Origin of the sequence: Neorhizobium alkalisoli (assembly GCF_002968635.1) — a bacterium.
In the GTDB taxonomy this organism is placed as follows: domain Bacteria; phylum Pseudomonadota; class Alphaproteobacteria; order Rhizobiales; family Rhizobiaceae; genus Neorhizobium; species Neorhizobium alkalisoli.
In genome coordinates, this window is record NZ_PVBN01000011.1 from 113,386 (window position 1) to 170,603 (window position 57,218).

The window sequence follows — 57,218 nt, forward strand, 5'->3', positions numbered from 1 at the left end:
CCGAACCGGTGCTGATTGGTCTCGGTCGCACGCTGCTTCTAACGCTGCTGGGTGCCTTCTTCGGCTTTGTGCTCGGCACCGCGTTGGCGCTAGCGCGCGTCTCCCGTTCGCCGCTTTTGGTCGGCGTGTCATGGACCTATATCTGGATCTTCCGCTCGATCCCGCTGATCGTGTTGCTCCTGATCCTCAACAATCTCGGTTATCTCTACGAGACGATCACGGTCGGCGTTCCCTATACCGGCATCAACTTCTTCAGCTGGAATACGACGCAGCTCATCACGCCATTTGCCGCCGCGGTGCTCGGCCTAACTCTCAATCAGGCGGCCTTCGCCTCCGAGATCATCCGTGGCGGTATTCTGTCCGTCGATCAGGGACAGCTCGAAGCGGCGTCGGCGCTCGGCCTGCCGCGAGGTCGCCAGGCATCGCGGATCGTCTTGCCGCAGGCGATGCGCTCCATCCTGCCGACCGCTTTCAACGATTTCATCGGGCTGGCGAAGGGTACGTCCCAGGTCTATATCCTCGCGCTGCCGGAACTCTTCTATACGATCCAGATCATCTACCGCCGCAATCTGGAGGTCATTCCACTCCTGATGGTGGCGACCGTGTGGTATCTCGTTATCCTCACGGCATTATCGATCATCCAGCACCATATCGAGCGCCATTATGCGCGCGGTGCTTTGCGCAACCCGCCCCCCTCGATCTTCGCCAGCCTCTATCGACGCTTCATGCCTCAGGTAGCTTCAACACCAAAGGCAACCGAAGCAGCCCCCAGGTCAGCTCAACGCCGCGCCGAACTCGCACCGTTTAGAACGCGTGGCGGGGAGGTCACCATCCATGGCGTCTCGAAGAGCTTCGGTCAATTGAAGGTCCTGGATCAGGTGACCCTTTCCATTCCGGCTGGCAGCGTCACTACCATTCTTGGCCAGTCAGGATCGGGCAAGTCGACGCTTCTGCGTTCGATCAACCATCTGGAGCGAGTCGATGACGGATTCATCGCCATCGACGGCGAGCTGATCGGCTATCGGCAGGACGGCGAGACGCTCTACGAACTCAAGGAGCAGGATATTCTGAAACGCCGGGTCGAAGTCGGCATGGTGTTCCAGAACTTTAACCTCTTCCCGCATTTGACCGTCATCGAGAACCTTGTCGAGGCGCCCGTCACCGTTCGCCGCGTCTCTCGTGAGAAGGCGGAAGCCGAAGCGCGCGAACTCCTCGCCCGCGTTGGACTTTCGGAAAAGGCGGATGCCTACCCCCGACAGCTTTCCGGTGGTCAGCAGCAACGGGTTGCCATCGCCAGGGCGCTGGCGCTTAAACCGAAGGTCCTGCTGTTCGACGAGCCCACCTCCGCGCTGGACCCGGAACTCGTCAACGAAGTGCTCGACGTCATCAAGGAACTAGCTCGTTCCGGCACGACGCTCATCATCGTCACTCATGAAATCGGCTTTGCCCGCGAAGTTTCCGACCTCGTGGTCTTCATGGAGCAGGGCCGCGTTCTCGAAACGGGCGCGCCTGACAAAGTCTTCAACAGACCAGAACATCCGCGCACTGCCGAATTCCTCGCCAAAGTTCTCTGAAATCATCAAATCAAAGGGACGGACTGCATGTCGTACAAATCAAAGCTTCTGAGCATCGCAGTGAGCGGCCTTTTGGCGCTCTCGACCGCTCTTGCATCAATTGCCCATGCCGAGGGGGTCGACCTTTCTCCCGAGCAGAAGGATCGCGTAAGGGCCGAAAAGGTGCAGGCGGCGATCGATCTCCTGCCGGAAGACTATAAGTTCACTGATCCCGGCAAGCTGACCGTAGCGTCGGTGCCGGGAAGCCTGCCCTTCGCCGCATATGGTAATGACACGAAGACCCCCGTTGGCGCCGAACCCGATATTGCCCAGCTCGTCGCCGATAGCCTTGGTCTCAAACTGCAGCTTGTTCCCGTTGCCTGGGCCGACTGGCCGCTCGGCGTTGCGTCCGGCAAATTCGACGTAGTCATCCACAATGTCACGGTGACGGAGGAGCGCAAAGAAAAGCTCGATTTCTCGACCTATCGCAAAGATCTGCTCGGGTTCTACGTGGCCAATGACAGCAAAATCCAAAGCATCAGCAAACCGGAGGACGTTGCAGGTCTCAAGGTCATCGTCGGTGCCAGTACCAACCAGGAGCAGATCCTTCTGCGCTGGAATGAGGCGAATATCGCCAAGGGGCTGAAGCCGGCCGAAATCCAGTATTACGACGATGTCGTGGTCCAGGATCTGGCGCTCCAGTCTGGTCGTGCCGATGCCTATCTCGGACCAAATGCCATTTCAGCCTTCAAAGCTGGGCAAGGCAACAAAACGCGGCTCGTCGGCACCTTCTCCGGTGGCTGGCCCATCACTACGGAGATCGCAGTGGCGACCAAAAAGGGCTCCGGCCTTGCCGATGCCATCACGACTGCGATCAATGCGCAGATCAAGAACGGCAATTACGGCAAGGCGCTCGCGCGCTGGAACCTCTCTGCCGAAGCAATCCCCGAATCCCAGACCAATCCTCCCGGCCTTCCAAAGAAATAATCCACTTGGCGCGGGCTCCCTCCTGTGCCCGCGTCCCTTTTTATTCAGACGGAATCTCTCGATGACCCTCCTCAGCAAGACCCCCTCCTTCGTTGCCGCAGGCATCGTGGCCTCTGCCATTGGCCTCTCGCCTGCTGAAGCGGCGAACGACGTCTTCGACCTCTCGCCCGATCAGACGGGCCGCGTGCGTGCCGAAAGGGACGCGGTTGCAATTGCTGCCATCCCGAAGGGCTTCAAGTTTGTGACCCCCGGCAAGCTGACTGTGGCGGTATCACCGGGAGGTCCGCCGCTCGCGACCTATGCCACCGATGCCAAGACGGTTGTCGGGGCGGATCCCGATTACGCGTTTGCCATTGCCGACAGCCTCGGTCTGGAGCTGGAACTGGTACCGGTCGCGTGGGCTGACTGGCCCTTAGGGCTCGTTTCCGGCAAATACGACGCCGTGATCTCAAATGTCGGCGTCACCGAACAGCGGAAAGAAAAGTTCGACTTTTCCACCTATCGTCAAGGCCTGCACGGCTTCTTCGTCAAGGCCGACAGCAACATCAGGGAGATCAAGGAGCCAAAAGACGCTGCTGGTCTTCGTATCACGGTTGGAGCCAGCACTAATCAGGAGCGTATCCTCCTCAAGTGGAGCGACGAAAACGTCCAGGCGGGACTGAAGCCGATCGAACTCCAGTATCACGACGATGAGGCGGCCCGGCTTGTCGCCTTGCGGTCCGGTCGGGTGGACGTAATCGTCCAGCCGCATGCGCAGCTCGTCTACATCGCCACCCGAGACAAGAACATCAAACGCGTCGGTACGCTGTCGGCCGGTTGGCCAGAGCGATCTGACGTCGCCATCGCTACCCGCAAGGGATCGGGACTGGCTGATGCGCTCACTCTCGCGACCAATGGTTTGATGAAGAACGGGGCCTACGCCAAGGTTCTGGCGCGATGGCAACTTTCGGAAGAGGCGCTGCCTGAATCGCGCACCAATCCCCCAGGCTTACCAAAGAGCTGAGCACCCGCTTCTGGAGCCGCGGCCCGTCCTCTTGTCTCAGCCGCGACCTTGTCGGTAGCTCCGACGAGATCCTCGAAAGGCTGTTCACCGACAGCGTTCTATCGCAAGTCGGGGAGCTTCGGCTGGAATTGCCTTATGAATTCGCTCTGGAGGAATACGTCCAGATCATCTCCGATTTTGCCGAAAAGATCGCACCTGCGCTGGGCTGGAAGCTTTTGCCGCAGGAGTTGGACACTCCACATCAAGACACGTCGAAAGTATTTGCATGACCCAGGACCGCAAGCCGAACAGCTCGTTCGGCATCAACACCCAACTCGTACGCGCCGGATACGACCCCTTCGACTACCACGGCTTCATCAATCCGCCGCCCGTCCGGGCCTCGACCGTTCTCTTTCCTACCGCCGAGATCATGGAGACACACGCCCAGAAGTATACCTATGGTACGCGCGGGACCCCGACCACCAACGCGCTTTGCGACGCGATCGACGAACTGGAAGGTGCGGCCGGAACCATCCTGGTTCCATCCGGTCTTGCGGCGGTGACGATCGCCTTTCTTGCCTATCTCTCGCCCGGCGATCACGCGCTGGTGGTGGATTCCGTCTATGGGCCGACCCGGCATTTCTGCGAGACGATGCTATCCCGCTTCGGCGTCGAGGTGGAGTTCTACGACCCGATGATCGGGGCCGGCATCGAAACACTCTTTCGCCCGAACACGAAGCTCGTCCATACCGAGGCGCCGGGGTCCAACACATTCGAGATGCAGGACATCCCGGCGATCGTTGCCGTGGCGCATCGATACGACGCCGTCGTGAGCATGGACAACACGTGGGCGACGCCGCTCTACTTCCGGCCACTCGACTTCGGCGTCGATGTCTCCATCCAGGGGGTCACGAAATATCCGGCCGGCCACTCCGACATTCTGATGGGTACCGTCTCTGCCAATGCAAGGCACTGGCCGAGACTGAAGGAGACCAATGGTTCGCTTGGTATCTGCGGTGCCCCAGATGACGCCTATCAGGTATTGCGCGGGTTGCGCACAATGGGTGTTCGGCTTGAGAGACATCAGCAAAGTGCGCTTGCCATTGCCAAATGGCTGGAGAGCAGGGAGGACGTCGCGCAAGTCCTGCATCCGGCGCTTCCAAGTTTCCCGGGACACTATCTCTGGAAGCGTGATTTCAAGGGCGCGAGCGGCATTTTTTCCTTCGTGCTGCGCGTCGAGCGGAAGGAGGACTACAAACGCAAGGCGCAGGCTTTCCTCAACGCTCTCACCCTCTTCGGGCTCGGCTATTCCTGGGGCGGCTTCCCGAGTCTCGCTCTCCACGTCAGCCTGTTCGACCGGAAAGTCACTCCGCCGCCGACGGGTGGTCCGGTTCTTCGCTTGCAGATAGGGTTGGAAGACGTGGGCGACCTGATCGGGGATCTCGAGCGAGGGCTAAGAGCTGCAGGAGAGGCCTGAGGTCGCTCGCTATAAGGACACCTGCCTAGATATCGCCGTGACGTCGAAGTGATCCGATTTGAGGCGCCTCCAAGGTGCCAACGAGATTGCCGATTTGCCGATCGGCCGCATGATTTCGGGCTCGGGATCAAGGCGGCCCACCCGCATCGGCACAGGTCCCGACATATTTACCAACCGCGTCACCTCTTCTCCAGAATCGTGATAAAGACCGGTGGTGCAGCCGCCCACCGAACGGTAATGGAAAAAGGCGGTGCTGAGAGACGGCTTCGCATTTCCGGTGCGGCCAGCGATTTGCACCCCGGAGATAAGCATGGCCGCCACGGACGTTTCATTTTCTCGTACGTTGCTCGTTGAAGGCATTGCAGCATTGGATGCCCAATGCGTAGCGGGGCGCGAATGCGCGGCGCCTCGATCAGAGGGTGTGCGATGAGGATCGGTTGCACGGGCCTTGCCATATCCATGATGGTGGTGGCCGCCTTCCTGAATAGCCTCGACGCAATTATCGTGCGATCCTTGGCAGGTGAAGTGCATCCGTTGATGATCGGCTTCTTCCGGTCGTTCTTCGGGCTCCTCATCGTCTCTCCGTGGATCGTCGCACGGATTGGCCTTAAAGCATCTCCCTACCGCGTTCTACACGCTGTGCGTGCTGCTCTGAAGCTTGCCTCGCTCGTCACCTTGTTCATCGCCTTTGCGCATGCGCCATTGGCGGACGCCACGGCCATCAATTTCACCATGCCCGTGTTTCTCGTGCTCGGTGCGTGGCTGCTGCTGGGAGAGCGTGTTGGCATGGCCAGTGTTGTCGGCATATTTGCAGGGCTCGTCGGCGTCGTGATCATCATTCGCCCGGGAGCTTCCGGTTTCGACCAATGGCTGCTGTTTGCGTTGGCGGGCGCGATCTTGACGGCGGCTAGCCAGTTGATGCTGCGGCGTATGGCTCTGAGAGACAGCACGGATCGGCTGGTCGCATGGAATCTCATCATGACAGTACCGCTCGGCTTCATTGTCATGTTGCCGGTCTGGTCGATGCCGACATGGAACCAGCTGGGACTGCTTGCCATCCAAGGCGTGCTTGGCGCGCTCAACATGACGCTGATCACGCGCGCTTTCGGTCTGGCGAATGCAAGCGTACTAGCGCCGTTCGATTTTCTGCGGCTTCCGATCGTGGCGCTGATGGCGTTCACCCTTTTCGGTGAAACTCCCGCAGCTCAGACGTGGATCGGTGCCGCCCTGATCATCGGTGCAGCCATCGTCGCGAGCAGCGGCTGGCCGTGGCGGCGAAAGCCGCCTGTCGATGGCTTGTGACGATTTTCAAAAAAAGGCGGTTCACAAAAATTCTAGATGCACTAATATTTCACTTGGAGCGGGTGCTGGTTCATGGAAAGCATTGCCGTTGAGGAGAGACACGGCGTTTCCGGACTAAGCAAAAGACTGCATGCATTCACTCGGGAGGAGCGGCATGAAGAGTTTCATCGGCAAACGGGCGATCGCCAGCGGCGTATCGCTCGTGGTCCTCATCGTTATCGTATTCTTCTTGTCCCGGCTGACGGGCGATCCGACCGACCTCTACCTGCCGCTTGATGCGACCACGGAAATGCGGCAGCAGTTTCGTGAGATCAACGGCTTCAACGATCCGTTGATTGTGCAGTTCGGTCGCTACGTGTCGGATCTTGTACAGGGAAACTTCGGCCAGTCTCTGCGGCAAGCGCGCCCTGCCATGGATGTCGTACTGGAAGCCTTCGTCTGGACGTTCTGGCTGGCGGTCATCACCATGGCACTGGTGACGGTGGCCGCGATCATCATCGGTTCGCTGGCTGCGTTTCGCGTCGGCGGCGTATTCGACCGCATTGCCACCTTCTTCTCGCTGATCGGTGCCGCGGCGCCGGACTTCTGGCTGGCCATCGTGGCGATCGTGATCTTTGCGGTCAAATTGCACGTTCTGCCGACATCGGGAACGGGAAGTGTGTGGCACTGGGTCCTTCCGGTCGGTGTTCTGTTCATCCGGCCCTTCGGCTTGATCCTGCAGGTGGTGCGCGGCTCGATGATCAGCGTGCTCTCCTCCGCCTATGTGAAGACGGCCCGTGCCAAGGGTGTGCGGTCGACCTCGATCATCTTTGTTCACGGATTGCGCAACGCCATGCTGCCGGTGATCACTGTTATCGGCGACCAATCGGCTGCCATCCTGAACGGTGCTGTTGTCGTCGAGACCGTGTTCGGTTTCCCGGGCATAGGCAAGCTGATGATCGATTCGATACTGCTTCGCGATTTTGCCGTCGTGCTGGCCGTAATCATGGTCTCGGCACTGGCGATCTTCATCATGAACCTGTTGATCGACCTCGCCTATGCGTTGCTCGATCCGCGTATCCGGTATTGAGCGATGACGATGACTGACACACAGATCCTTGCCGAGAAAAAGCCGACCGGCCCGTTTTCGCGCTGGCTGGCCATGTTGTGGGCGGACAAGTTTGCGTTCCTGGCCGCGCTTTTTCTTCTGGTCATTCTTCTCTGCGCGCTGTTTGGCCCTATTTTGCTGGAGGGGATCGCAACCAAGCAGAACCTGCGGGGCCGCAATGCGCCGCCTTTCGATATCGCGCGCGGATGGCTTTACGTTTTGGGGGCAGATGCACTCGGCAGGCCGCTTCTCGCTCGCGTCGTCGTGGCGGCACAGAACACTATTCTGGTGGCTGCTGCAGCGGTACTTGCCTCATCGATTGTCGGTACGGTGCTTGGGCTGGTGGCAGGCTACAGTCGATCTGCCGCAGCCCAATGGATCATGCGTCTCGGCGACGTCATCATGTCGTTTCCGTCACTGCTTCTGGCCGTGATCGTGCTCTACATGTTGGAGCCTTCCGTCGCCAACATCGTCCTGGTTCTGGCGATTACGCGTATTCCAATCTATCTGCGCACCACGCGCGCGGAAGTCCTGGAAGTGCGTGAGCGCATGTTCGTGCAGGCGGCCAAGGTCATGGGTGCCTCTCATTGGCGCATCGTCTTTCGCCATATCTTGCCGGTCATCATTCCGACGCTGGTCACCATCGCTACCCTCGACTTCGCCTTCGTGATGCTGGCGGAATCCTCGCTGTCCTTCCTCGGCATAGGCATTCAGGCGCCTGAAATCACCTGGGGCCTGATGGTCGCGCAAGGGCGGCCTTATCTCACCAATGCCTGGTGGCTGTCCTTCTGGCCGGGGCTTGCGATCATCCTGACGACGCTGTCGCTCAATCTTCTGTCGAACTGGCTGCGAATCGCGCTTGATCCGACGCAACGCTGGCGCCTTGAGATGGGAGGCAGGAAAAATGGTTGAACATCTGTTGGAAGTCCGCGACCTTTCGGTCGAGTTCCACACCGCCGTCGGCACGGTCAGGGCGGTTCAAAATGTCAGTTGGCACCTTGATCGCGGCGAGACGCTGGCGATCCTCGGAGAAAGCGGTTCGGGCAAATCGGTGTCCGCTTCGGCGATCATGAACCTGATCGACATGCCGCCGGGCAAGATAACCAGCGGCACCATTCTCCTCGACGGCCGTGACATGCTGAAGATGACGCCGGAGGAGCGGCGGCTGATCAACGGCGCGAAGATTGCGATGATCTTTCAGGATCCGCTGGCACATCTCAATCCCGTCTACACGGTCGGTTGGCAGATCACGGAAATGATGACCACCCATGGCCAGACCGGGGGAGGTGCCAATGTGCGGGCACTCGAACTGCTCAGGCGTGTCGGCATAACCGATCCCGAAAAGGCGATGCGTAAATACCCGTTCCAATTTTCCGGAGGTCAGCGACAGCGCCTGATGATCGCGATGGCGATTGCGTGCAAGCCCGATATTCTGATCGCCGACGAACCGACGACGGCTTTGGATGTCACGGTGCAGGCGCAAGTGCTCGAACTGCTGCAGGAATTGCAGCAGGAAACCGGAATGGGCATGCTATTGATCACCCATGACCTCGGCGTTGTCGCCGAGATCGCCGACAGGGTCGTGGTGATGAATTCCGGATGCATCGTCGAGACCGGCAATGCGGCGGAGGTTTATCGTGATCCCCAGAACGCTTATACGAAAAAGCTGATCGCGGCAGCACCTGGGAAGGGCGCCATGCCGGAAGAGCGTAGCCGACAGGGTGACCCGTTGCTGCACGGGGTCGGTCTGAAGAAGAGTTATGGCTCGTTCCAGGCCCTGAAAGGGGTGGATTTTTTCATCATGCCGGGCGAGACGGTTGCGGTCGTCGGCGAGAGTGGCTCGGGAAAATCCACGCTCGCTCGCGCGATCGTTCGGCTGGACGATCCGCAGGAGGGACAGGTTCTTTATCGCGGCAAAGATCTTCTAGCGATGACGCCGAAGGAGATGTTTGGGCTGCGGCGCGATCTCCAGATGGTGTTCCAGGACCCGACCCAATCGCTCAATCCTCGGATGACGGTTTATCAGCTGATCTCTGAGGCCTGGGTCATCCATTCCGACATCCTCCCCAAGGCGAAATGGAAGGACAGGGTGTCCGAACTTCTGGTCAAGGTGGGTCTGAAGCCCGACATGGCGGAACGTTATCCGCATCAGTTCTCCGGCGGCCAGCGTCAGCGTATCGCCATTGCCCGCGCACTGGCGATGGAGCCGAAGCTGATCATCTGCGACGAGGCGGTGTCGGCTCTCGACGTATCGATCCAGGCACAGGTCATTGCGCTGCTCGAGGGTTTGCGCCGCGAATTCGGCCTCTCCTATCTCTTCATCGCGCACGACCTTCCGGTGGTCCGTGATTTTGCAGATCGCGTTATCGTCATGAAGGCGGGCGAGATCGTCGAGGAGGGACCAGTGCGCCAGATATTCGATGCGCCTGTTCACCCCTATACGCAGGCGCTTCTTGCAGCCAGCCTTGACCCGGATCCAGACGTGCAGGCAACCCGTCGCGCCGCACGTCGCAGACAGGAAGGACTCGTTCCCGCATGAAACCCGATGTACTCGTCGCCTTCCCCCTCCGGCCCAGTCAGATGGCAATGCTGGAGGAGAGTTACGCGCTGCACCGGCTGGATCTTGTAAAAGGCGCGGAGCGCGAGGCGCTTCTCGCCGAGGCCGGCCCGCGCTGCACGGCCATGGTCTCTAATGGTCATGTGATCGTTGACAGGGACTTGCTTGCCCAGTTGCCGGCGCTGAAACTGGTTGCCTGCTCGTCGGCCGGTTACGATCAGATGGATATCGACGCGATGACCGAGCGCGGCATCAAGCTCACCAATACGTCGGAAGTGCTTTGCGACGATGTTGCCGACACGGCGCTGCTTTTGATGTTGGCCGCGCGACGACGTTTGCCGGAAGGCGATCGTTATGTGCGTACCGGTGACTGGGGCCGCAAGGGCATGATGCCGCTGACTACCTCAACGGGAGGAAAGAAAGCAGGTATTGTCGGCCTTGGCAGGATTGGCCTGGCGATAGCCCGGCGCTGCGAGGCCGTTGGGCTGACGATCGGCTACTACGGGCGGACGAAGAAATCGGGCAACGCTTTCGCCTATTTCGACGATCCGGTGAAACTCGCCGCATGGGCCGATATTCTGATCGTGGCGACGCCCGGCGGGTCGTCGACGGAAGGCCTGATATCGGCCGAGGTGCTGGATGCGCTTGGCCCGACCGGCAGTTTCATCAACATAGCCCGCGGCACGGTGGTCGACGAGCCGGCCCTCATCAGGGCGTTGCAGGAAAGGCGAATTGCTTCGGCAGGCCTGGACGTCTATCTCAACGAGCCGTATCCCGATCCAGCCTTTTCCGACCTCGATAACGTCGTTCTTTATCCCCATCACGCCAGCGGGACGGAGGAGACGCGGGATAGGATGGCGCAACTGACGGTTGACAATCTTGCGGCCTTCTTCGCCGGCAGGCCGCTGCTGACCCCTGTCAATTGACTGGGCCTGAAACCGACGGCGCTGCGCTATCAGACGAAATAGTGCGGGAACTCTTTCCGGAGGTCTTCGACCTTTGCGACAGTGCGGCTCAGATGCTCTCGGATGGCATCGACGGCACCCTGTTCGTCCCGAGCGGCAATCGCCTCGATGATGGCGCGGTGGCCTTCGAGAATGCTGATGATCTTGCCCTTTTCGGGCAGATGCAGGCGGCGAATGCGCTCGAGGTGACCAGACCGCTCGCGAACCAGCTGGTGCAGGCTGCTGCGTTTCACCCCGGCAAACAATGTCTGGTGGAAGAGTTCGTCGAGCTCCTGGAAGATCGCAACCTGCTCTGGGTCGTCGGCGACCGCCGTCTGCATTTTGATGATCGAACGGGCGCGTGTGATGACGCTCGGATCCAGATCCGGATCGGCCGCCAAGCGGCGGCAGACTTCCGTTTCCAGCGCGACACGAAGAAAATGCGCCTCGTAAATCTGCAGGACGTCGATCCGGGTCACTACGGTGCGGGACTGGGGATAGATACGAACCAAACCCTCCTGTTTGAGAAGCTGCAATGCCTCACGGATCGGGGTCTGACTGACCTCATACGTCTCGGTAAGCTCGGTACGCGACAACGTGGTGTCGGGCGGCAACTGAATGGTAATGATGCGTTTGCGCAGATCGTCATAGACCCGCTGGACTGTGCCGCCGACGACGACCGGAAAACCGGGTGCAGACAGGCCAAGGGTTGCAGCGAGCTGGGAGTTCATATGGGCCAAATCCTTTTTGCGCAGTCATAGTCGCAGAGCCGCTGATACACAACAATGCAAAATTACCATTGATATATATGATAGACTAAAATATTAGTTAAGCGAGGCCGCAGGCGGGGCGAGCGCCTGCGTAAGGAGGGAACCCATGACCGCGAAAAAAACCTACGAGCAACTGCGCTCGGCGCGATGGATGGTGCCGGATGATCAGCGCTCTTTCGGCCACCGGTCGCGAACCATGCAGATGGGCTATGCGCCGGAGGATTGGCAGGGTAAACCGATCATTGCGATTATCAACACCTGGTCTGATGCGCAGCCATGCCACATGCATTTCCGTGAACGTGTAGAGTGGGTGAAGCGGGGTGTCCTCCAGTCGGGCGGTTTTCCCATGGAACTGCCGGCACTCTCCCTTTCTGAAAACTTCGTGAAGCCGACCACCATGCTCTATCGCAACATGCTGGCGATGGAGACCGAAGAGCTGCTGCGCAGTCACCCGGTCGATGGCGCCGTCCTGATGGGCGGGTGCGACAAGACCACGCCAGGTCTTGTCATGGGTGCGGTCAGCATGGGCATTCCCTTCATCTATCTGCCAGCCGGCCCGATGCTTCGCGGCAACTATGCCGGCAAGGCGCTGGGCTCGGGAACCGACGGGTTCAAATATTGGGATGAGCGTCGCGCCGGCACCATTACCCAGGAGGAATGGCAGGGGATCGAAGGCGGGATCGCCCGCAGCTACGGCCATTGCATGACGATGGGCACGGCCTCGACGATGACGGCCATCGCCGAGGCGATGGGGCTGACTTTGCCCGGCGCGTCTTCCATTCCCGCCGCCGACGCCAATCACCAGCGCATGTCGGCGGCCTGTGGCCGCCGCATCGTCGATATGGTGTGGGAGGATCTGACCCCGGATCACATTATCACTCCGGCGGCCGTCGACAACGCGGTCACGGTCGCCATGGCAACCGGTTGCTCCACCAATGCGATCATTCACCTGATCGCCATGGCCCGCCGTGCAGGAGTTCCGCTGGAGTTGGATGATCTCGACCGCATCGGTCGCACGACGCCGGTCATCGCCAATATCCGCCCTTCTGGTTCAACCTACCTGATGGAAGACTTCTTCTATGCGGGGGGCTTGCGCGCCCTGATGAAGCAGCTCGGGGACAAGTTGGATCCAACTGCGATTACGGTGACAGGAAAGCCGCTGGTGGACGGTCTCGACCAGGTGAAGATCTACAATGACGACGTCATCCGGCCGCTGTCGAACCCCGTCTACCATGAAGGTTCGTTGGCGGTGCTGAAAGGTAACCTTTGTCCTGACGGAGCAGTCATCAAACCGGCGGCCTGTGATCCGAAATTTCATAGGCATCGCGGTCCGGCATTGGTCGCCGACAGCTATCCGGACCTCAAGAAGATCATCGACGACCCCGACTACCCACTGACGCCGGATACCGTTCTGGTGCTGCGCAATGCAGGCCCGCAAGGCGGCCCCGGCATGCCGGAATGGGGCATGATCCCGATGCCCAAGGCTCTCCTGAAGCTCGGCCTGCGCGACATGGTCCGTATCTCGGATGCCCGGATGTCGGGCACCAGCTTCGGTGCCTGCGTCTTGCATGTCGCGCCCGAGGCCTATGTCGGCGGTCCACTGGCGCTCTTGAAGACGGGTGATCTGGTGGAGCTCGACATTCCCGCGCGCAGCCTCAACATGCTGGTTTCGGAGGAGGAGATAGCTGCCCGCCGCGCGGCCTGGACCGTTCCGATCCGTCGCTACGAACGCGGTTACGGCTTCATGTTCTCCAGCCATATCGAACAGGCCGACAAAGGCTGCGACTTTGATTTTCTGAAGACGGAATTCGGCGGCAAGACGTCTGAACCGGTAATCAACTGAGGCATCACCATGTTTGACCCCGATAAACGCTTGATCCCCGCACAGCCTCCCAAGGCCGGTTTCGCTGCCGGTCCGTCCAAGCTGGATGCGATCCGAACGATCACCCTTTCGCTCGCTTACCTGCCGTTGGCGCGGCCGATCAGCGATGCGAAGGTTTTGACGGGCCGGCAGAAGCCGTTGACGCAGGTGGCTTTCCTGTTCTGCGAGATATCGACTGAAGCGGGCCATAGCGGCCTCGGCTTCAGCTATTCCAAGCGCGCCGGCGGCCCCGGTCTTTACGCACATGCCTGTGAGATTGCCGACAACCTCATTGGCGAAGACCCGAACGATACGGCCCGGCTTTGGGACAAGTTATGCTGGGCGGGCGCGTCGGTCGGTCGCTCCGGAATTGCGACTCAGGCGATAGCAGCCGTCGACATCTGCCTCTGGGACCTGAAAGCGAAGCGCGCCGGCCTGCCGCTTTCCAAGCTTCTCGGTGCGCATCGCGATAGCGTGGCCTGCTACAATACCTCCGGTGGCTTCCTGTCATCGAGCGTCGAGGAGATTCGCGATGCCATCGATCATTCGATCGCCTCGGGTATCGGCGGCATCAAGATCAAGGTCGGGCAACCGGACCCGATGATCGATATCCGCCGGCTCGACGCCGTTACCAGTCACATCGATGGCCGGGTGCCGCTGATGGTCGACGCCAACCAGCAGTGGGACCGGACCACGGCGCTACGGTTCGGCCGACTGGTCGAGCCGCTCAATCTCGAATGGATAGAGGAGCCGCTTGATGCCTATGATGCGGAAGGCCATGCGGCACTGGCACGGGAGTTGGCTACCCCCATCGCGACAGGCGAGATGCTGGCAAGCGCCGAGGAACACATGGCGCTGATCCGGGCGGATGCAGTGGATTTCATTCAGCCGGATGCACCGCGGGTCGGGGGTATCACACCTTTCCTGCGCATCTGCACTCAGGCTGAGGCCAAACGCATGCGCCTCGCCCCTCATTTCGCTATGGAGATCCATCTGCATCTGGCCGCTGCCTATGCCCATGAACCCTGGGTCGAGCATTTCGACTGGCTGGCACCGCTGTTTAACGAAGAACTCGAAATTAGGGACGGCCGGATGATCGTGCCGAGCCGCCCGGGCCTTGGCTGCAGCCTGACGGGCAAAGCTCGCGACTGGACGGTGGAAACCCGCAGTTTCGGCGCGTGAGCGAAACAAGGAGAAGGACATATGAACCCTGCAACCCGTGAAAAGCTGATGGGTGTCTCGGTAGCGACACTGTGCTCGGCGCTCTTCAAGCGTGGTCTGAGAAACCAGACGATCCAGGATGTGAGGCCGGTGCAGCCGAAGGGCCGTAATATGGTTGGGCCGGCTTTCACCCTGCGCTACATGCCCGCCCGGGAAGACCGCAATGTGATGAATGTCTTTCGCAACCCGAAACATCCGCAGCGGCTTGCCATTGAAACCTGCCCGGAAGGCCACGTGCTGGTGATGGACAGCCGCAAGGATCCGCGCGCGGCTTCGGCGGGCGATATTTTGATCACCCGTCTGATGATGCGCGGCAGCGCCGGTGTCGTCACCGACGGTGGGTTCCGTGATGCAATGACAATTGGCGGCCTGGATATCCCGGCCTACCACAATCGTCCCTCCAGCCCGACGAACCTCACCTTGCACGAGGCGATCGACATCAATGTGCCGATCGGTTGTGGTGACGTGCCGGTCTTCCCGGGAGACATCGTTGTCGGCGACGACGATAGCGTCATCGTCATCCCGGCGGAAATCGCCGATGAGATTGCAGAAGAGGCGACCGAAATGACGGCTTACGAGGACTTCGTCACCGAGCGCGTCAAGCAGGGGCATACGATCGTCGGGCTGTATCCCGCGACGGACGAAAGCAATCTGACGCTCTTTGCGGAATGGCGTAAGGCCAACGGCCGCTGATGCGCGCCTTGTATTCAACAGTCGAGCATAACGGACCGGAGCAGCGACTTCGGCTAGGAGGACATCGATGACCTGGACCCCTTCGGGCAAGCACCTTATCGCCGGCGAATGGACCGCGGGCACGACGACGTTTCGTTCCGAACCGGCGCATGGGCCTGCCCATGATTTTGCCGTCGGAACGACCGATCTGGTAGACCGTGCCTGCCGTGCCGCCGAAGCTGCCTTCTCGGCGTTTTCAGCAAAGACCCGTGAGGAGCGTGCTCTTTTCCTCGAAACGATTGCCGAGGAGATAGACAAGCGCGGCGAGGCCGTGACCCTCATCGGCACGCAGGAGACGGGGCTTCCCGAAGCTCGCCTGAACGGCGAGCGCGGTCGTACGACCGCCCAACTCAAACTTTTCGCTGATCATATCCGCAAGGGTGAGCATCTGGACAGGCGCACCGATCCGGCGCAGCCCGACCGGAAGCCGGCACCCCGACCGGAGATCCGCCTGGTGCAAAGGCCGATCGGCCCGGTTGCCGTCTTTGGCGCTTCGAACTTTCCGCTCGCGTTCTCGACGGCCGGAGGTGACACGGCCGCAGCGCTTGCTGCGGGATGCCCGGTTGTGGTGAAGGGACATTCCGCTCACCCAGGCACGGGCGAGATCATCGCCGAGGCCATGGTCGCCGCCATCGAACGGACCGGTATGCCGGCTGGCGTCTTCAGCCTGATCCAAGGCGGTCGCCGTGATGTCGGCACGGCTCTGGTCACCCATCCGGCCATCAAGGCAGTCGGCTTCACCGGATCGCTTGCTGGCGGACGGGCGCTCTTCGACCTCTGCGCGCAACGACCGGAACCGATCCCATTCTTCGGCGAGCTCGGCAGCGTCAACCCGATGTTCGTGCTGCCAGCCGCGACGGCCGCCAGAGCAGAGGCGATAGGCTCCGGCTGGGCCGCTTCGCTGACCCTCGGTGCGGGTCAGTTCTGCACAAATCCGGGCATTGCCGTGGTTGTCGACGGCCCGGAGGCGGACAAGTTTACCGCCGCGGCCAAGGCGGCTCTGGAAAAGGTCGCGCCTCAGACCATGCTGACCAACGGTATCGCCACCGCCTATCATGACGGTGTCGAGCGCATGAGGGCAAGCAATGCGGTTGCGCCGGTACTGAACGCGCCCGGCACAGGGCCGTGAGGCAGCGCCCAATCTGTTTGAGACAAACGGCTCGGCGTGGCTTGCCGACCATGCGCTCAGCGAGGAGGTGTTCGGTCCTCTCGGCCTCGTCGTCCGCGTGGGCTCGCGTGAGGAAATGGTCGAGCTGGCAGAAAGCTTCCAGGGGCAACTGACGGCTACGATCCATATGGAAGATGAGGATCTTGGGCTTGCGCGCGAACTGCTGCCGATCGTCGAGCGGAAGGCCGGCAGAGTGTTGGTCAACGGCTTCCCGACCGGCGTAGAGGTCGTCGACTCTATGGTTCACGGTGGACCTTATCCTGCCTCTACTAATTTCGGAGCAACCAGCGTGGGAACCATGTCGATCCGCAGGTTCCTGCGGCCGGTGGCCTACCAGAATTTTCCAGAAGAGCTTTTGCCAGCAGATCTGCGCAACTGAACCGAGGAATACAGACATGATCGCCCCACCCGGCCTGCGCGAGATCATCGAAGCAGGCCGGTGAGCGCACCATCGACCGACCTGACGGGGAAGAAGTCGAGACGATACATGCTCTGATTGCTTCAGCCGGGTGACCGCTGCTTTGGCGGCTTGCTCTCCGCCCGGTAGCGGGTCGTTTCGCTTGATTGGTTGCGTCAACTGGTATATTAGTACGCATGTGTATCAATTATCCACAGCGAGGAGGATCGCTGACGGAGAGCCAAAAGAAGGTCCAATAGTTTACTGAGACACGCGCTGAAGGCGCCCGGGAGGAGACTGAAATGAACCTGCGTATGGCAGCTGCCTATATTTCTACGACCATCATCGCGTTGAGCTGCGGCTCGGCCCACGCCCAGGATGCGAAGCGAAACGTCACCATCGTGCTTGCGGAAACGGTCGATGTCGTCGAGCCCTGCATGGCGGCCCGCCAGGACGTCGGCCGGGTGATCTCGGAGAATGTCAACGAGATGCTGGTCGAGTTTGATTACGTCAATGGCGGGCTGAAACCACGCCTCGCGACCGAATGGTCGAAGGTCGATGAGGATACCTGGGAATTCAAGCTGCGCCCGAATGTCAAATGGCATGATGGCAAGCCATTTACGTCAAAGGACGTTCAGTTCACGATCGAGCGGAACAAGAACAAAAAGCTCAGCTGTGAGACCGGCGGCAAATATTTCGGCGGCACGGAATTTAGCTTCGAGACGCCGGATGCCAATACGATCCGCATCACGACAAAACCTGCCCAGCCGATCCTTCCCCTTCTGATGACGGTCATGACGGTGGAATCCGCCGAGGCGACACCGGCGAACGAATTCACCCGCAAACCGATCGGCACAGGCCCCTATACATTCGACAAATGGGATATCGGCCAGTCGATCACGCTGAAGCGCAATCCAAATTACTGGGGCGAGCAGCCTCAGGTGGAGCAAGCCACCTATCTCTTCCGCTCCGATAGTGCGGTTGCAGCGGCCATGGTGGATGCCGGCGAAGCCGATATCGTTCCTGCGGTATCCGTACAGGATGCAACCAACAAGGAAACCGATTTCGCCTATCCGAACTCCGAGACAACGTCGTTACGCATCGATACGCGAGAGGCGCCGCTCAAGGATCGCCGCATTCGCGAAGCGATGAACCTCGCCATCGATCGCCAGGCGATGCTCGGAACACTTTTCCCGGAACAGGCAAAGATTGCCACGCAACTCGTCGTGCCGACCACGATTGGCTACAATGCCGACATTCCGGCCTGGCCCTACGATCCCGAAAAAGCAAAGGAACTGGTCAAAGCAGCCAAGGCCGATGGCGTGCCGATCGATCGCCAGATCCGCATCATTGGTCGTAACGGGCAGTATCCGAATGCCACGGAAGCCATGGAAGCAATGATGGCGATGCTTCAGGAAGTCGGCCTGAACGTCAAGCTCGACATGTACGACGTTTCGGTCTGGAACGGTTATTTCGTCGCGCCCTTTATTGCGGATTCCGGGCCTACGTTGACGCAGTCGCAGCACGATAACGCAACCGGCGATCCAGTATTTACCGCCTTCGTCAAATACGCCTCTGGGGGATCTCATTCCATGGTTCGCGATCCGGCCGTCGGCGCACTGATCGCGAAGGCGACCTCTGCGACCGGCGATGAGCGGACAAAACTCTGGAAGGAGCTTTTTGCAAAGGTGAACACCGAGATTATCGCCGACATCCCCATGTTCCACATGGTGGGTTTCACGCGTGTCTCGCCGCGGCTGGACTTCAAGCCTACGATTGCGACCAATTCGGAACTGCAGCTGTCGCAAATCCGCTTCAAGTAATCCGCATTCCACAAGCTTCGGCGTGGGCCTCACCAACCGTGAGGCCCACGCCCTCCATGACGTGACGGGTGGAAGAACCGATGCCCCTGATAGACAGAGCTGCCCTTTCCGAATTTGCCGAGCGCATACTGATCGGCGCCGGCATGGAGATCGACAAGGCCGAAGCGACAGCCGCCATCCTCGTGGAGGGTGACATGATCGGTCACGAGACCCATGGTGTCAGCCTGTTGCATTGGTATGTCGAAGCTCTTGAAGATGGTTCGCTGGCGAAGGCGGGCAGTTATGAGGTCGTCAATGACCGCGGCGCTGCCTTCGTCTGGGACGGCAAGTCCCTGCCCGGTGCCTGGCTTTTGACCAAAGCGATCGACCAGGCCTGTGAGCGTGCGCGCGACCATGGCGTCGTCACCGCGGCGATCCGCAACTGTCACCACACCTGCGCGCTTTCGGCCTTCATGCGTCAAGTTACCGAGCAGGGTCTGATCGTGCAGCTTTCGGTATCGCACCCCGCCGCCAGCCGCGTTGCGCCCTATGGCGGTACACGCCCGCTCCTGACGCCCAACCCGATGGCGGCCGGTTTTCCAACCTCAGATGATCCGATCCTGATCGACGTCTCTGCCTCGATCACCACCACCACCATGACCCAGACGCTTGCCAAGGCGGGTCAGAAATTTCCCGAGGCCTGGGCTTTCACCGCTGAAGGCGAGCCGACCGACGATCCGCGCGAGGTGACGGAACGGGGCGGGACGATGATGCCGCTTGGCGGTCAGCTTAAGGGACATAAGGGCTTTGGGCTCGGGCTGATGGTCGAGTTGCTGGGGCAGGGGCTTTCCGGCAAGGGGCGGGCGAATACACCGCCCGGCGTCTTCTCGCAAAGCGCCTTCCTGCAGGTCATCGACCCTGCCTTTTTCGCTGGGCTGGATGCCTTTACGACGCAGTCTGATTTTCTTGCCGCCGCGTGCCGTAGCAATCCTCCGGCGAGCTGGAACAAGGGCCCCGTGCGCATGCCGGGCGATAGCGCCGCGCGCAAGCGTCGCTTGGCATTGGAGGAGGGAGTTCCGGTGAGTGATGTGCCTTGGGCGAAACTCTGTAAACACGCCGAGATTTTCGGCGTGGCTATCCCTAACGCCGCCGCTTGAGTTGGCGAGACATCTCTTTGAAGAATCTCCGCCAGTTGCATCGTAGCCGGCTTGCTGGGCCGGAGGATGAGCGACTTTGCCCGCAAAACGGATGTGGCCGTTTGGAGCGCAAGCCGTATTTCAGGTGTGCTCAGCGGTCCACGTCGGTTGCGGCAGCGATTGGAACTGCCTGAGGCGTCATAACTTGGAAGGGACGGTCCTGCCGTGCCGCTTTTGAGCGTGCGGCGAGCGCTGCTGCTAGTGTTCCCAAGGCGGCGGTTGCGCCTGCCATGCAATAGAGTACGCCATTGATCTCATGCCGCCCCATGATCCAGGAGCCTGTGAAAGGACCAATTATCGAGCCGATACCGCTTGCCAAGATGACCCGGCTACTGATTGCGACCAGCCGTTCGCCTGCCATATTGTCCATCGTGTGCGCAACGGAGACCGGATAAAGGGTCGACATGAAGCCGCCTAGGACTACCGCAATGGGAAGCACCGTTCCGAGCGTATGAGGCAGCACCGCAAGCGCGATTGCAGCTGCTGTAAATCCCAGCGCAATAGCGCTCAGAACCAGGCGTCGATCATGTCTGTCTGAAAACCTGCCGATGGGAACCTGAAAGCCGAGTCCGCCAAGAACCGCTGCCAGCATCACGAATGATATGGTCGATTGCGAGATGTCGTTCAGCAACATCCAGGCTGGCACGACCGCGTAGAAAGTGGAGCTCACCATGCCCGCGACGACGCAGCCCGCAACACCAAGAGGTGCCGCCCGCACGAGCTCAAGGAAGGGGAGATGGTGTTCCGGCACAATCGCTGGAGGATCGGCATAGGTCGAACTTACGATGACGATCGCAACGGCGAAAAGAACCACGATGACATTAAAGGGCGCGGATCCTTCGATCGGCATGTAACCGATCAGCAGCTGGCCAAGCGCGAGGGCCAAGAACGTGCCGATCATGTAGCTGGCGAATGTCCGACCGCGAAGTTCGGGGGATGCCTTCGAATTCAGCCAGCTTTCCGTGGTCACGAATACCCCCACGCATCCGAAACCAACGGCTACCCTCGATGCTCCCCAAGTCCATAAGGTGGTATTCACTACCATGATTGCTGCCGCCGCGATGGTGACGCCGGCGAAGGCCGCGTAGCTGCGGATGTGGCCAATGCGCTGAATCAACGGGCCGCAGGCGACTGCGCCGATTGTGAATCCGACAAAATAGGAACTCATCACCAGGCCCTCGAAGGCGGGGTCGAAAGCCTCGAGACCAAATCGTAGGGACACCAGAGTTGTGAAGAAGCCATTCGCAAGCTGAATAAAGCTCGTTGCCAGTATGATAGCGCCAATCTGACCCACGATAATCTCCCCTCAGTTGTTCCCGTCCCCTGTCTCGATATGCGGAGCTACCCCGGAAGCGCGCCAACCCGTTCATGAAGATTCGTGGGGCGGTGGGCGTATGCGGTTCAATTCAAAGGACGGAACGGCGAAGGCCACCACAGAAGCAATGTCGGCTACCGACTAAAGCGTCCTTTCCCGCGGTATTCCTTTCACGCTGCGATAACGGTTGAGAACAGCGTCTGCTTGTTGGAACCGTTGAACCCCCGAGATGGCCTTCGCTCGCATCGGGGTCTGGGTGCTCTTTCCTATCATCATGGCGCAAGCTTTCCGCCGAACATGTCTTTCAGACGAGTGACTTCGGAAGCCTGGATCGGCGGAGCCGTCATCGCGATCCAGCAGTCTATATAGTCGTCAGCCGCATAGACATGTCCGAAGCCGGCAGGGGATTCCGTCGCCGTCATCATATCGAACAGCAACTGCAGCATCGTGATGATGGGAATCCACCTGAACGCGGGCGAGACGTCCGGCCCCCGTTGCCCCTGCATCCATTCGGGAGCGCCGAATGCAGAACCCGTTTCGAAGAAGGTGACTGGGTCGCTGGCGTATTGGAGGTAGATGATCCGAAGCGGCCCCCAGGGCGCTGCGGCTTCATCGAGGTGGTTGTCCTGATTGGTGAAACGGACGACGGAACCATCCCGGAAGCGGGGGAGCCATGCTGGAGAATCGGCATTCCGTTGCTCGGTGATGGAGCGCCACCTGGTGCTTCTGAATGGAGGTCCCACCCAAAGCGCTCCCTGGAACGGATCCCCGACCATATCGTAGATGTCAGCCGATGCCTCTGAATTGAGCGCGCCGAGACTGAGGCCGTAAAGATAGAGCGCCGGCCGAGTATCCTTCGGCAGCGTTCGCCAATAGCTGTAGATTGTCGTGAACAGCGCCCTCGTGGTTTCACGGCCATTGTCCGGCTCCACGAGGAGCGAGAGCCAGCTTGCCAGATATGAATATTGGACCGCGACGCTCGCCACGTCTCCGCGATGGAGATATTCCAGCGGATCCATAGCCGCGGCATCGACCCACCCTGTCCCCGTCGGCGCGATGACCACCAGGACCCGGCGTTGAAAGCCTCCTTGCCGCTGGAGTTCCTTCAGCGCGAGCGTCGCCCGGTCCTGTGGGCTGTCCGCATTGTTCAGTCCCACATAAACTCTCAACGGGTCCAGCGCTTCTGTGCTCCAGAAACGCCTGATATCTTCTGCTCCGGGACCGGAAGTCACATAATGCCTTCCCTGACGCCCGAGGCCCTCCCAGGAAATCAGGGAGGACGCTCCCCCTGTCACAGAACCCGGCACCGATGGTGCGTCCGGTTCCTCAAGCAAGGCGTCGAGCTGCTTGAACGAAGCATCGGTCATGTCGAGCGCGAGCTTCAGCAGCACCCCCTGTCCGAGCGACCAGAAGAGCGCGGCCGCCGCGAGGACACCCAGGATAAGCGATACCCGTCTGGGAACATATCGGGCGAGAAACGAAGACGATCGGATGGCGATCCAACCAAAGGCGCGTCCGATCGCAAAGGCGGCAAAAAACGCCAATACCGCAATCGCGGCGAGACGGTAAGGATAGGCCGTTTCCAGAGGAACCATATGCCACAACGTCCGGATCGAGTTCTGCCATTCCACAGCATGCCAGAGCGATGCGACCGCGATGAGCAGACCGGCTATGCAGACCGCCACTTCGATAGGAACATGAAGCTTCCTTGCCGTGGGCAGTTCCAGGTAGCGCCAGAGCGAGGACAGGCCGGCCCCGATGAGATATCCGACGGCTGCGCAAAGTCCTGAAAGCAGGCCCTGCACCTGGTAGGAACGCGGCATCAGGCTCGGCGTCAGTGAAGCTGCGAAGAAGACGGTTGCCAGGATGGTGCCTGTCACGGAGAGCGAACGGAGAAATCTCCTGGCGGCAGAACCGGTCATCTCAAGCTCCTGGCCTTTTTTCCAGGGCTTCCCCGCCCCCCATCAACTGCGACAGCCATCTCATCGCAGGGGCGCGGCTCGTAAAGGCCGCTACCGCTATCGCGATCGGAACGCCGATGAACGTGCCATATATCCCCCAGATGAAAGTCCAGAGGAAGATGGCGACAAGGATCACAAACGGTGAAAGTTGCAGGGCGTCTCCGGAAACGCGAGGCTCGATGTAGTTGCCGCTGAGAAACTGGACGATGCTCAAACACGCGAAGACCATCAGGGCGAAACCAGGGTCTCCCAAATGCGCGAGGACGAAGAGCGACGGCAAGGTGGTCGCAATCAGAGGTCCGATGAACGGAATGAAGTTGAGCGCGAAACCGATCACGCCCCACTCCACCGCGAACGGTATTTGTGTCGCGAGGGCGAAGACCCCGATTGCGACTCCCGTAAACATGCTGATGACCGTGCGGACCCACATGTAGCGGCGCAGCTTTCTGGCGGTCTCCCCGAAGCCTCCAATGATGATCTCGGATACGGCTGGATCGGACAGGCCCCGCACGTTGTGCTTCACGCGTTCCACCTCCACGAGGCCCGTGACGAGATACGCGATTGCCACGATCCAGAAGCTCATCGTCTGGCTCATCCGGGACACGATCTGCTGCGTCATCCGGAGAAGCCAGTTGACGTTGATATTGTCCGCCCAGATGCCGGCCATGACGATACCGTGCCCTTCCAGCCAGTCCGCCGCGGATTGATACAGAAGCTGATAGCGCGCTGCGTTGCTGCTGATGGCCTGCCATACGGCTCCAAAGGCCCACAGTGCCAGCAGACCCAGCACCAGCATCACCCCCAGAACCAGAGCTAGGGTGAGCACGAGGGCGATGATCTTCGGCACACGCTCTTGGAGGAACGACTGGACCGGCCAGGCGAAGGCAAGAATGAACATGGCCAGCGTCAAAGGAGCGAGAAATGGCGCAGCTGCCTTGGCGGTCCAAAGCGCCGCCAAGGTTGCCAGCAATACGAGGCTCGGCCTGGATGATGCCACCTGGATCAAATCCTGCCTCCAAGTCCCCATTCGAAATGCCTCCGTCGCCCGCCTTTCCTCAGTCGTCGAGACATGTCACGCAATGTCGACCGCTTCGGCCGCGTTCCGGTTATACACCGGTATGCGTTACGGCCTCCGTTCCCTGTTGGCGGAGTCAGGTTTCGGCGGAGCGACGCCAGCGAAAGCTTCTGGACACTCCCGGTCATGATTGCCTCCCGATGAAAAGGGGCTAATTGAACGGACTTTTACACGCCATGCATTCGCTTCCGCGGTTGCGGAGTGATCAACGCTAAGCCCGGTTGAGCGTAGCGGCAATCTGAAATTTAGTTCGATACAGCCATAGGTAAAGGAGGTGGTAGTTCTGACGAGCGTTGCTTCGTTCTGAAACACGCGGGAGACATGGTATTCGGATGAGCTTGACTGTGGTCGATGTTGGCTCGACGATCACGCGCACGCACGGGTAGTATGCGAAGGATTTCTCCCATGATCTCGTTTTTCCTCAGCCTGCGTTACATCATGATACTAGCTTCGCTAGGTGTGCTGATCGGCGCCTTCCTTATGTTATGGGAGGGTCTCTTGGGTCTCATTGATGCAATCACCTATCTCCGGTCCGGGCAGGACATTTCGGTGATCGCTGCCGTCCTCGGATCCACAGACAAGTTCCTGTTCGGGATAGTTCTCCTGATCTTCGCCTACGCGATTACTTTCGGCTTCGTCCTGGACCTGTCGCCCGAAGATAGAAAACGTGTTCCGTCGTGGATCATACTGGATACGGTCGGGGAACTTAAGATCCTCTTCTTTCAGCTCATCATCCTCTATCTCGTTGTCCATTTTGCCACGCTCGTGGCCGAAACGGGGGGCATGCTGGAATGGAACGGACTGGTCCTCCCTGCCTCGATCCTATTCCTTGCGGCTGCGATGAAGCTGGTCGCCACGGCGTCGGATCATGGCCAGTCGCGGTAAGCATGAGCTAACCTGGGACACATTCGGGGGCGGGTAATGCCGAATTCATTATTGTGATTGATGCACAACTTCCGACTTGAAAATTTAGGCAATAAGCGGATACTCAACCGGCACGCGAGCGTCATCTGCTTGCGGAAAGACGCATCCGCGCCGCCTATGCATTCTTCGATATCAAGTTCATCCTGAATCAAGGAGAGCTGAAATGCGAACAAGGCGTTCATTTCTGATCGGACTGCTGACTGCCGCCGTGGCGACAATCACGAATATCACCCAGATAGCTGACGCTCAGGCTCAGCAGGACTCCGGAACTCTTCGGTTTCCGGTCCGGCGTCGACCGCCGCCGCCGCGGCCACGATTGGAGCGTGTCCCCTCTCCCAGGCGAGGTTACCGCTGGGTAAGGGGACGGTGGGTCTGGAGCGCAAGGCGTGGACGCTGGGTGTGGATACGGGGCCGGTGGCTCAGGCGCCGGTGATTTCATCCAACGTTAAGATCGTGCAGCGGAGACACCCTTCATGAGACGATCAGCAGCTCGAAGACACGCGTCGGCACAGGGTGTCGTCTTGATTGTCTTCCTCCTCGCACCGTATGTGGCAGCCGCTCAAGTGAAGCCGGTGGTTGCCACCGCCGGTGTTGCGATTGAAGACGTATCGCCGCGCTACGAATTCGTGGGACGGGTGGAGGCAGTCAATTCTGTCGCCATACGGTCCCGCATCGACGGCTTCCTGGCAAGCCGAGTGTTTGCCGAGGGGGAGGTGGTCCGGAAGGATCAGGAGCTTTTCACCATCGAGTCCACCGCCTACGAGATCGCGCTGAAGGAGGCGCAGGCCGTTCTGCTGAGCGCACAGGCGTCACGGACCGAAGCGGAGAGGCGCCTGCAACGCAACCAGTCCCTCAACCGGCAGACGGTGTCGCAGGCTATCCTCGAAGAGAGCGAAACCGCACGTGAGACAGCCCAGGCAAATTTCCTCTCCGCAGAGGCCGGCGTCAGCAGAGCCGAACTCAATCTCGGCTATACTCGGATCGCTTCGCCGATCGATGGGCGGATCGGCATTTCTGCCTTCACCGTCGGCAGCCTTGTCGGCCCTTCTTCCGGCGCTCTGGCAACGGTGGTTCAAATGGATCCGGTGCGGGCCGTATTTTCCGTCACCGACCGCTCGATCCTCGATCTTCGCTCCGCTACAGGGGGGACGAGCAAGGAGCAGCTTGCTACTGGCTTCGCGATAAGCCTGCGCCTCTCAAACGGTGCGGAATATCCAGAACATGGGCAGATCGAGTTCTTCGAAAACGAAATCGACGTTCAAACCGGGACTCTCCCTATCAGGGCCCTGTTCGCCAACCCAGAAGGGCTGTTGGTGCCTGGCCAGTTCGTGACGATTATCGTGCGTCAAGCTGATCCACGCCCCCGCCCGGTCGTACCAGTGGCCGCTGTTCAGCAGGACAGGGACGGCCGCTACGTCCTTCTTGTCGGCGGCGATAGCAAGGTCGAACTGCGCCGGGTCGAAGTCTCCGGCCAGAGCGGATCCAACTGGATCGTGGTGGGGGGGCTGGATGGAGAGGAAAAGGTGATCGTCGAGGGGCTGCAGAATATCTCTCCCGGGGTCGAGGTTGAAGCAAGACAAGAACCCAGCCCCGTGCCTTCGCAGGCAGGAAATGGTTCCGCGCCAGTCTCGGGATCGCGGCCATGAACCTTTCGAGGCCGTTCATAGGTCGTCCCCGATTGGCAATGGTCATCGCGGTCGTCATGACTCTCGCCGGTGCGATCGCGCTGACCCAGATTCCCGTGGCGCAGTTTCCCCAGATTACGCCGCCCGAAGTACAGGTGACTGCGAGCTATCCCGGCGCCAATGCCGAGGTGATGACGGACAGCGTCGGAGCGGTCATTGAGGATCAGGTAAACGGGGTCGAGGACATGCTCTACATGTCCTCCTCCAGCACGAACAACGGCACCTATTCGCTAACAGTCACGTTTGCGGTCGGAACAGACCCTGCCATCGCCCAGGTGAATGTCCAGAACCGAGTGGCGCTTGCGACCGCCCGTCTTCCGCCCGCTGTTACGCAAGCCGGTGTCTCAGTCCGGAGCCGCTCGTCCAGCATGCTGATGGGGATAGCGCTCTATTCACCCAAGGGAACGCACGACGAACTATTCATCAGCAACTACGCGACAATCAATATTCGCGACGCGGTGGCCCGCGTGGCCGGCGTCGGTGAGGCGGGCGTCTTCGGCCCCTCCTACAGCATGCGGGTCTGGATGAATCCGGACCGCATGCAGGCGCTCGGAATCACCGCCGCTGACCTTACCGCCGCCATCCAGGCGCAGAATGCGCAAGCGTCCGCTGGTCAGCTAGGCTCTTCTCCCACCGTTGCCGGTCAACAGCTCCAACTCACGGTCATGGCCCAAGGCCGTCTGCGCAACGAAGTGGAGTTCGGCAATGTCGTCGTAAGAACCAACACAGACGGCGGTATCGTCCGGCTGAGGGACGTGGCGCGGGTCGAGCTCGGGGCTCAGTCCTATGACACGACATCGATGCTCAATGGTCGGCCGAGTGCGACTGTTGTCGTCTACCAATCATCCGACGCCAATGCTCTTGCCGTCTCCCAGAATGTAAGAGGAGAACTCGAACGTTTATCGAGGCAGTTTCCAAATGACCTTGCCTACACCGTGGTGTTCGACACGACGATGTTCGTCAACGAGACCATCAGCGAGATTGCGTTGACCCTCGTTATCACCTTCGCTCTCGTCGTCGCGGTCACATACCTTTTCCTGCAGGACTGGCGCTCGACGCTCATCCCGATGTTGACGATCCCCGTTTCGCTGATCGGGGGTTTTGCGGTTCTCTACGTGCTCGGCTATTCGGCCAATACAATCACGCTGTTTGCTGTGGTCCTGGCGATCAGCCTCGTCGTTGACGACGCGATCATCGTGGTGGAAAACGTGCAGCGGGTGATGGCCGAGGACGGCGTCGACGTCAACGAAGCGACGGCCCGCACGATGGACCAGGTTACCGGCCCAATCATCGCAACCACGCTGGTGCTGGCAGCGCTCTTCGTTCCGGTCGCCTTCCTGGGCGGTATAACCGGGCAGCTCTACAGTCAGTTCGCCGTCACCATCCTGGTGACGATCACCTTCTCCACGGTGAACGCACTGACCCTGAGCCCGGCACTGTGTGCTCTGTTGTTGCGCGCGCCTGTGGCGCGCCGGTCCGGCGTCTTCGGCGTCTTCAACCGAGGTCTCGACACCTCACGTGCTTTCTATCTCCGCGCGCTGGCAATGTTCTCGCATCGCCTCGTCCTGTCGACTGTCGTGTTCCTGGTCTTTCTCGGCGGCATCTATGGGGCATTCCGGATGCTTCCGACCGGATTCGTCCCGGCCGAAGACCAGGGGTATCTCTTCATGAATGTCCAGCTGCCGGACGCTGCCTCGCTTGAGCGGACCGAGCAGACGCTCGCTCGTGTCACGGAAGTATTGCGGAATACGCCGGGCGTCGAGAATTCCATCGGGATCGCCGGTAGCAGCATGGTCGGCGGCGGCGGATCGAATACGGGCATGGTCATCGCGGCGTTGAAAAACTGGAGCGAACGGGGGGCGGACGAAAGCGTCGAACGCCTGATGGGTCGCCTGCGTTCCCAGTTCGCGGCCATTCCCGGTGCGTCTGTCGTTCCGTTCAATCCGCCGGCCATACCCGGACTAGGCGTTACCGGGGGCTTCGATATGCGCCTCCAGGCCCGCGCAGGGCAGACCCCGCAGGAGCTCGCGGCGGTGATGCGGGGGCTGATCGTCAACGCGAACCAATCAGCTAGTCTTTCGAGCGTCTTCAGCACTTTTTCGGCTGGGGTCCCGCAGGTGTTCCTCGATATCGACAGGGCACGGGCAGAACTTTTCGGGGTACCTCCCGCAGCCATTTTCAGTGCCTTGCAGGCACATCTCGGATCGGCGTATGTGGACGACTTCAACATGTTTTCGCGGGTCTATCAGGTACGCATCCAAGACGAGCCGCAGTTCCGCAGCAGGATCGAGGACATTCAGAGGTTGAGGGTTCGCAGCCAGAGCGGTGCTGCTGTCCCCCTCCAATCCTTGCTGTCTATAGAGACGTCCTATGGTCCGGGGTCCATCAGCCGCTACAATCTGTTTCCAGCCGCGTCCGTAAACGGACAGCCTGCGGCGAGCGTGAGCACGGGGGAAGCTCTCGCCCAAATGGAGGCGCTAGCCGAGCGGACCCTGCCGGACGGTTTCGGCTTCGAGTGGACCGGGCTCGCACTTCAGGAGAAGCAGTCCGGGAACCAGACGGTGATCGTCCTGCTGGTGGGAATCGTCTTTACATATCTTTTTCTGGTGGGGCAGTACGAGAGTTGGAGCGTTCCCGTTGCCGTGATGTTGTCGGTCTCGGTCGCCGTTCTCGGTGCGCTTGCAGCCCTGTTGTTAACGGGTATCGAGCTCAACATCTACGCTCAGATCGGACTCGTTCTTCTCATTGGGCTTGCCGCGAAAAATGCCATTCTGATCGTGGAATTCGCGAAGGAACGGCGCGACGAGGGCATGAGCATCGACGAAGCGGCTAGGGCAGGAACGGCGCAACGTTTCCGCCCGGTTCTGATGACCGCGATTGCGTCCATCCTCGGGGTCGTCCCACTCGTCGTCGCGACGGGGGCCGGTGCGGCAAGCCGGCAGTCGATCGGCATGACTGTGTTCGGAGGCCTGCTGGTGGGAACTCTTCTTGGTCTGGTTGTGATCCCTGTCCTCTACGTACTGGTCCAGAATGTCCGGGAAAATCTCAAGGCTCGCATTGCAGGTAGAACAACCCACCCGAGAGAGGCTGCGCACTAGCGCAGATGCGGAATTGGCGAGAAATCGCAGCGCTCGGCGGCATGCTCCTCCAGGCGGCGCACGAACGTCAGATCGTGTCTCCCGATCATCATTTACCTGGATGCGGTCCCTGGAGACCCGAGAGGATCTCGCGAAGCCACCGCTGGACCGGGTGGGCTTCGTTCCTGCGATGCCAGGACATGACAAACGATACCGGAGCCAAGGCGATCGGCGGTGGCAGCGCGACCAGTTCGTCGCGGCAGGCAGAAGCCTTGACTACGCCTTCCATCAAAGTGGCGATCAGATCGGAACGCGCCACGAGCGCAGGAGCTGCATACATTTGCGGTAGCGACAGCGCTATGCGTCTGCGCTGCCCTGTCGCGGCGAGTGCCGCATCGACCTGACCGAACCTCTCGCCTTCCGGAGACACGAGAAGGTGCGACAGGCCGAGAAAGCTCCGCAGATCTAGGGGATGCGAAGCCGCGGGATGACCATGGCGCATGATGCAGACAAAGCGTTCTTCGAACAGCGGTTTGCTCAGGATGCGGCCCCCAACAGACTGCCGTGGCGGCACCCCTATGGTCAGGTCGGCCTCTCCGGCATCGAGAATGGACACCGCATCGTCGCGATGGGTGAACGCCTTGATACGCAGGGTGACATTGGGCGCCTGGTCTCGCAAGATTTCGGTCAGGCGTGGAAGCAGCATAAAAGCCGGATGATCGGACAGGGCCAGCGTGAACTCCTGCGAGGAAATCGCAGGGTCGAAGCGTTGGGTGAAATCGAGCGTGCGACTAATCTCCGACAGTGCTCGGCCGAGCGGTTCGGCCAGGTCGCTCGCGCGCTGTGTTGGTTGCAGCCCGGACGGACCACGCACGAACAGCTCGTCGCCAAACAGGGCGCGCAGTCGTGCGAGGGCGGCGCTCATGGCCGGTTGCGTGCGTCCTATTCGCTTGCCAGCCCGCGTGACACTTCGTTCCGCAATCAGCGCGTCGAAGGCAACAAGCAAGTTGAGGTCTATCCCGTATAAATCCATAGCATGGATGTTGTCATATATCATGTATCGATTTCAAGGATGAAGTCTGGATGTCTATCGTTGGCGCGGTTCAACCAGGAGACATTCGATGTCACACGAAAATACCGCCGCATCCGGTGGTCTCACAGACCGCGATCGCGCCGCAGTCGAGACCCTTTATCGCGCCTTTTCCGAGCATGATCCCAACCTGCTTGATGAGGCGCTGACAGAAGACTGGCATGACATTCCGCTTGCGCCCGGACAAGCAGCCGGCCGCGAGGGCATGAAGCCGCTGATCCGCGCCTTCAGCGCCGCTTTTCCCGATGCTCGCGTTACCATCCATGAAGTGATCGGTGAGCCAGGTCGCGCCGGTGTAAGAGGCGAGATCACCGGCACCCATAAAGGCGAATGGTTCGGCATCGCCCCGACCGGCACTCACTTCACGCTTCCCATCCACGATTTCCACCATGTGCGGGAGGGCCTTATCACCCACACCTGGCACATGGAGGACTGGTTCGGCTGGCTGCATCAGGTCGGCGCCATGGGCGTTGGGGAGCAGACGTAATGAAGGCGTTTCGCATCCACGACTATGAAGTCGATCCCGTCATTGAAAATGTCGCAATGCCTCAGCCTGGGCTTGGCGAGGTGCTGGTGCGCGTTGTTGCGGCCAGCCTGAACCCGCTTGATGTGAAACTTCAGCGCGGCAACATGGAAGCGTTCTTCCCGCTCGCATTCCCGTACACGCTCGGGACCGATCTAAGCGGCACCGTCGAGGTGCTGGGTGGCGAGGTGACAGACTGGAGCGTCGGCGATCGCATCGCGGCGCGAACGACTCCCACAAGCGGCGGCGCGTTGGCGGAGTTCGCGCTCGTGCCGGCAGACCAACTTGTGCGCGTGCCTGATGTCATTACCTTCGAGCAGGCTGCCGGCATCCCGACGGCCGCAGGCACCGCCTGGCAGGCTCTGTTCGAGGTCGCCCATCTTCGTGAAGGGCAGACGGTGCTCGTCCATGCAGGCGCTGGCGGCGTCGGCAGCTTCGCCATTCAGTTCGCCAGGCAAGCTGGCGCACGCGTGATCGCCACCGCTTCGGGCGATGGTATCGCCATCGCAGAGCGGTTGGGAGCCGATATTGTGATCGACTACCGCAACGAGGACTTTGTGCAGCGGGTGCAAGACGTTGACGTGGTTCTCGACACGGTCGGTGGCGAGACGCAAGCGCGGTCGTATGAGGTGCTACGTACCGGCGGCTTTCTTGCCTCGACCGTGGCTCCGCCAGACGAAGCGCTCGCGAAGGCGCATGGCGTCGGCGCCGCCTTCGTCTTTCACAGCTCGAATGCAGACCGCCTTGCAACCGCTGTCGAGAAGGTGGCAGGGGGTGTCGAGGTGCTGACCGACCGGCTGCTGGCGGGCGAGGACGCACTTCAGGCGTTCGAATATCAGTCCACCGGACGAGCCCGGGGCAAGATCATCCTCAAGAACGTGTCATGATGGTCTTTTCGCAGGAGCAGGGACGCCGCGCCGCACAGACGCTGTGAGGTTCATCGCCCCCGCTACGAGTGGTTCAAACAGCCGCCTCGACTAAGGTCGGGACGGCTGCCGCGGTCACACCTGATCATCCACATTTAGTCAACGATGGATCGGGTCGATCCAGGGTACGTCTTCCGGTTTTTCGACCGGCTCGATATCGAGATTGACGACGACCGGCTCCTGGCCGGAGCGGACGAGGACGCATTCCAGCGTCTCATCGCGACTGGCATTGATCTCCTGATGCGGCACATAGGGCGGTACGTAGATGAAATCGCCGGGACCCGCTTCGGCCGTATATTCCAGATGCTCGCCCCAGCGCATCCGGGCCTTGCCTTTGACCACATAGATGATGCTCTCGAGATCACCGTGATGATGGGCGCCTGTCTTGGCGTTGGCGTGTATCGTCACCGTGCCTGCCCAGATCTTTTCCGCTCCGGCACGCGCCTTGCTGATGGCGGTGGCGCGGTTCATGCCAGGCGTCTGGGCGGTATTCGGGTCGAGCGAATTGCCGGGAATGACCTTGACGCCATTCTCCCGCCAATGGTCATTCGCATGATGATGATCGTCGTGATCGTGGGTCACTCTGTTCTCGATTCTAGTCTGCTGGCGAGCTGGCTTAATCGGCAAAGCTTACATGGCCGCTGATCAATGACAATGGTTGCCGGCGTGTGCCTCGCTAATTGTTCAGGTCCGACCTGCTTGGCGAGTTTCGCCTGCTTCATGGCTGGGATGAACGGGCCGCAACCCCGCTATTCGAACGAGCATCGGTAGATGGAGAAAGGTATTCCGGCGTGCCCGCGATATGTGCGGACAGGCTTCGGCTATCACAGCGAAGCTAAGGAAGATGCTTGAGCGATCTGGTGTCACATAGGAGACATTTCCCTTGAGACCTTCAGCTGCCTCCGCGACCAGATCAAAGACCTTTTGCGTCGGAGACCCGGCGGATCACCGTGAATTTCTTGTCGAGGTCCGGGTGTAGTTCCATGCCGAGGCCTGGGCCGGGCGGGACCGTGATCATGCCGTTCTTCACTTCCGGAAGCGCTGTCACGAGGTCGCGATACCAGGTGCGATAGAAGGCGCGCACGCTTTCCTGGATCAGGGCATTCGGCGCGTTCAGTGAAAGATGTGTCGAGGCCGCAAGCAGGACCGGGCCGGTGCAATCGTGCGGGGCGATCGGCAGGTGCCAGGCTTCCGCCATCGAGGCGATCTTGCGCGCTTCGGAAATGCCGCCGCACCAGCCGATGTCGAGCATGACGACGCCGGCTGCGCCGGTTTCGAGCAGATCGCGGAAAGCCCAGCGGGAGCCGAGGGTTTCCGAGGCCGAAATCGGTGCGGGCGATACGTCGACGTAGCGTTTCAGGTCCGCCAGGCTGTCCATCTTGATCGGGTCTTCGTGCCAGAACGTCTGATAGGGCGTCAGTGCCTTGGCGATCTGCATGGCGGGCAGGAGCTGCCACATGGAGTGGAACTCGACCATGATGTCCATCTTGTCGCCGACGGCCTTGCGGATCTTTTCGAACGGTTGCAGCGCAGACTTCAGATCCGGCAGCGAGACATACTGGCCGCGGGTCTTTTCGGCGGCGGCATCGAAGGGCCAGATCTTCATGGCCGTGATGCCTTCTTCCAGCAGTGATTCCGCCAGCTCGTCCGCCCTGTAGAGAAAACCGTTCAGGTCGTCGTAGTTCGTTCCGGCGCCAAGACCGTAATTGCCAGTCTGCTGCCCGGTGTTGCGCTTGACATACTCCGTGCCGGCGCAGGTGTTGTAGGTGCGGATCTCGCTGCGGGTGAAGCCGCCGAGAAGCTGGGCGATCGGCAGGTTGGTCGCCTTGCCGAAAATATCCCAGAGCGCGATGTCGAAAGCCGAGTTGCCGCGCACTTCCGCGCCAGACGAGCGGAAGCCGATGTAACCGACGAGGTCCTGCGCCAGAAGGTCGATCTGCAGCGGATCGCGGCCGATGACGCGCGGTGCAATGAATTCATGCACGTGCGCCTCGACGGCCTGGACGCCGTAGAAGGTCTCGCCAAGCCCGGTAATGCCCTCGTCCGTGTGGACCAGAACCCAGAGGAGGTTTTCGCGCTCGTCGATGCGGACGGTTTCGATGCCGGTGATTTTCATGGCGTTTTCCGTGAACGTGGAGATTTATAGGTGGGGCGGGATTAGAAAACGAGATGGACCTTCATCGACTTCGTGCGGTCGGTCGCGAGATCGAAGGCCTCGACGGCGCGTTCCATGGGGATTTGCGCAGTCAGCAGCGGACGCACATCAATGCGGCGCTCGGCGATCAGCTTGGCCGCCCACTCGAATTCGGCATCGAAGCGGAACGTGCCGCGGAGCACGATTTCCTTGGTGACGATGGCACTGATCGGCAAGCTGACCTCCTTGCCGAGACCGACGGCGACGATCGTGCCGCGGGGACGCACGACGTTGAGAAGGCCGGCGAGGACCGCGCCGTTGCCGGAGCATTCGAAGACTGCGTGGAACGTGCCCTTGCCCTCGGCATAAGGGACTAAAGCATCCGGTCGCTCAGCGGTGTTGAATACCGTGTCGGCGCCGACTGCCTTGGCGATTTCCAGCGCCGAGTTGGAAATGTCCGTTGCGACGATTTCGGTCGCGCCGGCGAAACGGGCGGCGAGGATGGTGAGGCAACCGATTGTGCCGGTGCCGGTCACGAGCACGCGCTTGCCGACCAGCGAGCCGGCCTGCATGATCGCATGAAGGCAGACAGCAAGCGGCTCGCAGCAGGCGGCTTCCTCGAAGGGCGTGTCGGCGGCAACCGGCACGGCCTGCTCAGCCTCGACGACGATTTCTTCGCGGAACAGGCCCTGGACATGCGGAAAGCGCATCGCCGAGCCGTTGAAGCGCATGTCCATGGCATGCTGTCGCTGGCCTTCGCGCATGAATTCGCAATCGCCGCCGGGGCGGCTCGGATTAATGGCGACGCGCTGGCCGACGGTAAGGTTGGTGACGCCTTCCCCGATCGCGGCGATCTCTCCGGATGCCTCGTGGCCGAGGATCATCGGTTCGCGGACGCGCACCGTACCGAAACCGGCATGGTGGTAATAATGGAGGTCCGAGCCGCAGATGCCGCCAGCCCTCAGGCGGATACGCACTTCGCCCGGTCGGGGTTCGCCGACGCTGCGTTCCTCGATCCTGAGATCATGCTCCTTGTGAATGACGACGGCTTTCATCGGTAGTTCCTTACGATTTCAATTTGGGAGGTCAGGCGATCAGAGCTGGGCGAGCCAGCCGCCATCGACGTAAAGCGTCTGGCCGTTGATGTAATCGGAGGCTGAGCTCGACAGGAAGATCGCCGCGCCGACGAGTTCTTCCGGCTTGCCCCAGCGGCCGCTTGGGTTGGAGGCGCGTACCCAGGCGTCGAATTCCTTGTTGTCGATCAGCGCCTGGTTCATGTCGGTCAGGATGTAACCGGGACCGATCGCGTTGGACTGGATGTTGTGCGGCGCCCATTCGACCGCCATGGTGCGGGTGATCGCGGTGATAGCGCCCTTGGAGGCTGTGTAAGGCGCCACGGTGGCGCGGCCGGCGGCGCTCGTCAGCGAGGCAATGTTGACGATCTTGCCGCCGCGGCCCCGTGCGATCATCCGCTTGGCCGCCTCGCGGGCGATGACGAACGAACCGGTGAGGTTGACGTCCAGCACCTTCTGCCAGTCCTCGACGCCGAGGTCGACCATCGGCTTGCGGAACTGGATGCCGGCATTGTTGATGAGGATATCGATCTCCAGGCCTTGGGCGTCGAGTGCGGCGAAGGCTTCGACGATGGAGGCCTCGCTACCGACATCGAAATGCTGGCCAGAAACCTTGTGGCCCTTGGCTGTGAGTTTCGACACGGCTTCAGCCACGCCTTCGGCGCGTGTGCCGTTGACGATCACATGAGCGCCGGCTTCAGCCAGACCTTCCGCATAGGAAAAGCCGAGGCCACGAGTGGAGCCGGTGATGAGCGCGGTGCGCCCGGAAAGATCGAAAAGCTGCTTGAAGGACATTGGATTCGCCATCGAAACGAGGAGAAGAGGGGGAGGGCAGCCCATCGGCAGGGCCGCCCTCCGGCGGTTAGCGGAGCCAGCTTGCCGGCACGGTGATCAGCTCGGGGAAGATCACGAAGGTGAACAGCAGCACGGTGTAGGCCACCAGGAAGGGTAGCATGCCCTTGATGACCTGATCGAGTTCGACACGCGCCACGCCCGACACGACGTTCAGAACCGTGCCGACCGGCGGCGTGATAAGGCCGATTGCATTGTTCATCATGAACATCACCCCGAAGTAGTAGGGGTCGATACCGGCCTGCTTGACGAGCGGCATCATGACCGGAGTGAGGATCAGGATCGTCGGCGTGAGGTCGAGCGCGGTGCCGACCAGGAAGACGATGACCATCAGCATGAACATGAAGAGGGTCTTGTTCTCCATATATGGCGCAAGCGATTCGCCGATTTCCTGGGGAATGTTGGCGACCGTGATCAGCCAGGCCGAAACATAGGCGGCGGCGACCAGGAACATGATCGTGCTTGCCGTCTTCGCCGCCTGAAGCAGCAGCGACGGCATGACGGAAATCTTCAATTCCCCATAGACGAACATGCCGATGACGAACGAATAGACGACGGCAACGACGCCGGCTTCGGTGGGGGTGAAGATACCGGTCTTCATGCCGCCGATGATGATCACCGGGAGAACGAGTGCCCAAATGCCTTCCCTCAGCGCGCTCAGGAGCCGCGGAAGTTCGAACTTCTGGTCGGATGCCATGGATGGCGTCTTGCGGGCATAGAAATACCAGGTCACCATCAGGGTAGCGGCCATCATCAGGCCCGGCGCGATGCCAGTCATGAACAGCCTGGTGACGGAGAGTTCGGCCGCGACGCCGAAGACCACGAAGGGGATCGACGGCGGCAGGAGCGGCGCGACGATGCCGGCGGACGAGATGAGGCCGGCTGACAGCGGCACCGGATAGCCGGAGCGCCGCATCAGCGGGATGACGACTGCTGCAAGTGCCGCGCAATCGGCGATCGCCGAGCCGGAGATCGCGGCAAGGATGAGCGCTGCGAAAACCGCCACATAGCCGAGGCCGCCGCGAAAGTGTCCCACAGCCGCGATCGCCACACCGACGATGCGCTTGGAAACGCCGCCCGCGTTCATGATTTCGCCTGCGAGCACGAAGAAGGGCAGGGCCATCAGCGGATAGTTGTTGGCGCCGTCGAGCACGTTCTCGGCCAGGATCTGGACGTCGAAAATGTCCAGATGCATCATCAGGACGACGCCGCAGATCAGCAGCGAAAAGGCAACCGGGATGCCGAGCAGCATCGCTCCGCAAAGTGAGCCGACAAAAACAAGAATAGTCATGCGAGTTGTCCCCTTCGCGGCTTATTCGACCAGACCGTCGGCGTTGCTGGCGAAGATTTCCTCATCGGGAATCCGGCCGGTCGCGACGTCGAAGATCGAACGAAGTTGAAGGATGGCCATGCCGATGCAGCACAGCACGCAGGAGAAATACACCCAGCCGAGCGGAATGCCGGCAACGGGCGAATAATTCTCCAGGTTGTCGACGGTCTGGCGCCAGGCGCCGAGGCCGAGCAGGTAGCAGCAGACCAGCGTAGCGATATCACCGCCGATGCGCACGAGGCGTTGCGCCTTGAACGACATGGCCCGCACCAGGCTGTTGACGCCGAGATGAGCGCGATCGCGCAGCGTCAGGAAAGCGCCGATGAAGATCAGCCAGACGAAAACGAAACGCGACAGTTCTTCCGACTCCGTAATGCCGGAATTGAAGCCATAGCGCAGCACGACATTGCCGAAAATCATGATGACCATCAGCGCGAGCGCGAGCATGAGCAGTTTTTCGAGTGTGCCGAACAGAATGCGGGAAATCATGGGCGTCCCCCCATTGAGCATTTCCAGCAAAAGTGCAAAGCGTTTTTGCGTCCGGAAATGCGGTAAAACAAAGAGTTAGAGCATTTTCGCGTTCGCAGAAAAGCGGAACTGCTCGAGAAAGATGGGATGGTTCGGCCTTCCCGGGAGGGTCAAGGCCGAACCGATGCCGCGCGGGAATTACTTCTCGGCGCGAACCTTGGTGATCGTTGCCTGAATCTCGTCGACGAGTTCCGCGCCGACGACCGGCTTGTACTTCTCGATGACCGGCTGGGTGGCGGCGCGCAGCTTGGCGAGTTCCGCCTCCGGGAGGGCCTCGACCTTCATGCCTTGGGATTCGAGATCGGCGACGACCTTGGCATTGCCTTCATCCATCAGCTTGCGCAGGTGGATCATGGCTTCCTTGCCAGCCTTGACGATCGCTTCCTGATCGGCAGGCGTCAGCTGTTCCCAGAACTTCTTCGAAGTGACGAGTATGCACGGCGTGTAGACGTGATTGGTCGTCGTGCCGAACTTCTGAACTTCGTAGATCTTGTTGGCGTACATGTGGATGTAAGGATTTTCCTGACCGTCCAGCGCGCCGGTTTCGAGCGCGGTGAAGACTTCCGCGTAAGACATCGGCAGCGCGTTTGCGCCGATCGCCTTCCAGCTGTCGAGGGCGACCTGGTTCTGCATGACGCGAACCTTCAGGCCCTTGATGTCGTCGGCGGTCTTGACTTCATGCTTGTTGTTGGAGAGCTGGCGGAAGCCGGTCTCGCCCCAGGCAACGCCATGCAGGTTATGCGGATCGAGCTTTGCCATCAGCTTCTGACCGATCGGGCCGAGGAAGACCGCGTCGACTTCCTTCATGTTGCCGAACAGGAAGGGGAAGTCGAAGACCTGGACTTCCTTGATCTTGCCGGCGATCGGCGCGAGCGAGCCGTAGAACATTTCCTGCGTGCCGCTCTGGGTCGACTGCAGCATCTTGTCGTCGCCGCCGAGCATACTGCCGTGGTAGACGGTGATCTTAACGCGGCCGTTGGTGTACTGACCGGCAAGTTCCGCGAACTTGTTGAGCGCGACGGCCTGCGGATGCTCCTGCGGCATGGCGTGACCAAGCTTTGCCTTGAATTCCTGCGCGCTAGCGACCGTGCCGGCCGCGGCAGTGGCGACCATCGCGAGTGCGAAGGCGCCTGCCAGCTTCATCATTCTGCTTTTCATTGGACCTCTCCCTTCGGTTCCAGTTAAAAACGGTGGTCTCCCCACCCCCCTTCCGGACTATCACCCCGTGATCTGTCCGGCATCGAAGGCGTCGCCTCGCGACGCCGCCTCAATCTCTTCGGGCCGGAGATCCAGGCCCGCGTCGTCTCACCACTCGGCGACGCTGCCGTCCTCGTGGCGCCAGACGGGATTGCGCCACCGATGGCCTTCGCGGGCGCGCTCGATGACGTATTCCTCGTCCATTTCGATACCGAGACCGGGACCTTGCGGAATGCCGACAAAGCCGTCCGCATAGGCGAAGACATCCTTGTTGACGATGTAGTCCAGGATGTCGTTCGTCTTGTTGTAGTGGATGCCGAGGCTCTGTTCCTGGATGAAGGCGTTGTAGCTGACGGCGTCGATCTGCAGGCAGGCGGCGAGCGCGATCGGTCCGAGCGGGCAATGGGGCGCCAGCGCCACGTCATAGGCTTCGGCCATCGCCGCGATCTTGCGGCATTCGGTGATGCCGCCGGCATGGGAGAGGTCCGGCTGGATGATGTCCACATAACCGTCCGACAGGACCTGCTTGAAATCCCAGCGGGAGTAGAGCCGTTCGCCAAGTGCGATCGGGGTCGAGCAATGGTTGGCGATTTCCTTCAGGGTCTCGCGGTTTTCGGAAAGAACCGGCTCCTCGATGAACATCAGCTTGAACTGTTCGAGTTCCTTGGCCATGACCTTGGCCATCGGCTTGTGGATGCGGCCGTGGAAATCGACGCCGATGCCGATATGCGGGCCGACCGCCTCGCGGATGATGGCGATGGTCTCGACCGCCTTGTCCACCTTTTCGTTGGTGTCGACGATCTGCATCTCCTCGGAGCCGTTGAGCTTGATCGCCTTGAAGCCGCGGGCGACGACGTCCTTGGCGTTGCGCGCCACGTCCGAAGGGCGGTCGCCGCCGATCCAGGAATAGACCTTGATACGATCGCGTACTTGGCCGCCGAGCAGCGAATGGACCGGTACCCCGAGCGCCTTGCCCTTGATGTCCCAGAGCGCCTGGTCGATGCCGGCGATGGCGCTCATGTGTATCGCGCCGCCGCGATAGAAACCGCCGCGGTACATGACGTTCCAGTGATCCTCGATCAGGAACGGATCCTTGCCGATCAAATAGTCTTCGAGTTCATGCACGGCCGCCTGCACCGTCAGCGCACGTCCTTCGACGACCGGTTCGCCCCAGCCGACAACACCTTCGTCCGTTTCGACCTTCAGAAACAGCCAGCGGGGCGGGACGATATAGGTGGTCAGCTTCGTGATCTTCATTCGTTTCAACTCGCCACCCGGCCTTCGGCCGGTGAATTCGTTTCCGTGCTGCCAGAAACGTTCGTTCCCGAAAAGCATGACGGTTCCGGTCGCGCTCGCATCCAAGGCGGCGGCACGTCGGTCTGCAACGAAGGCAGGGTCATCAGCTTACGGGGTACGGGTCTCCTCCGGCACCTCAGCTTGTCATCTAAAATAAATCGTATTTATTGTCAATTTAAATGCGATTTATCTTTTGGGACATTTCGTCTATGGAATGAGCTTGAGGATTGCCAGGGATGGAGCTGAATGGCGGAGTCTGGGAGAGCGAACGCGCATAAGCGGGAAAAAGGGGGCCGGCGACCCGTCAAGGATAACCTGCTCCATATGCTGATAGACCGGATCGTTTCCGGCGAGATTGCGGAAGGATCGACGCTTCCCAACGAAGCCGATCTCCAGGAGCTCTATGGCGTCAGCCGCACGACACTGCGGGAATCGATGCAGCATCTGGTGGCGCAGAGCATGGTGCGGTCGCGCACGCGTGGCGGTACGATCGTCCTGCCGCGGGATCAATGGAACTATCTCGACCCCATCGTACTCGACGCGGCGATGAGGCATCCGAAGGACGAGCGATTCTATCAGTCGCTTGTCGATGCGCGCATGGTGCTGGAGCCGGCCGCGGCGGAGGCGGCCGCAATCAATGCGACCACGAGACAGATCATGGTTATCGCGGAGGCGTTCGACGAGATGGTCGCGGCCCATTCCCGCTATACGGACGCCTGGAGCCAGGCCGACCTGCAGTTCCACACCGCGATCATCAATGCTTCCGGCAACTGGGTATATCGCCAGTTCGCAGCGGCTATCGGTGCGGCCCTGCTTGCAAGCTTTCGCATCACCAACCGGGCGAGCCAATCACATGAATACGCCCTCGGCGTCCATCGGGCAGTCCTTGAGGCTATCCGCATGCGTGACCCGCAAGGTGCCCGGCGCGCCATGGAGACCCTGGTCGCCGGCGCGCGGCGGGAACTGAGCGAGGCACTTCAGCTGGGCAAGGGCACAACGCCGGTTTCGTGACGGCATCGGGCGCCGCTCTGGTTCATTCGCTGTTGGCCATGCCGCTATGGGCCTAGGAGATGGATCAATCCCGCAACAGCGGGAGCAACTGTTCGCCCTGCCGCTTTATCTCGGACAGATAGGGTGTGTCGGAAAGGACGAAATGGGTAATGCCTAGCTCTCCATATTTGCGGAGCGAACGGGCGACGTCCGCTGCAGAGCCGACCAACCAGGTGGTGCCGGCGCCGCCGCCGCCAAACTTGCCGGGCGCGGTGTAAAGATTGTCGTCAAGCACCTCGCCACGGGTGTGCAGATCGAAGAGCCGCTGCTGGCCGACAGCCATTGCGCGACGGTGGTCGTGCCAGCTGCCGGCTTGGCCTTCGGCCATTTTGGCAACCTTTGCCTCCGCATCGGCCCAGGCCTGCTCGGTCGTATCTCTCACCAGCGTCGTGATCCTCAGGCCGAATTCCAACGGCGGCAAATCCCGGTCAAGCTCCTGGCTGAGGGTTTTCAGGCGCTGGATCCGTTCTCTTACTCCATCGAGCGGTTCGCCCCAGAAGAGCTGAACGTCCGCTTCGGTTGCCGCCACTTTTTCTGCCGCTTGCGATGCCCCGCCGAAATAGAGTTTCGGATGCCGCCGGTCGCCGCGGGTTTCAAGTCGAGGCGCGACCGTGGAATTTGCCACCTGAAAGTGGTTGCCGGTAGAGGTGACGTTCTCCTCGGTCCACAATCGCCGAACCAGCCGCATGAACTCCTTCGTGCGGGCATAACGATCCGCCTGGTCACCCTCGCTGTCGCCGTAGGCGGCAAGGTCGTCCAAACCCGAAACGACATTGACCCGCACCCGTCCGCCGCTGAGGTGATCCAGTGTGGCTGCCGCGGAAGCGAAATTCGCCGGCCTCCAATAGCCGGGACGTACAGCGATGAGTGGCTCGAAACGTGTGGTCCGCGCAGCGAGGGCGGCTGCAACGGTGAACGTGTCGGGCCGGCCCCAACCAGTGCCGATGAGCGCACCTTTCCAGCCGTGATCTTCAAGAGCCTTGGCCTGTGCCGTCAAGGTCTCCAGGCTATTGTGGTGATCGACGGCGACATCTCCGCGGTGCCCAGCTTTGACGTCGTTCGGGATATACCAGAGGAATTCGGATTTGCTGCTCATTCTTTCGCCAGCGTCTTTCTAGATGGAATGGAGGTGATGAGGGCATGCGGCGCTATCGCTGCATGCCCCAGCGGCGCACCGTGACCGCCTCCACCAGGCGGAAGACAATTCCCTCCACCAAAAGACCAATGATGATCACCATAGCGAGGCCGGCGAAGACTTTATCGGTGAAGAGCTCGTTGCGGTTGCGGAAGATGAACCAGCCGAGGCCGCCGCTCGATGAACTGACGCCGAAGACGAGTTCGGCTGCGATCAGCGTGCGCCACGCAAACGCCCAGGCGATCTTCATGCCGTAGAGGATCGAGGGCAGGGCTGCCGGAATCAGGATGCGGATCACATAGGATGGTCCGCGCAGTCCATAATTGCGGCCAACAAGACGCTGGGTTTCCGGCACGCTTTCGAAGCCGGTCAAAGTGGCGAGCGCAAAGGGCCAGAGTACCGCATGGACGAGAACGACGAGCAGGCTCTTTTCGCCAAGTCCGAACCAGAGCATCGCGACTGGCAGCAGCGCGATGGCGGGTAACGGATTGAACATCGAAATCAGCGTCTGCAGGAGTTCGCGCACGAAGCGGCTGACGACCGCCAGCGACACGAACACGAAAGCCAGTAAAACGGCGATGACATATCCCTTGAGAAGCACGAAAAGCGATGCCCAGGAGGAGACGAGCAGGTTCTCGACCGTTACCGCCTCCCAAAGCGCGGCCATGGTTGCCGTGAAGGTGGGAAACAGGATCGGCTTGGCGCTGTATCGGGCCGCAAGCTCCCACACGAGGGCGAGCAAGGCCAGCACCAGGACCTTGCGAACAAGAGCCGAATTCCAGAGAAATTCCCGGACCCGGACGAACACCGCGGTCTTCTCCGGCGCAACGGGCAGAGAGAAATCAGACATCTTCAAGCACCTCGCTGCGAATCTTCGGGGAGAAGAGGAGGTCGTGAACCTCGCGCGTCAGCGTTTCGAGGCGGGCGCTGCCGACATCTTCGCGGCCGAATTCATGGGTATCCAGGCTGGTGATCGTCCGGCCCGGATGCGGGCTCAAGAGATGCAACTTGGTACCGATGAGGATCGCCTCCTCTATCGAGTGAGTGACGAAGAGCAGCGTGAAGCCCAGTTCCTCGGCAAGATCGAGGAGTTCGCCCTGGAGCTGGCTGCGGGTGAGTGCGTCGAGGGCTGCAAAGGGCTCATCCATCAGCAGCACGTCGGCGTCGGTGACGAGTGCGCGCGCAATCGCGGCGCGCTGCTTCATACCGCCCGAAAGTGTGTGCGGATAACTATCGAGCGCGCGTTCGAGTCCGACTTTTCTGAGCGTCGCCTCCGTGCGCTCCCGGATTTCCGCCCGCGACAGCTTGCTCGCCATACGCAGCGGGAATTCGACGTTCTGGCGCACTGTCTTCCAGGGCAGGAGCTGGTCAAATTCCTGGAATACGACGATGCGGTCCGGACCGGGACCTTTGACTTCCCGGCCGCGAACCTTGATCGTGCCAGTAGCGGGCTTTAAAAAGCCCGCTACTGCTTTGAGGATTGATGACTTCCCGCATCCGGAGGGGCCGAGAAGTACGAGCCGCTCTCCCTCGCCGACCCGGAAGGAAACGTCGTCCACCGCGCGGACGGTCCCCTTGGAAGTCGGGTAATCGAGAGTAAGCCGGTTGACCTCGAACACGGCGGCCTTGAGAGGGTCTCGTGCCAGCATCGATCAGCTTCCGCTTTCGTTGTGCAGTTCGTCGAACGTATAGTCCTTCCAGCCTTCGGCCTTCTTCTTGATCGCGCCGGTTCGGTAGAGGAAGTCTGCAAAGGCGAAGGAACGTGACGGTACGACCGTGAACTTGTTCTCAGGCGCTTCGATCAACGATTGGACGAAGCTGGCTTCAAGTTTGGACTTCTCGATCCGGACATAAGTTTCCGCAGCTGCTTTCTTGTTGGCCTCGATCCAGGCGCTCGCCTCCTTCACGGCTTCAAAGAAAGCTTGAAAGGTCTTTGGGTTCTGCTCGTGCCAGTCTGTCGTCGTGTAGAGATAGGTCGGCGTCACCGGCCCGCCGAGAACGTCATAGGACGAGAAGACCTTGTGGATTTTCGGATCCTTCAGCGCCTGCTCCTGGAACGGCGTGTTGGAGACATGAGCCGTGATCTCCGTCGAGCCGGACAGTAGGGCCGCCGTGGCATCGGGATGCGCGAGCGTAACGGTGTTGTTGTCGAGTTTGTTCTGGTTACCCTTGCCGAATTCCTTCTCAGCCGCGATCTGCAGGATGCGGGCCTGGACCGAAACTCCGACCGCCGGAAGAGCAATCTTGTCGGTCGCCTTGAAGTCCTTGAGCGATTTGATGTCCGGATTGTTTGTCACGAGATAGTTCGGCTGGTTGGCAAGGCCGGCGACGATCTTCACTGCGCCATCCGTGCGATCCCAGAGCGTCAGGAACGGACCGATTCCGGCCGCTGCAATATCGATCGAGCCGGAGAGCAGCGCGGCATTGATGGCATCACCCCCCGAAAGCTGCGCCCACTCGACCTTCACGTCGTTGAGGCCGAGTGCTTTGGCGTGCTTTTCGATCAGGTTCTGGTCGCGAATGACGTGCAGCGGCAGGTAAAGGGTGCCGAACTGCTGAGATATGCGGATAATGCCTTCGGCATAAGCGGTGGTCGAGGGTACAAGCGCCGTTAGCGCAAGGGTAGCGGCAGCGGCGAGTTTCAAGGATCTAAGCATGGATCGACCTTTCAGAAGGAGCGATGTGAAGGTTTTGAATGTGCTGCAAGGATCAGCCGGCGACGTTGGCGAGTTTCGAGCCGCCGTAGTCGCCGACTGAAAATTCGTTGGCGACGCTGTCGCGCAGGCCCTGGCGGCGGTTCTTGTCGATGCCGAGCAGCGGGAACAGGAGTTCGCCGACGCGATAGGCCTCTTCGAGGTGGGGATAACCGGAGCCGATGATGGTATCGATGCCGAGCGCCTGATATTCGCGTAGCCGTTCCGCTACCTGCTGGGGCGTACCCACCAGCGCGGTGCCGACCCCGGTCCGCACCAGGCCGACCCCGGCCCAAAGATTCGGAGCGACCAGCAACTTGTCGCGGCGGCCACCGTGGAGAGCTGCTTGCCGGCGCTGGCCGACGGAATCCATTTCCTTTTGAAAGCGGTGCCAGCTGCGCTCGATCTGCTCATCGGAAATGTTGCTGATCAGCCGGTCGGCGGCGCGCCAGGCATCCTCTTCGTCCTCTCGGACGATGAAGTGGATACGCATGCCGAAGCGGATCTTTCGGCCGGCCTTTGCTGCCTTGGCACGCACGGCCTCGATCTTCTCTTTCACCTGATCCAGCGGTTCGCCCCAGGTGAGATACATGTCGGTGGCATTGACCGCGAGATCCTGGCCGGCCTCCGAGGAGCCGCCGAAATAAAGTGGAGGATGCGGTCGACCGACTGGCGGGAAGTCCGAACGCGCGCCCTTGAGTTCGTAATACTTTCCCTTGAAATCGACGGTCTCGCCGCCGAGCAGGCGTTTCCATATGTCGAGGAACTCGCCAGCTTGCTCGTAGCGCTCGTCATGGCCGAGGAATATTCCATCGCCGGCAAGCTCCGCGGGATTGCCGCCCACAACAACGTTGAGCAGCAGCCTGCCGTTGCTGAGGCGGTCGAGTGCGGCGGTCTGGCGTGCGGCAAAAGTGGGCGAGGTGACGCCAGGCCGAAGCGCGACGAGATATTTGAGCCGCTCGGTGACAACCGAAAGCCCAGTGGCGGTAATCCAGGAATCCTCACAGGACTGGCCGGTCGGCAAAAGAACGCCTTCGAAGCCAAGTTCATCAACCGCAACCGCCACCTGCTTGAAATAGCGAAACTCCGGACGACGGCTCAGTCGTTCGGTGCCGAGATAGGTGCCATCCCCATGCGTGGGGATGAACCAGAAAAAGTTCAGCGGTTCGGCAAGCCCGTCGATATCCATATATTTCTCCCTGAATTCCAGGAGAAAGGCTAAAGACGACCAAGTCGATAGAGAAGAAAGATTATTCTCTTATGCCTACGTGCTCGCCACCCGATGACTAAGCAACAGCGGCATTTGGCGAACCATGTTCCAGGATGGCGGGAAATCAGCAATCCCCCTGAAGCTCTCGGCGCGATCAGAGGCTCGTAAAACACGTCTTCCGTCGGCGAAAAATCTCTCAAAAACTATAAAATTGGTAGCTTATTTCTCCTTGATGATGCGAACCTCCCCTATGGTTGCAGCGTGGAAAACAACTGCCGGCAATTTCGTCGGCTCAGGGGGTCATATGAATATGAAACGACTACTAGCTGCAGCCTTTACCGGGTTTGTCGCACTTTCCGCGGGGGCAGGTGCCGGCGCAGCCGCAGCCGCAGCCGACAAGAAGGTCGTCGTGGCCTACCAGACCGATGCCCTGCCGTCGTCGGTGGCAATCGCCAATGGTGAATTTGCCGAAGCGAGCGGATACGACATCGACTTCAGGAAGTTCAATTCCGGCGCGGAAATCTTTGCTGCGATCGCATCTGGTGATGTTCAGGTGGGTTATGTCGGCTCCAGCCCCTTCGCCGCGGCGGCCTCGCGGGGTCTTGCAGTAAAGGCATTCTATCTTTCCTCCATCTCGGGCATCGATGAAGCACTCGTCGTGCGCAATGGCTCCGGCATTGGCTCGCTGGCGGATTTGAAGGGCAAGAAGCTTGCCGCTGCGCCGGTCTCTACCGACCACTATCAGTTGTTGGCGCTGATCAAGTCGTTGGGTTTAAGCGAGAAGGATGTTCAGGTGTTCGCCATTCCGCAGCCAGATATCGTCGCCGGTTTCAACCGCGGCGATCTGGACGGTGGTTTTGTTTGGGATCCCGCCCTGACTGAACTGAAGAAGAACGGCAAGGTCCTGGTGACGTCGAAGGAAGTCGCCGAAAAGGGCGCTCCAACCTTCTCCGCCTGGGTGGCCGCCTCGAAGTTCGCCGACACGAACCCGGATTTCCTGAAAAGCTTCGCGACGGTCGTTAACAAGTATTACGGGTCTTTTGCGAAGGACAAGGCGGCTTGGGGGCCTGAGAGCGATAACGCCAAGCAGCTCGCCAAGCTCCTCGGCGGCAAGCCGGAGCAGCATGCGGCAGCCTTGAGCAACCTCAATCTCCTGACTCCCGACGTTCAGGCCTCTTCCGATTGGTTGGGCGGCGGCGAGAAGTCCGGTGCGGCCAAGATTCTCAAGGACACGGCGCAGTTCCTGAAGGACCAGGGCAAGGTCTCCGAAGTGCTGCCGAGCTATGCCGCCTTCGTCACGGCGGATGCTCTGTCCGGTGCCAGCAACTGACGCCCCAAGCGCTGGCGTCCACAAGGCGCCGGCGCCCAACAGGAAAGCTCTGCCATGCTGAAGGTCGACCACGCCAGCGTTCACTTCGAGGCCGACGACGGCCGTATCGTTCATGCCCTTGACCGTGTGTCCCTCGATATTCCGGACAACGGCTTCGTCGTGGCGCTCGGCGCCTCCGGCTGCGGGAAGTCGACGCTTCTCAATGCCATTGCCGGCTTTCTGCCGCTTTCGGACGGCGTCATCACGCTGAACGGAAAATCGGTTGTCGGGCCTGGCGCCGACCGCGGTGTGGTCTTCCAGAAGGACACGCTTCTTCCGTGGAAGAACGTCATCGACAATGTCGCGCTGGGACTGAAGTTCGCGGGCATTCCGAAGCTCGAGCAGCACAGGCGTTCCGCCGAACTCCTGAAGCTGGTTGGGCTTGCCGATTTCGCCAATGCGTTTCCTTACGAACTGTCGGGCGGCATGCGCCAGCGGGTCGGTATTGCCCGGGCGCTCGCAACCGAGCCGGACATCCTGCTGATGGACGAGCCATTCGGGGCGCTTGACAGCCTGACGCGCGAACAGATGCAGGAGCTCCTTGTATCGGTGTGGAAAAAGACCGGCAAACGCGTCTTTTTCATCACCCACTCGGTCGAGGAGGCGTTGTTCCTTGGCACGCAGGTGATCGTCATGTCACCGCGACCCGGGCGGATTGTCGCGCGTTTTGACCTCGATTTCGTCAACCGCTTTGCCGAAAGCAACGATGCCAGGGAGATCAAGGCGTCGCCCGAATTTACGAACCTGCGGGAAGAAATCCGCGCGCTGCTGCATGGCGCGCATGACATCAGGAGTGCGGCGGAATGAGCGAAGTCTTGCATGCTGGAGCGGTGTCAGCGGATGCGTCGAGAATTGCACCGAAAACCGTGCGGATGAAAAGCTTCGGGGTCGGCAGCAAGCCAACGCTGCTCATCAGCCTGGCAACGGCGGCGGCCCTCATCGCCATCTGGTGGGGCATAACCGAACTCGCAGTCGTCCCTAGACTGTTCCTGCCGACGCCGGGCGAAGTCCTGAAGCAGTTCAACATCGTTCTGCGCGACGGTTATGCGGGCGCCTCCCTCGGCGAACACCTGTCCGCAAGTTTGTTCCGGATTGTCCTCGCGGCTGTGATCGCGATCTCGCTCGGCATTCCGCTTGGTCTGCTGATGGGATTGAACCGCTGGGCCAAGGGTATATTAGACACGCCGATCGAGTTCTACTGGCCGCTGCCGCCGCTTTCCTATCTCCCGCTGATGATCATCTGGCTGGGGATCGGCGAGACATCGAAGATCACGCTTCTCGTGCTGGCAATGTTTGCGCCGATCTGCCTGTCCGCTCAGGCCGGTGTCCGCTCCCTGCCGATCGAGCGGGTGAATGCGGCGCGATCGCTTGGCGCCAGCCGATTCCGCCTGTTCCTCAACATCGTCCTGCCAACCGCGCTCCCGGAAATCCTGACAGGAATCCGGATTGCGCTTGGCGTCGGCTGGAGCACGCTGGTGGCGGCGGAGCTCATCGCTTCCAACAGGGGCATCGGTTACATGATCATGTCTGCCTCGCAGTTTCTTGCCACGGATGTGGTGTTCGTCGGCATCGCCATCATCGCCGCTTGCGCTTTCGCGTTCGGCGCAGCGGTTAGACTTTTCGAGCGGGTGCTTGTTCCTTGGAAGGGCAAGAGCTGACCGTGGACATGGCTCACCCCTCCGCCTGCTTGAGGTTCTGCCGGCGCGACTTGATGTTGGTGGCTAAGTTATTCTGGAGGAGACCATGTTCCCCACTTTGATTCTGCCTGGCTTGAACGGTTCTCCGGAGGGGCACTGGCAGCGCCATTGGGCGAGGGATGGTGCGGATGCGTTGGTGGTGGAGCAGGAGGATTGGAGCTGCCCTGTTCTGGATGACTGGCAGGCGGAACTCGATCGGGCGCTTTCGCAGGTCGAAGGCGCCTTCCTGGTTGCCCATAGCCTCGGATGCCTGCTCGCGGCGAGCTATGCCAACCGTGCGGCTGCCCATAAGATCCGCGGTGCCCTGCTGGTCGCGCCCTGTTCCCTCGCCGTCACCCTCCGGCTTCATCCCTGCATGATAGAGTTCGGCGAGGAGCCCTTGCAGCGCCTCTCGTTCCCGAGCCTCGTGGTCGGTAGCCTCAACGATCCCTATATGAGTTTGCCCGATCTCGAGCGCCATGTCCGCAGTTGGGGCAGTGAACTCATGACAATCGGTTTTGCCGGCCATATCAATATAGCAAGCGGCTTCGGACATTGGGCTGAAGGATATCGCATCTTCGAACGACTGATCCGTTCGGCCGGCCAGCCGCGGTCGCTTTCACAAAGAGTCCTCCCTGCGACAAGGGCGGGGGCGCAAACATCTCTATGAGCGCCATCGGTGCTATGCCCTACCGGGTCCCAGGTTGTCTTGTCGCGCGTTCGACCGGCATTGGAACGACCGAGGGGTGGAAAGCATGCGCAGCTGGTACATTGCCGATGGTGTGCCGTTATCGGCGGCGCTCGTGGGCGCTCTGGTATTCGTCGAGGACGGCCCGCACGGCGTCAATCAGCAATTCCTGCGGATTGAGCGGTGTTCCGGCATACCTTGCCAAACGGGGCAGATGCTGTCGGAAAAGAGGTGCGGGGATGATTCTGCTGACGAGCGCTTCCGTAAGCCGCAAGACGGCAGCTTCCGCCGCGGGGTGGTTCCAGTAATAGCGAATACGATCGGAATAGGAATAGTGGCGCAGGATATGCTGCTCGGCCTCCGAGCCGGAGTAGTGACCAGCCCAGTGGCCGGGATACTCCCTCATCAGCGCCTCCATCACGGCCATGAGGTTTCGGCTGGGATAGCCGGCCACGGAGTCGCTGGCGATCAGATCGAGGCCGTAGAGCGCCTCGCGGAGCGCGAAGGTCAATTCCGGCCCGACTTTGAGGATGGCGAACCCGTCCTCGACGAGTTCACGAAGCGCGTCCGCGCCCTGGTAGTCAGTCGAATGGGCCTCATAGACGATTGCTGCCTCCTCTTCGAGCAGCGCCGAAAGGGATCGCGCCGCGGCCCGGTCGTACACGATGACATTTTTATTGCCGAATTCGACTCCGGGCTGAACCACGAGCGCCAGCACCCGGCTGAAGGCTTCGCCCAGACCTGCCTCCTCAAACCGCGTCCGGTGTAGTGCAATTGTCTTTCGCGCTGCTTCGACGCCGGTAGGTTCGAGCGCGGTGATCACGTGATGGGCACCGCCGGGTGGCGGCACTTCGGTGCCGATCACATAGACAGGCTTACTATTCGCCGAGGTCGCGAACCGTTCCGCCACAGCCGCCAGCCTTACCGCGCGCCCGGCGGTCATGGTATCGTCAAGCGCCGTCGGTTCGCCCGCGCAACCCATAGAGGTATCGAGGTGGAGCTTGCGGAAGCCGGCATCGACATAGGCGGCGACCAGGTCTTCCGCCTTCGCCATCGCGACCTCGGCGGCTTCTCCACGCCATGGATTTGGGCCAAGATGATCGCCTCCGAGGATAACCTTCTCCCAGGGCAGGCCCTCCTCGCTGGCGATCTGTTCCACCAGTGCCACAAAGTCACTGGGCTTCAGCCCGGTGTATCCGCCGAACTGGTTGACCTGGTTGCAGGTTGCCTCGATCAGCACCGCGCCGTCGCGGCCAACCGCATGCCGAAGGGCAGCGCGGATCACGATCGGATGAGCTGAGCACACGGAAGTGATGCCCGCGGGGCCGCCCATGCGTCGGCTGCGGGCGAGGTTGTGAAGAACGGATATCATGACCTGCGTCCCGGCGTCGTGGCGATGAAAGCGTCGAGTTCAGCCAGAGTGCCCGCGCCCTCCATCGGCCCCCTGACTGTTACATTGCGGGCGCCGGCGGCGTTGGCATAGAGGAGTGCCTGCTCGATCGGCATGCCGAGCCGGCGGCACGCCACATAGGCGCCACCAAAGCAGTCTCCCGCCCCGGTCGGATCGACTTCCTCGACCGAGAAGGCCGGGCAGTCGATACGTCTGCCTTCGCGGGTGAAGACGGTGGAGCCGCCCGCGCCGCGCTTGAGCGCCACTTCTTTGGCGTTGCGGCCGAGCAATGCACGGATCGCCTCGCCTTCGTCCTCGACGCCAGCGGCGACGAACAGCTCCTCTCCCGAGGGGAGGATCAGGTCGGCGATATCGACGAGTCTTGCGAAACGTGCGTGCGTTTCCGCATCGCCCAGCAACTCCTTACGGACATTCGGATCGAAGGAGATAGTCCCGCCGCGCTCCTTGATCACCGCGATCGCGTGCTGGATGATCTCGGCAGCGCCAGGTATCGCAAAGGCGGTTCCCATGACATGCAGATGGCCCGACCGATCAATCAGTGCACGCCCCGCAGAGGTAAGATCGATCTTCGCGGCGGCGGATTTTGCAATGTTGAAGACGAAATCGCGCGAACCGTCATTTCGATATCGCACGAAGGCGCTGCCGGTCGGAAAGTCCGGGTCAGTAGAGATGGCCGAGACATCGGCGCCGTCTGCGCGAAGCCGCGCGACATTGACGCGGCCGAAATCGTCGTCGCCCACGCAGGCGATGATGCCGGCCGACCCTCCGATCCTGGCACACTGGTCGATGAAGATGGCAGGCGCTCCGCTAGGATAGGGGCCAATGAGCGTGATCGGTTCCAGGAAGCCTGTGCCGCGGTCCACAGCCATGATCTCGACGAGAATCTCGCCGATCGTTATCGTCGGTCCGAGGGTGTCGAGGGCAAGCCCGGTTCGTGTCATGCAGCGTCCTCGGCAAGGCGCGAGCTGTCGGTCAAGAGATAGCGCTGGTGAAGCATGCACGCAGCGCCGAAGGCCGGCCCCACAGTCTCATCGTCGTTTGTTTCGATCACAGGCATCGGAAAGCTCTCCTCCTGCATGGAGCGAATGTGATGCAGGACGCGCGCCGCCATCAGTGGATAGAGTGCGGCGACTGAACCGCCCAGCACGACCCTATCGGCATCGATGATCCTTCCGGCCTGGATCAGGCCGTAAGCCAAAGTGCGCGCCCAGTCTTCCGCAATGGCGACGGGGCCTGGAACGCGGTCGCGTACATCAGCCAGAAAAGTCGCGAAGTTCGGTTCCGATTGCGTTGAAACCGCGCGATAGGCGCGCAGGATACATTCCAGCCCGAGAACGCTTTCAAGGCTGCGGTCCGGGGCGTCGGAGCCATTGACGCGCAAATGTCCGATCTCGCCGGCAAGCCCCCGCGCGCCTCTGAACACGGTCCCATCAACGACGATGCCGCCGCCCACGCCGCTCTCCATGACGAGATAGAGTGTAACCCCCGAATGGGCCTCCCGAGCACCGTAGCTGGCGCCGGTCGCAAAGGCGTTTGCGTCATTCTCGACCATGACCGGCATTTGTGCCGGCACGGCCGCACGCACAAGATCGGCGAGCTGAATGTTCTGCCATCCGAGCAGGGGGGCTACATTGATCAGCCCCTGGCGGTCCATTTGCGCCGGCACGGCGACCCCCAACCCTTCGCAGCGACTGCGGTGCGCGGGCGGCAATGTGTCGAAGGCAAGCGTGATCGCGCGCGAAACTGCAGTTTCGACATCGACAGAAGGACCGTCGAAGGGCTCCATGCGGTTGTTGACAATGCGGCAGGCGAGATCGACCTCGACCACCGTGATGTGTTCCACGCCGATCTCGATGCCGAGAAAAAAGGCGGCTCCGGAGGTAAGTTCGAGCATGATGCCCGGCCGGCCCGCGTGAGTAGTCTGCGCCTGCTCGGCAGTTCCCACCTCGCGGACGAGGCCATCGGCAGTTAGAGCGGCGATGATATGGCCGGACGAGGAGCGATTGAGGCCTAAAATGCGCGCAAGCTCCGCCCTGCTCAGGCGGCCGTGACGATAAAGCGCTCGCATCGCCGCGAGCTCATTGCGCTGGCGGATCCCGCTCGGAGATGCGATTGGACCCACTTCATTCACGGGCGGTTCTCCTTGCCTCTCGTCGCCGGCACTGACACGACATGACTGGCCCGACCTTCATCGGACTGGGGCTTCCCACACCTTCCGTCGTCACGGCCGCGCAACGGTGGCGCGCCGGCGTTTGGCCTCGCCCATCTTGAGGTCGATGAATTGTTTCGCGTGCTGCGCGAGCGGCATGTTCTCGGTCCAGGTGTCGCGCCATATTGCGCAGGCAAGCGACAAACCTTCGTCGACAACGGCGCCTGAGAAGGATTCGAACGTGATGTCGCGCTGGTAGTCGATATCAAGCAACGCATCGAATATCAGATCAAAATTGATGACGCCGTCGCCAAGATAGCCGCGGTTGCTTTCGCCGATATGGAAATAGCCGATCTTGTCACCCGCAAGCCGGATGGCAGCCGCCGGATTGGCCTCCTCGATGTTCATGTGAAAGGTGTCGAGGTGCAGCCGCACACGCTCGGAACCTACCTGCTTTATGAAGGCGAGACCCTGGGCAGTGGTGTTGAGAAGATTGGTCTCGAAACGGTTCACCACCTCGAGAACGAGGTCGATGCCTGCGGACCGGGCAAGGTCAGCCGTCTTGGCAATGGCCGCAACGCTGTTGTCCCATCCATTTTTGGTGGGCATCCGGGCGTATTTCGCGTGAGCGGAATAGAGGATGCCGCCAAGTTTGCTCCCGCCGATGTCACGGACGGCGCGAACGGCGTCGGCCAGCATATCTTCGCCGGCTTTTACCGCCTGCGCATCTTCGCTCGACACGTCGTGGCTGAAGGGAAGGCCCATGGTGACGGCGATATCTAGCTTTAGCGCCGCCGCCCGCTTGGCGAGGGCGTCGAGATCGAATTTTTCCGGTCGCAGATAGGCAAATTCAATCAGGTTGTAACCACAGGAAACAGATTTCTCCATCGCTTCCTCAAGCATGGATTGAGTTTGTCCGCCCGTCCACACGAAAGAATGAATACCTAACCGGCCCATTTCTTCCCCTAGAAGCTAGTATGTTGCATTGCGCAACAAATAATGAATCCGCCGGAGCTGTCAAGCAGATTCATGCCCTGCAGCGATTGAGCATCCGATACCATTGCGAGCAAATGCCTGTCTTTCGCCTGAAAATTGCCGATTCCGGTTCGCTTCGGACTTGAGTCCCGTGATCGGCAGATGGGTATTGACAGGTTTTCCAAATGAACTAATTTGTTTTTTCAAGCAACATATAAGGCGGAAGATAGCGCCAACGGAAGGCGGGCGCACCGTGAACTAAGGGGCTCGCTCGCTCGAGCTATAGCTAGCTAAGGGAACCCGACCACACGAACAGCTCTTTGGTGCGCATGCCGGCGTGGTGGCCTGAGGGGTCACGGCCTGCATGTCGGGAGGAGGTTATTTCCATGAAAGCCGATTTGCGGATCGTACCCGATTTCGAAATGATCATCTGCCCGCCAGCAGAATCCTTTCGCTGGAACATGCATGACTATCCCTTCTTCCGGGCGAAATGGCATTATCATCCAGAATACGAACTGCACCTCACCCGTGCGACTACCGGCGTCATGATGGTGGGTGACTATATCGGCGAATTCGAGCCAGGCTGCCTGGTGCTGACCGGACCGAATGTGCCGCACAATTGGGTCAGCGATATCGAGCCCGGCAAACTGATCCGCAATCGTGACATGCTGATCCAGTTTACCCCTGAATGGGCCGATCGCGTGGCCTCTTTTTGTCCCGAGCTCGGCACGATAAAGCCGCTTTATGAGGACGCCGTCTACGGTGTGCAATTTTCTGGCGCAACGGCGCTTGCAGGCCGGCGGCTGCTGGCGCAGATGGGGTCGGCCCATGGCGCCGAGCGCGTGTTGCTCTTCCTGCAGCTGATGATCGCCCTGGCGCGTGATCCAGCCGATCGACGCAGGTTGTCGCGCCTTGCGCCACCCTCCGCTGAGATGGAACTGCCGCATGAGCTGGACGTCGCCATGCGCTATGTGCTGGAGCACTATAGCGACGATATCAATCTGGCCTCGGTCGCAAAGATCTGCGGCCTTGAGCCGCAAGCCTTTTCGCGCTTTTTCAAGCGTCACACCGGTCATACCTTCGCGCGTTACGTGATTCTTGCGCGCATCTATGCGGCCTGCTCGCTGCTCACCCAGACCTATCGTCCGATCACCGAGATCTGCTTCGAGGTCGGGTTCAACAATATCGCTAATTTCAACAGGCAGTTTTTTAAAATCTGCGGGCGCACGCCCACCGATTACCGGCGCAATGCGCACAAGATCGGCACGAAGGCGCGAAGCGATCCCTTTCGGGACATCCGTGCCTATTCCGCCAGCATGGCGGCCGGCGAAAAAGTATAGGTCACCGGCAAACCACGCGTGGCGGACCAAAAAGACCAGCACTAAGCTTCTTTCACGCCAATTGGAGCGAAGCCGGCAAGCAACCCGGAGATCGCAATCGCTAAAAGGCGAACCGTGTCCGGAAGCCGGGAGGAGCCGTGCTGCCGGACCACGGGAGGAACCGACACATGTCGGGCGTGGGAACGTGCTTGCCGGTCAGAGGCCGCAAGCGGTGCCAAGGCACAAGGAGGAGGAACTATGATCAAGAAAAGTGGAATTGGAATTGCCGCGCTTGCGCTAAGTCTTCTTGCTGGCGTAATGCCCGCACAGGCCGATTTTTGGTCGGATGCCGGCGCGAAATACAAGGGCGTCGTCCTGCGGGGCGTGACCGAAAGCACACCACCGTCCAATTATATCAAGGACGTGCTGGCGCCGGAATTCGAAAAGAAGACCGGCATCAAGGTCCAGATCGAGACGACCTCCTGGGACCAGATGTATGACAAGGCCATCAAGGACATGGA

At 60.5% G+C, this 57,218-nt stretch carries 50 protein-coding genes and 2 pseudogenes (2 of these 52 only partly in view); 29 read left to right on the forward strand and 23 right to left on the reverse strand.

Annotated elements, in window-relative coordinates; all coding sequences use genetic code 11:
* The 5 genes and pseudogenes from C5L13_RS29495 to C5L13_RS21905 form a co-directional block, all read left to right on the forward strand.
* Positions 1-1,574 carry the 3' portion of an amino acid ABC transporter permease/ATP-binding protein gene (locus C5L13_RS29495; protein WP_105385387.1) on the forward strand. Its footprint begins 214 nt before the window's first position, so the window shows 1,574 of its 1,788 coding nt (coding positions 215-1,788); its start codon lies beyond the left edge, outside the window; it ends in the stop codon at positions 1,572-1,574.
* A gap of 27 nt (positions 1,575-1,601) precedes the next feature.
* Complete coding sequence (locus tag C5L13_RS21895; protein WP_105385388.1) at positions 1,602-2,540, forward strand: ABC transporter substrate-binding protein; 939 nt, start codon at positions 1,602-1,604, stop codon at positions 2,538-2,540.
* 61 nt (positions 2,541-2,601) lie between these two features.
* Positions 2,602-3,543, forward strand: a complete 942-nt coding sequence (locus C5L13_RS21900) for an ABC transporter substrate-binding protein (protein ID WP_105385389.1) — start codon at positions 2,602-2,604, stop codon at positions 3,541-3,543.
* Between the two features lie 38 nt (positions 3,544-3,581).
* Positions 3,582-3,812, forward strand: a pseudogene (locus C5L13_RS29380) (hypothetical protein); the annotation flags it as partial.
* On the forward strand, positions 3,809-4,999 hold the full coding sequence (locus C5L13_RS21905) for a cystathionine beta-lyase (protein ID WP_105385390.1): 1,191 nt from the start codon (positions 3,809-3,811) through the stop codon (positions 4,997-4,999). The pseudogene C5L13_RS29380 and the gene C5L13_RS21905, both read left to right, overlap by 4 nt.
* A gap of 9 nt (positions 5,000-5,008) precedes the next feature.
* On the opposite strand, the gene C5L13_RS21910 is transcribed toward C5L13_RS21905, so the two are convergent.
* The gene (locus C5L13_RS21910) at positions 5,009-5,320 is read right to left on the reverse strand and encodes a hypothetical protein (protein WP_158693505.1); all 312 of its coding nucleotides are present in this window, start codon (positions 5,318-5,320) and stop codon (positions 5,009-5,011) included.
* 105 nt (positions 5,321-5,425) lie between these two features.
* On the opposite strand from C5L13_RS21910, the gene C5L13_RS21915 reads away from it, so the two are divergent.
* The 5 genes from C5L13_RS21915 (at position 5,426) to C5L13_RS21935 (ending at position 10,871) form a co-directional block, all read left to right on the forward strand.
* On the forward strand, positions 5,426-6,301 hold the full coding sequence (locus tag C5L13_RS21915; RefSeq protein ID WP_105385392.1) for a DMT family transporter: 876 nt from the start codon (positions 5,426-5,428) through the stop codon (positions 6,299-6,301).
* A gap of 154 nt (positions 6,302-6,455) precedes the next feature.
* Positions 6,456-7,370 (forward strand): ABC transporter permease, encoded by a 915-nt coding sequence (locus C5L13_RS21920; protein WP_105385393.1) that lies wholly within the window; start codon positions 6,456-6,458, stop codon positions 7,368-7,370.
* Between the two features lie 3 nt (positions 7,371-7,373).
* Positions 7,374-8,300, forward strand: a complete 927-nt coding sequence (locus tag C5L13_RS21925; protein ID WP_205836870.1) for an ABC transporter permease — start codon at positions 7,374-7,376, stop codon at positions 8,298-8,300.
* Entirely contained in the window at positions 8,293-9,927 is a 1,635-nt protein-coding gene (locus C5L13_RS21930) for an ABC transporter ATP-binding protein (protein WP_105385394.1), read from the forward strand. The genes C5L13_RS21925 and C5L13_RS21930 overlap by 8 nt, the downstream gene beginning before the upstream one ends.
* Positions 9,924-10,871 carry a 2-hydroxyacid dehydrogenase gene (locus tag C5L13_RS21935; RefSeq protein WP_105385395.1) on the forward strand — a complete coding sequence of 316 codons (948 nt, stop codon included), beginning with the start codon at positions 9,924-9,926 and terminating at the stop codon, positions 10,869-10,871. The genes C5L13_RS21930 and C5L13_RS21935 overlap by 4 nt, the downstream gene beginning before the upstream one ends.
* A gap of 29 nt (positions 10,872-10,900) precedes the next feature.
* Here the strand turns inward: C5L13_RS21935 and C5L13_RS21940 are convergent, their stop codons facing one another.
* Complete coding sequence (locus C5L13_RS21940; RefSeq protein ID WP_105385396.1) at positions 10,901-11,620, reverse strand: GntR family transcriptional regulator; 720 nt, start codon at positions 11,618-11,620, stop codon at positions 10,901-10,903.
* Positions 11,621-11,765: 145 nt separating this feature from the next.
* On the opposite strand from C5L13_RS21940, the gene araD reads away from it, so the two are divergent.
* The 6 genes and pseudogenes from araD to C5L13_RS21970 all read left to right on the forward strand — a co-directional run bounded on the left by araD (position 11,766) and on the right by C5L13_RS21970 (position 19,997).
* On the forward strand, positions 11,766-13,502 hold the full coding sequence (gene araD, locus C5L13_RS21945) for an L-arabinonate dehydratase (protein WP_105385397.1): 1,737 nt from the start codon (positions 11,766-11,768) through the stop codon (positions 13,500-13,502).
* Between the two features lie 9 nt (positions 13,503-13,511).
* Complete coding sequence (locus C5L13_RS21950) at positions 13,512-14,702, forward strand: L-talarate/galactarate dehydratase (protein WP_105385398.1); 1,191 nt, start codon at positions 13,512-13,514, stop codon at positions 14,700-14,702.
* 21 nt (positions 14,703-14,723) lie between these two features.
* A complete protein-coding gene (locus C5L13_RS21955) occupies positions 14,724-15,434 on the forward strand; it encodes a ribonuclease activity regulator RraA (RefSeq protein ID WP_105385399.1) in 711 nt (236 codons plus the stop codon).
* Positions 15,435-15,501: 67 nt separating this feature from the next.
* Positions 15,502-17,020: pseudogene (locus C5L13_RS21960) on the forward strand (aldehyde dehydrogenase (NADP(+))).
* A gap of 320 nt (positions 17,021-17,340) precedes the next feature.
* Complete coding sequence (locus C5L13_RS21965) at positions 17,341-18,861, forward strand: ABC transporter substrate-binding protein (RefSeq protein ID WP_105385400.1); 1,521 nt, start codon at positions 17,341-17,343, stop codon at positions 18,859-18,861.
* Between the two features lie 80 nt (positions 18,862-18,941).
* Positions 18,942-19,997: an Ldh family oxidoreductase gene (locus tag C5L13_RS21970; RefSeq protein WP_105385401.1), complete on the forward strand. Its 1,056-nt coding sequence runs from the start codon at positions 18,942-18,944 to the stop codon at positions 19,995-19,997.
* A 130-nt stretch (positions 19,998-20,127) separates the two neighbouring features.
* Here C5L13_RS21970 and C5L13_RS21975 read toward each other — a convergent pair whose 3' ends face one another.
* From C5L13_RS21975 to C5L13_RS21985, 3 genes are all read right to left on the reverse strand, one after another.
* Positions 20,128-21,330 carry an MFS transporter gene (locus tag C5L13_RS21975; protein ID WP_245571427.1) on the reverse strand — a complete coding sequence of 401 codons (1,203 nt, stop codon included), beginning with the start codon at positions 21,328-21,330 and terminating at the stop codon, positions 20,128-20,130.
* 293 nt (positions 21,331-21,623) lie between these two features.
* Positions 21,624-23,273, reverse strand: a complete 1,650-nt coding sequence (locus C5L13_RS21980) for an alpha/beta hydrolase (RefSeq protein WP_105385403.1) — start codon at positions 23,271-23,273, stop codon at positions 21,624-21,626.
* A 1-nt stretch (position 23,274) separates the two neighbouring features.
* Positions 23,275-24,309 (reverse strand): AI-2E family transporter, encoded by a 1,035-nt coding sequence (locus C5L13_RS21985; RefSeq protein ID WP_245571432.1) that lies wholly within the window; start codon positions 24,307-24,309, stop codon positions 23,275-23,277.
* A gap of 483 nt (positions 24,310-24,792) precedes the next feature.
* On the opposite strand from C5L13_RS21985, the gene C5L13_RS21990 reads away from it, so the two are divergent.
* The 4 genes from C5L13_RS21990 (at position 24,793) to C5L13_RS22005 (ending at position 30,094) form a co-directional block, all read left to right on the forward strand.
* Positions 24,793-25,272, forward strand: a complete 480-nt coding sequence (locus tag C5L13_RS21990) for a YqhA family protein (protein ID WP_105385405.1) — start codon at positions 24,793-24,795, stop codon at positions 25,270-25,272.
* 202 nt (positions 25,273-25,474) lie between these two features.
* Complete coding sequence (locus tag C5L13_RS21995; protein ID WP_105385406.1) at positions 25,475-25,744, forward strand: YXWGXW repeat-containing protein; 270 nt, start codon at positions 25,475-25,477, stop codon at positions 25,742-25,744.
* Positions 25,745-25,784: 40 nt separating this feature from the next.
* Positions 25,785-26,957, forward strand: a complete 1,173-nt coding sequence (locus C5L13_RS22000) for an efflux RND transporter periplasmic adaptor subunit (protein ID WP_105385407.1) — start codon at positions 25,785-25,787, stop codon at positions 26,955-26,957.
* The gene (locus tag C5L13_RS22005) at positions 26,954-30,094 is read left to right on the forward strand and encodes an efflux RND transporter permease subunit (RefSeq protein ID WP_105385408.1); all 3,141 of its coding nucleotides are present in this window, start codon (positions 26,954-26,956) and stop codon (positions 30,092-30,094) included. Before C5L13_RS22000 ends, C5L13_RS22005 begins: the two co-directional genes overlap by 4 nt.
* 88 nt (positions 30,095-30,182) lie before the next feature.
* Here C5L13_RS22005 and C5L13_RS22010 read toward each other — a convergent pair whose 3' ends face one another.
* Complete coding sequence (locus C5L13_RS22010) at positions 30,183-31,130, reverse strand: LysR family transcriptional regulator (RefSeq protein ID WP_245571428.1); 948 nt, start codon at positions 31,128-31,130, stop codon at positions 30,183-30,185.
* A 64-nt stretch (positions 31,131-31,194) separates the two neighbouring features.
* On the opposite strand from C5L13_RS22010, the gene C5L13_RS22015 reads away from it, so the two are divergent.
* Together C5L13_RS22015 and C5L13_RS22020 are read left to right on the forward strand one after the other, a co-directional pair.
* Positions 31,195-31,650 (forward strand): ester cyclase, encoded by a 456-nt coding sequence (locus C5L13_RS22015; protein WP_105385409.1) that lies wholly within the window; start codon positions 31,195-31,197, stop codon positions 31,648-31,650.
* Positions 31,650-32,573 carry an NADP-dependent oxidoreductase gene (locus C5L13_RS22020; RefSeq protein ID WP_105385410.1) on the forward strand — a complete coding sequence of 308 codons (924 nt, stop codon included), beginning with the start codon at positions 31,650-31,652 and terminating at the stop codon, positions 32,571-32,573. The genes C5L13_RS22015 and C5L13_RS22020 overlap by 1 nt, the downstream gene beginning before the upstream one ends.
* A 138-nt stretch (positions 32,574-32,711) precedes the next feature.
* Here C5L13_RS22020 and C5L13_RS22025 read toward each other — a convergent pair whose 3' ends face one another.
* From C5L13_RS22025 to dgoD, 8 genes are all read right to left on the reverse strand, one after another.
* Positions 32,712-33,194, reverse strand: coding sequence for a cupin domain-containing protein (locus tag C5L13_RS22025; RefSeq protein WP_105385411.1), 483 nt, complete (start codon positions 33,192-33,194; stop codon positions 32,712-32,714).
* A 331-nt stretch (positions 33,195-33,525) separates the two neighbouring features.
* Complete coding sequence (locus tag C5L13_RS22030) at positions 33,526-34,728, reverse strand: mandelate racemase/muconate lactonizing enzyme family protein (protein ID WP_105385412.1); 1,203 nt, start codon at positions 34,726-34,728, stop codon at positions 33,526-33,528.
* A gap of 41 nt (positions 34,729-34,769) precedes the next feature.
* On the reverse strand, positions 34,770-35,801 hold the full coding sequence (locus tag C5L13_RS22035; protein WP_105385413.1) for an L-idonate 5-dehydrogenase: 1,032 nt from the start codon (positions 35,799-35,801) through the stop codon (positions 34,770-34,772).
* A 39-nt stretch (positions 35,802-35,840) separates the two neighbouring features.
* A complete protein-coding gene (locus C5L13_RS22040) occupies positions 35,841-36,614 on the reverse strand; it encodes an SDR family oxidoreductase (protein WP_105385414.1) in 774 nt (257 codons plus the stop codon).
* A 67-nt stretch (positions 36,615-36,681) separates the two neighbouring features.
* The gene (locus C5L13_RS22045; protein WP_105385415.1) at positions 36,682-37,962 is read right to left on the reverse strand and encodes a TRAP transporter large permease subunit; all 1,281 of its coding nucleotides are present in this window, start codon (positions 37,960-37,962) and stop codon (positions 36,682-36,684) included.
* Positions 37,963-37,983: 21 nt separating this feature from the next.
* Positions 37,984-38,490, reverse strand: coding sequence for a TRAP transporter small permease (locus C5L13_RS22050; RefSeq protein ID WP_105385416.1), 507 nt, complete (start codon positions 38,488-38,490; stop codon positions 37,984-37,986).
* Positions 38,491-38,667: 177 nt separating this feature from the next.
* Entirely contained in the window at positions 38,668-39,687 is a 1,020-nt protein-coding gene (locus C5L13_RS22055; RefSeq protein ID WP_105385417.1) for a TRAP transporter substrate-binding protein, read from the reverse strand.
* 147 nt (positions 39,688-39,834) lie between these two features.
* A complete protein-coding gene (dgoD, locus tag C5L13_RS22060; RefSeq protein ID WP_105385480.1) occupies positions 39,835-40,983 on the reverse strand; it encodes a galactonate dehydratase in 1,149 nt (382 codons plus the stop codon).
* Positions 40,984-41,268: 285 nt separating this feature from the next.
* Between dgoD and C5L13_RS22065 the strand changes: the two genes are divergently transcribed.
* Entirely contained in the window at positions 41,269-42,033 is a 765-nt protein-coding gene (locus tag C5L13_RS22065) for a FadR/GntR family transcriptional regulator (RefSeq protein WP_105385418.1), read from the forward strand.
* Positions 42,034-42,097: 64 nt separating this feature from the next.
* Here C5L13_RS22065 and C5L13_RS22070 read toward each other — a convergent pair whose 3' ends face one another.
* From C5L13_RS22070 to ssuD, 5 genes are read right to left on the reverse strand one after another with little or no spacing between them, the layout of a single operon-like run.
* A complete protein-coding gene (locus C5L13_RS22070; protein WP_105385419.1) occupies positions 42,098-43,168 on the reverse strand; it encodes an LLM class flavin-dependent oxidoreductase in 1,071 nt (356 codons plus the stop codon).
* Between the two features lie 52 nt (positions 43,169-43,220).
* Positions 43,221-44,057 (reverse strand): ABC transporter permease, encoded by an 837-nt coding sequence (locus C5L13_RS22075; protein ID WP_105385420.1) that lies wholly within the window; start codon positions 44,055-44,057, stop codon positions 43,221-43,223.
* Complete coding sequence (locus C5L13_RS22080) at positions 44,050-44,856, reverse strand: ABC transporter ATP-binding protein (protein ID WP_105385421.1); 807 nt, start codon at positions 44,854-44,856, stop codon at positions 44,050-44,052. The genes C5L13_RS22075 and C5L13_RS22080 overlap by 8 nt, the downstream gene beginning before the upstream one ends.
* Before the next feature lie 3 nt (positions 44,857-44,859).
* A complete protein-coding gene (locus tag C5L13_RS22085) occupies positions 44,860-45,864 on the reverse strand; it encodes an ABC transporter substrate-binding protein (RefSeq protein WP_105385422.1) in 1,005 nt (334 codons plus the stop codon).
* Between the two features lie 52 nt (positions 45,865-45,916).
* A complete protein-coding gene (gene ssuD, locus C5L13_RS22090; protein ID WP_105385423.1) occupies positions 45,917-47,089 on the reverse strand; it encodes an FMNH2-dependent alkanesulfonate monooxygenase in 1,173 nt (390 codons plus the stop codon).
* A 325-nt stretch (positions 47,090-47,414) separates the two neighbouring features.
* Here ssuD and tauA point away from each other — a divergent pair, with 325 nt between their 5' ends.
* From tauA to C5L13_RS22110, 4 genes are all read left to right on the forward strand, one after another.
* Positions 47,415-48,440 (forward strand): taurine ABC transporter substrate-binding protein, encoded by a 1,026-nt coding sequence (gene tauA / locus C5L13_RS22095; RefSeq protein WP_105385481.1) that lies wholly within the window; start codon positions 47,415-47,417, stop codon positions 48,438-48,440.
* 54 nt (positions 48,441-48,494) lie between these two features.
* On the forward strand, positions 48,495-49,286 hold the full coding sequence (locus C5L13_RS22100) for a taurine ABC transporter ATP-binding protein (RefSeq protein ID WP_105385424.1): 792 nt from the start codon (positions 48,495-48,497) through the stop codon (positions 49,284-49,286).
* On the forward strand, positions 49,283-50,137 hold the full coding sequence (locus tag C5L13_RS22105; RefSeq protein ID WP_105385425.1) for an ABC transporter permease subunit: 855 nt from the start codon (positions 49,283-49,285) through the stop codon (positions 50,135-50,137). Before C5L13_RS22100 ends, C5L13_RS22105 begins: the two co-directional genes overlap by 4 nt.
* 85 nt (positions 50,138-50,222) lie before the next feature.
* The gene (locus C5L13_RS22110) at positions 50,223-50,825 is read left to right on the forward strand and encodes an RBBP9/YdeN family alpha/beta hydrolase (protein WP_105385426.1); all 603 of its coding nucleotides are present in this window, start codon (positions 50,223-50,225) and stop codon (positions 50,823-50,825) included.
* A gap of 118 nt (positions 50,826-50,943) precedes the next feature.
* Here C5L13_RS22110 and C5L13_RS22115 read toward each other — a convergent pair whose 3' ends face one another.
* The 4 genes from C5L13_RS22115 to C5L13_RS22130 form a co-directional block, all read right to left on the reverse strand.
* Positions 50,944-52,215 carry a D-tagatose-bisphosphate aldolase, class II, non-catalytic subunit gene (locus C5L13_RS22115; protein WP_105385427.1) on the reverse strand — a complete coding sequence of 424 codons (1,272 nt, stop codon included), beginning with the start codon at positions 52,213-52,215 and terminating at the stop codon, positions 50,944-50,946.
* The gene (locus C5L13_RS22120; protein ID WP_105385428.1) at positions 52,212-53,195 is read right to left on the reverse strand and encodes a tagatose kinase; all 984 of its coding nucleotides are present in this window, start codon (positions 53,193-53,195) and stop codon (positions 52,212-52,214) included. Before C5L13_RS22120 ends, C5L13_RS22115 begins: the two co-directional genes overlap by 4 nt.
* Positions 53,192-54,385, reverse strand: coding sequence for an ROK family transcriptional regulator (locus C5L13_RS22125; RefSeq protein WP_158693507.1), 1,194 nt, complete (start codon positions 54,383-54,385; stop codon positions 53,192-53,194). Before C5L13_RS22125 ends, C5L13_RS22120 begins: the two co-directional genes overlap by 4 nt.
* A 90-nt stretch (positions 54,386-54,475) precedes the next feature.
* Positions 54,476-55,360, reverse strand: coding sequence for a sugar phosphate isomerase/epimerase family protein (locus C5L13_RS22130; protein WP_105385429.1), 885 nt, complete (start codon positions 55,358-55,360; stop codon positions 54,476-54,478).
* Positions 55,361-55,764: 404 nt separating this feature from the next.
* Between C5L13_RS22130 and C5L13_RS22135 the strand changes: the two genes are divergently transcribed.
* Both C5L13_RS22135 and C5L13_RS22140 read left to right on the forward strand, forming a co-directional pair.
* Complete coding sequence (locus C5L13_RS22135; protein WP_105385430.1) at positions 55,765-56,718, forward strand: helix-turn-helix domain-containing protein; 954 nt, start codon at positions 55,765-55,767, stop codon at positions 56,716-56,718.
* A 237-nt stretch (positions 56,719-56,955) separates the two neighbouring features.
* A protein-coding gene (locus C5L13_RS22140) for an extracellular solute-binding protein (RefSeq protein WP_105385431.1) crosses the window boundary here: on the forward strand, positions 56,956-57,218 show its 5' end (the start). The gene runs 1,171 nt beyond the window's last position; the window shows 263 of its 1,434 coding nt (coding positions 1-263); its start codon is at positions 56,956-56,958; its stop codon lies off the right edge, out of view.

Excerpts from the sequence above, each read along its gene's own strand:
- C5L13_RS21895 (WP_105385388.1), top strand. The coding sequence starts at position 1,602 with ATGTCGTACAAATCAAAGCTTCTGAGCATCGCAGTGAGCGGCCTTTTG.
- C5L13_RS21900 (WP_105385389.1), top strand. The coding sequence starts at position 2,602 with ATGACCCTCCTCAGCAAGACCCCCTCCTTCGTTGCCGCAGGCATCGTG.
- C5L13_RS21905 (WP_105385390.1), top strand. The coding sequence starts at position 3,809 with ATGACCCAGGACCGCAAGCCGAACAGCTCGTTCGGCATCAACACCCAA.
- C5L13_RS21915 (WP_105385392.1), top strand. The coding sequence starts at position 5,426 with ATGAGGATCGGTTGCACGGGCCTTGCCATATCCATGATGGTGGTGGCC.
- C5L13_RS21920 (WP_105385393.1), top strand. The coding sequence starts at position 6,456 with ATGAAGAGTTTCATCGGCAAACGGGCGATCGCCAGCGGCGTATCGCTC.
- C5L13_RS21925 (WP_205836870.1), top strand. The coding sequence starts at position 7,374 with ATGACGATGACTGACACACAGATCCTTGCCGAGAAAAAGCCGACCGGC.
- C5L13_RS21930 (WP_105385394.1), top strand. The coding sequence starts at position 8,293 with ATGGTTGAACATCTGTTGGAAGTCCGCGACCTTTCGGTCGAGTTCCAC.
- C5L13_RS21935 (WP_105385395.1), top strand. The coding sequence starts at position 9,924 with ATGAAACCCGATGTACTCGTCGCCTTCCCCCTCCGGCCCAGTCAGATG.
- C5L13_RS21940 (WP_105385396.1), bottom strand. The coding sequence starts at position 11,620 with ATGAACTCCCAGCTCGCTGCAACCCTTGGCCTGTCTGCACCCGGTTTT.
- araD (WP_105385397.1), top strand. The coding sequence starts at position 11,766 with ATGACCGCGAAAAAAACCTACGAGCAACTGCGCTCGGCGCGATGGATG.
- C5L13_RS21950 (WP_105385398.1), top strand. The coding sequence starts at position 13,512 with ATGTTTGACCCCGATAAACGCTTGATCCCCGCACAGCCTCCCAAGGCC.
- C5L13_RS21955 (WP_105385399.1), top strand. The coding sequence starts at position 14,724 with ATGAACCCTGCAACCCGTGAAAAGCTGATGGGTGTCTCGGTAGCGACA.
- C5L13_RS21965 (WP_105385400.1), top strand. The coding sequence starts at position 17,341 with ATGAACCTGCGTATGGCAGCTGCCTATATTTCTACGACCATCATCGCG.
- C5L13_RS21970 (WP_105385401.1), top strand. The coding sequence starts at position 18,942 with ATGCCCCTGATAGACAGAGCTGCCCTTTCCGAATTTGCCGAGCGCATA.
- C5L13_RS21980 (WP_105385403.1), bottom strand. The coding sequence starts at position 23,273 with ATGACCGGTTCTGCCGCCAGGAGATTTCTCCGTTCGCTCTCCGTGACA.
- C5L13_RS21990 (WP_105385405.1), top strand. The coding sequence starts at position 24,793 with ATGATCTCGTTTTTCCTCAGCCTGCGTTACATCATGATACTAGCTTCG.
- C5L13_RS21995 (WP_105385406.1), top strand. The coding sequence starts at position 25,475 with ATGCGAACAAGGCGTTCATTTCTGATCGGACTGCTGACTGCCGCCGTG.
- C5L13_RS22000 (WP_105385407.1), top strand. The coding sequence starts at position 25,785 with ATGAGACGATCAGCAGCTCGAAGACACGCGTCGGCACAGGGTGTCGTC.
- C5L13_RS22005 (WP_105385408.1), top strand. The coding sequence starts at position 26,954 with ATGAACCTTTCGAGGCCGTTCATAGGTCGTCCCCGATTGGCAATGGTC.
- C5L13_RS22010 (WP_245571428.1), bottom strand. The coding sequence starts at position 31,130 with ATGATATATGACAACATCCATGCTATGGATTTATACGGGATAGACCTC.
- C5L13_RS22015 (WP_105385409.1), top strand. The coding sequence starts at position 31,195 with ATGTCACACGAAAATACCGCCGCATCCGGTGGTCTCACAGACCGCGAT.
- C5L13_RS22020 (WP_105385410.1), top strand. The coding sequence starts at position 31,650 with ATGAAGGCGTTTCGCATCCACGACTATGAAGTCGATCCCGTCATTGAA.
- C5L13_RS22030 (WP_105385412.1), bottom strand. The coding sequence starts at position 34,728 with ATGAAAATCACCGGCATCGAAACCGTCCGCATCGACGAGCGCGAAAAC.
- C5L13_RS22035 (WP_105385413.1), bottom strand. The coding sequence starts at position 35,801 with ATGAAAGCCGTCGTCATTCACAAGGAGCATGATCTCAGGATCGAGGAA.
- C5L13_RS22040 (WP_105385414.1), bottom strand. The coding sequence starts at position 36,614 with ATGTCCTTCAAGCAGCTTTTCGATCTTTCCGGGCGCACCGCGCTCATC.
- C5L13_RS22045 (WP_105385415.1), bottom strand. The coding sequence starts at position 37,962 with ATGACTATTCTTGTTTTTGTCGGCTCACTTTGCGGAGCGATGCTGCTC.
- C5L13_RS22050 (WP_105385416.1), bottom strand. The coding sequence starts at position 38,490 with ATGATTTCCCGCATTCTGTTCGGCACACTCGAAAAACTGCTCATGCTC.
- C5L13_RS22055 (WP_105385417.1), bottom strand. The coding sequence starts at position 39,687 with ATGAAAAGCAGAATGATGAAGCTGGCAGGCGCCTTCGCACTCGCGATG.
- dgoD (WP_105385480.1), bottom strand. The coding sequence starts at position 40,983 with ATGAAGATCACGAAGCTGACCACCTATATCGTCCCGCCCCGCTGGCTG.
- C5L13_RS22065 (WP_105385418.1), top strand. The coding sequence starts at position 41,269 with ATGGCGGAGTCTGGGAGAGCGAACGCGCATAAGCGGGAAAAAGGGGGC.
- C5L13_RS22070 (WP_105385419.1), bottom strand. The coding sequence starts at position 43,168 with ATGAGCAGCAAATCCGAATTCCTCTGGTATATCCCGAACGACGTCAAA.
- C5L13_RS22075 (WP_105385420.1), bottom strand. The coding sequence starts at position 44,057 with ATGTCTGATTTCTCTCTGCCCGTTGCGCCGGAGAAGACCGCGGTGTTC.
- C5L13_RS22080 (WP_105385421.1), bottom strand. The coding sequence starts at position 44,856 with ATGCTGGCACGAGACCCTCTCAAGGCCGCCGTGTTCGAGGTCAACCGG.
- C5L13_RS22085 (WP_105385422.1), bottom strand. The coding sequence starts at position 45,864 with ATGCTTAGATCCTTGAAACTCGCCGCTGCCGCTACCCTTGCGCTAACG.
- ssuD (WP_105385423.1), bottom strand. The coding sequence starts at position 47,089 with ATGGATATCGACGGGCTTGCCGAACCGCTGAACTTTTTCTGGTTCATC.
- tauA (WP_105385481.1), top strand. The coding sequence starts at position 47,415 with ATGAATATGAAACGACTACTAGCTGCAGCCTTTACCGGGTTTGTCGCA.
- C5L13_RS22100 (WP_105385424.1), top strand. The coding sequence starts at position 48,495 with ATGCTGAAGGTCGACCACGCCAGCGTTCACTTCGAGGCCGACGACGGC.
- C5L13_RS22105 (WP_105385425.1), top strand. The coding sequence starts at position 49,283 with ATGAGCGAAGTCTTGCATGCTGGAGCGGTGTCAGCGGATGCGTCGAGA.
- C5L13_RS22110 (WP_105385426.1), top strand. The coding sequence starts at position 50,223 with ATGTTCCCCACTTTGATTCTGCCTGGCTTGAACGGTTCTCCGGAGGGG.
- C5L13_RS22115 (WP_105385427.1), bottom strand. The coding sequence starts at position 52,215 with ATGATATCCGTTCTTCACAACCTCGCCCGCAGCCGACGCATGGGCGGC.
- C5L13_RS22120 (WP_105385428.1), bottom strand. The coding sequence starts at position 53,195 with ATGACACGAACCGGGCTTGCCCTCGACACCCTCGGACCGACGATAACG.
- C5L13_RS22130 (WP_105385429.1), bottom strand. The coding sequence starts at position 55,360 with ATGGGCCGGTTAGGTATTCATTCTTTCGTGTGGACGGGCGGACAAACT.
- C5L13_RS22135 (WP_105385430.1), top strand. The coding sequence starts at position 55,765 with ATGAAAGCCGATTTGCGGATCGTACCCGATTTCGAAATGATCATCTGC.